At 65.3% G+C, this 55,068-nt stretch carries 53 protein-coding genes and 3 tRNA genes (2 of these 56 only partly in view); 30 read left to right on the forward strand and 26 right to left on the reverse strand.

Annotation, left to right across the window (positions count from 1 at the left end; translation table 11 throughout):
* From ureC to ureG, 4 genes are all read left to right on the forward strand, one after another.
* Positions 1-848, forward strand: the final stretch of a protein-coding gene (gene ureC / locus EB812_RS04355) for an urease subunit alpha (protein WP_207287313.1). It extends 874 nt beyond the left edge of the window; the window shows 848 of its 1,722 coding nt (coding positions 875-1,722); the start codon falls outside the window, past its left edge; its stop codon occupies positions 846-848.
* 180 nt (positions 849-1,028) lie between these two features.
* The gene (gene ureE / locus EB812_RS04360) at positions 1,029-1,469 is read left to right on the forward strand and encodes an urease accessory protein UreE (RefSeq protein WP_118229409.1); all 441 of its coding nucleotides are present in this window, start codon (positions 1,029-1,031) and stop codon (positions 1,467-1,469) included.
* Positions 1,444-2,247, forward strand: coding sequence for an urease accessory protein UreF (locus EB812_RS04365; protein ID WP_207287314.1), 804 nt, complete (start codon positions 1,444-1,446; stop codon positions 2,245-2,247). The genes ureE and EB812_RS04365 overlap by 26 nt, the downstream gene beginning before the upstream one ends.
* Positions 2,248-2,251: 4 nt before the next feature.
* Positions 2,252-2,902: an urease accessory protein UreG gene (gene ureG / locus EB812_RS04370; RefSeq protein ID WP_118229410.1), complete on the forward strand. Its 651-nt coding sequence runs from the start codon at positions 2,252-2,254 to the stop codon at positions 2,900-2,902.
* A gap of 98 nt (positions 2,903-3,000) precedes the next feature.
* Here ureG and ahcY read toward each other — a convergent pair whose 3' ends face one another.
* Positions 3,001-4,422 carry an adenosylhomocysteinase gene (gene ahcY, locus EB812_RS04375; protein ID WP_118229411.1) on the reverse strand — a complete coding sequence of 474 codons (1,422 nt, stop codon included), beginning with the start codon at positions 4,420-4,422 and terminating at the stop codon, positions 3,001-3,003.
* Positions 4,423-4,476: 54 nt separating this feature from the next.
* Positions 4,477-5,415, reverse strand: coding sequence for an ArsR/SmtB family transcription factor (locus tag EB812_RS04380; protein WP_118229412.1), 939 nt, complete (start codon positions 5,413-5,415; stop codon positions 4,477-4,479).
* 131 nt (positions 5,416-5,546) lie between these two features.
* Here EB812_RS04380 and EB812_RS04385 point away from each other — a divergent pair, with 131 nt between their 5' ends.
* From EB812_RS04385 to tyrS, 3 genes are all read left to right on the forward strand, one after another.
* Positions 5,547-6,116, forward strand: a complete 570-nt coding sequence (locus tag EB812_RS04385) for a DciA family protein (protein WP_242621188.1) — start codon at positions 5,547-5,549, stop codon at positions 6,114-6,116.
* Positions 6,117-6,441: 325 nt separating this feature from the next.
* Positions 6,442-6,813: a hypothetical protein gene (locus EB812_RS04390; RefSeq protein WP_118229453.1), complete on the forward strand. Its 372-nt coding sequence runs from the start codon at positions 6,442-6,444 to the stop codon at positions 6,811-6,813.
* Positions 6,814-7,191: 378 nt separating this feature from the next.
* Complete coding sequence (tyrS, locus tag EB812_RS04395) at positions 7,192-8,388, forward strand: tyrosine--tRNA ligase (protein WP_118229414.1); 1,197 nt, start codon at positions 7,192-7,194, stop codon at positions 8,386-8,388.
* A 172-nt stretch (positions 8,389-8,560) separates the two neighbouring features.
* On the opposite strand, the gene EB812_RS04400 is transcribed toward tyrS, so the two are convergent.
* The 6 genes from EB812_RS04400 to EB812_RS04425 form a co-directional block, all read right to left on the reverse strand.
* On the reverse strand, positions 8,561-10,201 hold the full coding sequence (locus EB812_RS04400) for an L-lactate permease (protein WP_118229415.1): 1,641 nt from the start codon (positions 10,199-10,201) through the stop codon (positions 8,561-8,563).
* 769 nt (positions 10,202-10,970) lie between these two features.
* Positions 10,971-11,981 (reverse strand): glycosyltransferase family 2 protein, encoded by a 1,011-nt coding sequence (locus EB812_RS04405; protein ID WP_118229416.1) that lies wholly within the window; start codon positions 11,979-11,981, stop codon positions 10,971-10,973.
* Positions 11,982-11,986: 5 nt separating this feature from the next.
* Complete coding sequence (locus EB812_RS04410; RefSeq protein WP_118229454.1) at positions 11,987-13,123, reverse strand: DegT/DnrJ/EryC1/StrS family aminotransferase; 1,137 nt, start codon at positions 13,121-13,123, stop codon at positions 11,987-11,989.
* 27 nt (positions 13,124-13,150) lie between these two features.
* Positions 13,151-13,675: a chemotaxis protein CheW gene (locus tag EB812_RS04415; RefSeq protein WP_130957871.1), complete on the reverse strand. Its 525-nt coding sequence runs from the start codon at positions 13,673-13,675 to the stop codon at positions 13,151-13,153.
* Entirely contained in the window at positions 13,672-14,100 is a 429-nt protein-coding gene (locus EB812_RS04420) for a hypothetical protein (RefSeq protein ID WP_118229418.1), read from the reverse strand. The genes EB812_RS04415 and EB812_RS04420 overlap by 4 nt, the downstream gene beginning before the upstream one ends.
* A complete protein-coding gene (locus EB812_RS04425; RefSeq protein WP_165450889.1) occupies positions 14,097-16,937 on the reverse strand; it encodes a response regulator in 2,841 nt (946 codons plus the stop codon). Before EB812_RS04425 ends, EB812_RS04420 begins: the two co-directional genes overlap by 4 nt.
* A gap of 127 nt (positions 16,938-17,064) precedes the next feature.
* On the opposite strand from EB812_RS04425, the gene EB812_RS04430 reads away from it, so the two are divergent.
* A complete protein-coding gene (locus EB812_RS04430) occupies positions 17,065-17,982 on the forward strand; it encodes a DMT family transporter (RefSeq protein ID WP_118229420.1) in 918 nt (305 codons plus the stop codon).
* A 223-nt stretch (positions 17,983-18,205) separates the two neighbouring features.
* On the opposite strand, the gene EB812_RS04435 is transcribed toward EB812_RS04430, so the two are convergent.
* From EB812_RS04435 to EB812_RS04455, 5 genes are all read right to left on the reverse strand, one after another.
* Complete coding sequence (locus EB812_RS04435) at positions 18,206-18,568, reverse strand: DNA-binding transcriptional response regulator (RefSeq protein WP_118229421.1); 363 nt, start codon at positions 18,566-18,568, stop codon at positions 18,206-18,208.
* A gap of 63 nt (positions 18,569-18,631) precedes the next feature.
* Positions 18,632-19,009 (reverse strand): NifB/NifX family molybdenum-iron cluster-binding protein, encoded by a 378-nt coding sequence (locus EB812_RS04440; RefSeq protein ID WP_118229422.1) that lies wholly within the window; start codon positions 19,007-19,009, stop codon positions 18,632-18,634.
* 24 nt (positions 19,010-19,033) lie between these two features.
* Positions 19,034-19,948: an ATP-binding protein gene (locus EB812_RS04445; protein WP_118229423.1), complete on the reverse strand. Its 915-nt coding sequence runs from the start codon at positions 19,946-19,948 to the stop codon at positions 19,034-19,036.
* A complete protein-coding gene (locus tag EB812_RS04450; RefSeq protein ID WP_130957873.1) occupies positions 19,941-20,861 on the reverse strand; it encodes a nucleotide-binding protein in 921 nt (306 codons plus the stop codon). Before EB812_RS04450 ends, EB812_RS04445 begins: the two co-directional genes overlap by 8 nt.
* A gap of 1 nt (position 20,862) precedes the next feature.
* Positions 20,863-21,231, reverse strand: coding sequence for a NifB/NifX family molybdenum-iron cluster-binding protein (locus EB812_RS04455; RefSeq protein WP_118229425.1), 369 nt, complete (start codon positions 21,229-21,231; stop codon positions 20,863-20,865).
* A gap of 254 nt (positions 21,232-21,485) precedes the next feature.
* Here EB812_RS04455 and EB812_RS04460 point away from each other — a divergent pair, with 254 nt between their 5' ends.
* The 5 genes from EB812_RS04460 to EB812_RS04480 all read left to right on the forward strand — a co-directional run bounded on the left by EB812_RS04460 (position 21,486) and on the right by EB812_RS04480 (position 26,279).
* Complete coding sequence (locus EB812_RS04460) at positions 21,486-21,737, forward strand: hypothetical protein (RefSeq protein ID WP_118229426.1); 252 nt, start codon at positions 21,486-21,488, stop codon at positions 21,735-21,737.
* 738 nt (positions 21,738-22,475) lie between these two features.
* On the forward strand, positions 22,476-23,636 hold the full coding sequence (hflK, locus tag EB812_RS04465) for an FtsH protease activity modulator HflK (RefSeq protein ID WP_118229427.1): 1,161 nt from the start codon (positions 22,476-22,478) through the stop codon (positions 23,634-23,636).
* Complete coding sequence (gene hflC / locus EB812_RS04470) at positions 23,636-24,481, forward strand: protease modulator HflC (RefSeq protein ID WP_118229428.1); 846 nt, start codon at positions 23,636-23,638, stop codon at positions 24,479-24,481. The genes hflK and hflC overlap by 1 nt, the downstream gene beginning before the upstream one ends.
* 35 nt (positions 24,482-24,516) lie before the next feature.
* Entirely contained in the window at positions 24,517-25,209 is a 693-nt protein-coding gene (locus EB812_RS04475; protein ID WP_118229429.1) for a LexA family transcriptional regulator, read from the forward strand.
* Between the two features lie 2 nt (positions 25,210-25,211).
* Positions 25,212-26,279: a lytic murein transglycosylase gene (locus tag EB812_RS04480; RefSeq protein WP_118229430.1), complete on the forward strand. Its 1,068-nt coding sequence runs from the start codon at positions 25,212-25,214 to the stop codon at positions 26,277-26,279.
* Between the two features lie 114 nt (positions 26,280-26,393).
* On the opposite strand, the gene EB812_RS04485 is transcribed toward EB812_RS04480, so the two are convergent.
* Positions 26,394-26,470 (reverse strand) — tRNA-Arg (locus tag EB812_RS04485).
* Between the two features lie 317 nt (positions 26,471-26,787).
* On the opposite strand from EB812_RS04485, the gene EB812_RS04490 reads away from it, so the two are divergent.
* The 3 genes from EB812_RS04490 (at position 26,788) to EB812_RS04500 (ending at position 28,834) form a co-directional block, all read left to right on the forward strand.
* On the forward strand, positions 26,788-27,435 hold the full coding sequence (locus EB812_RS04490) for a UbiX family flavin prenyltransferase (protein WP_118229875.1): 648 nt from the start codon (positions 26,788-26,790) through the stop codon (positions 27,433-27,435).
* A 135-nt stretch (positions 27,436-27,570) separates the two neighbouring features.
* Positions 27,571-28,257: a metal-dependent hydrolase gene (locus tag EB812_RS04495; RefSeq protein ID WP_118229876.1), complete on the forward strand. Its 687-nt coding sequence runs from the start codon at positions 27,571-27,573 to the stop codon at positions 28,255-28,257.
* Between the two features lie 73 nt (positions 28,258-28,330).
* Complete coding sequence (locus EB812_RS04500; protein WP_242621190.1) at positions 28,331-28,834, forward strand: GNAT family N-acetyltransferase; 504 nt, start codon at positions 28,331-28,333, stop codon at positions 28,832-28,834.
* Here EB812_RS04500 and EB812_RS04505 read toward each other — a convergent pair.
* From EB812_RS04505 to murA, 3 genes are all read right to left on the reverse strand, one after another.
* Positions 28,794-30,185 carry an L-serine ammonia-lyase gene (locus EB812_RS04505; RefSeq protein ID WP_118229877.1) on the reverse strand — a complete coding sequence of 464 codons (1,392 nt, stop codon included), beginning with the start codon at positions 30,183-30,185 and terminating at the stop codon, positions 28,794-28,796. The genes EB812_RS04500 and EB812_RS04505 overlap by 41 nt on opposite strands.
* Positions 30,186-31,038: 853 nt before the next feature.
* Positions 31,039-31,695, reverse strand: coding sequence for a BON domain-containing protein (locus tag EB812_RS04510; RefSeq protein WP_118229878.1), 657 nt, complete (start codon positions 31,693-31,695; stop codon positions 31,039-31,041).
* 25 nt (positions 31,696-31,720) lie between these two features.
* Entirely contained in the window at positions 31,721-32,971 is a 1,251-nt protein-coding gene (gene murA / locus EB812_RS04515) for a UDP-N-acetylglucosamine 1-carboxyvinyltransferase (protein WP_130957874.1), read from the reverse strand.
* Between the two features lie 148 nt (positions 32,972-33,119).
* On the opposite strand from murA, the gene EB812_RS04520 reads away from it, so the two are divergent.
* From EB812_RS04520 to EB812_RS04585, 14 genes are all read left to right on the forward strand, one after another.
* Positions 33,120-33,195: transfer RNA gene (locus tag EB812_RS04520), tRNA-His, on the forward strand.
* A 288-nt stretch (positions 33,196-33,483) separates the two neighbouring features.
* On the forward strand, positions 33,484-33,681 hold the full coding sequence (locus EB812_RS04525; protein ID WP_118229879.1) for a serine acetyltransferase: 198 nt from the start codon (positions 33,484-33,486) through the stop codon (positions 33,679-33,681).
* A gap of 227 nt (positions 33,682-33,908) precedes the next feature.
* Positions 33,909-33,985: transfer RNA gene (locus tag EB812_RS04530), tRNA-Val, on the forward strand.
* Positions 33,986-34,180: 195 nt separating this feature from the next.
* Positions 34,181-36,118, forward strand: a complete 1,938-nt coding sequence (gene thrS, locus EB812_RS04535; protein ID WP_118229880.1) for a threonine--tRNA ligase — start codon at positions 34,181-34,183, stop codon at positions 36,116-36,118.
* Between the two features lies 1 nt (position 36,119).
* Entirely contained in the window at positions 36,120-36,650 is a 531-nt protein-coding gene (gene infC, locus EB812_RS04540; protein WP_118229881.1) for a translation initiation factor IF-3, read from the forward strand.
* 141 nt (positions 36,651-36,791) lie between these two features.
* A complete protein-coding gene (gene rpmI, locus EB812_RS04545) occupies positions 36,792-36,989 on the forward strand; it encodes a 50S ribosomal protein L35 (RefSeq protein ID WP_118229882.1) in 198 nt (65 codons plus the stop codon).
* 378 nt (positions 36,990-37,367) lie between these two features.
* On the forward strand, positions 37,368-37,724 hold the full coding sequence (gene rplT / locus EB812_RS04550; RefSeq protein ID WP_118229883.1) for a 50S ribosomal protein L20: 357 nt from the start codon (positions 37,368-37,370) through the stop codon (positions 37,722-37,724).
* A 463-nt stretch (positions 37,725-38,187) separates the two neighbouring features.
* On the forward strand, positions 38,188-39,225 hold the full coding sequence (gene pheS, locus EB812_RS04555; protein WP_118229884.1) for a phenylalanine--tRNA ligase subunit alpha: 1,038 nt from the start codon (positions 38,188-38,190) through the stop codon (positions 39,223-39,225).
* 5 nt (positions 39,226-39,230) lie between these two features.
* The gene (locus EB812_RS04560; RefSeq protein WP_118229885.1) at positions 39,231-39,695 is read left to right on the forward strand and encodes a translation initiation factor IF-2; all 465 of its coding nucleotides are present in this window, start codon (positions 39,231-39,233) and stop codon (positions 39,693-39,695) included.
* A gap of 54 nt (positions 39,696-39,749) precedes the next feature.
* A complete protein-coding gene (gene pheT, locus EB812_RS04565) occupies positions 39,750-42,155 on the forward strand; it encodes a phenylalanine--tRNA ligase subunit beta (RefSeq protein ID WP_118229886.1) in 2,406 nt (801 codons plus the stop codon).
* Between the two features lie 86 nt (positions 42,156-42,241).
* The gene (locus tag EB812_RS04570; protein ID WP_118229887.1) at positions 42,242-42,595 is read left to right on the forward strand and encodes a MerR family transcriptional regulator; all 354 of its coding nucleotides are present in this window, start codon (positions 42,242-42,244) and stop codon (positions 42,593-42,595) included.
* A gap of 45 nt (positions 42,596-42,640) precedes the next feature.
* Positions 42,641-43,345: a ribulose-phosphate 3-epimerase gene (rpe, locus tag EB812_RS04575; RefSeq protein ID WP_118229888.1), complete on the forward strand. Its 705-nt coding sequence runs from the start codon at positions 42,641-42,643 to the stop codon at positions 43,343-43,345.
* A gap of 167 nt (positions 43,346-43,512) precedes the next feature.
* Positions 43,513-45,504: a transketolase gene (gene tkt / locus EB812_RS04580; RefSeq protein WP_130957875.1), complete on the forward strand. Its 1,992-nt coding sequence runs from the start codon at positions 43,513-43,515 to the stop codon at positions 45,502-45,504.
* 72 nt (positions 45,505-45,576) lie between these two features.
* Positions 45,577-46,746, forward strand: a complete 1,170-nt coding sequence (locus EB812_RS04585) for a phosphoglycerate kinase (protein ID WP_118229890.1) — start codon at positions 45,577-45,579, stop codon at positions 46,744-46,746.
* A gap of 116 nt (positions 46,747-46,862) precedes the next feature.
* Here EB812_RS04585 and EB812_RS04590 read toward each other — a convergent pair whose 3' ends face one another.
* The 9 genes from EB812_RS04590 to EB812_RS04630 all read right to left on the reverse strand — a co-directional run.
* Positions 46,863-47,366 (reverse strand): translation initiation factor 2, encoded by a 504-nt coding sequence (locus tag EB812_RS04590; protein WP_118229891.1) that lies wholly within the window; start codon positions 47,364-47,366, stop codon positions 46,863-46,865.
* 42 nt (positions 47,367-47,408) lie between these two features.
* The gene (locus tag EB812_RS04595; RefSeq protein ID WP_118229892.1) at positions 47,409-47,990 is read right to left on the reverse strand and encodes a histidine phosphatase family protein; all 582 of its coding nucleotides are present in this window, start codon (positions 47,988-47,990) and stop codon (positions 47,409-47,411) included.
* Entirely contained in the window at positions 47,987-49,408 is a 1,422-nt protein-coding gene (locus EB812_RS04600; RefSeq protein ID WP_242621191.1) for a DVU_1551 family NTP transferase, read from the reverse strand. Before EB812_RS04600 ends, EB812_RS04595 begins: the two co-directional genes overlap by 4 nt.
* 280 nt (positions 49,409-49,688) lie before the next feature.
* The gene (locus EB812_RS04605; RefSeq protein WP_242621192.1) at positions 49,689-50,792 is read right to left on the reverse strand and encodes a DVU_1553 family AMP-dependent CoA ligase; all 1,104 of its coding nucleotides are present in this window, start codon (positions 50,790-50,792) and stop codon (positions 49,689-49,691) included.
* On the reverse strand, positions 50,789-52,264 hold the full coding sequence (gene trsS / locus EB812_RS04610) for a radical SAM (seleno)protein TrsS (protein ID WP_118229893.1): 1,476 nt from the start codon (positions 52,262-52,264) through the stop codon (positions 50,789-50,791). The genes EB812_RS04605 and trsS overlap by 4 nt, the downstream gene beginning before the upstream one ends.
* A complete protein-coding gene (locus EB812_RS04615) occupies positions 52,261-52,725 on the reverse strand; it encodes a DVU_1555 family C-GCAxxG-C-C protein (RefSeq protein WP_118229894.1) in 465 nt (154 codons plus the stop codon). Before EB812_RS04615 ends, trsS begins: the two co-directional genes overlap by 4 nt.
* Positions 52,726-52,819: 94 nt before the next feature.
* The gene (trsM, locus tag EB812_RS04620) at positions 52,820-53,680 is read right to left on the reverse strand and encodes a DVU_1556 family methyltransferase (RefSeq protein WP_130957876.1); all 861 of its coding nucleotides are present in this window, start codon (positions 53,678-53,680) and stop codon (positions 52,820-52,822) included.
* Positions 53,677-53,895 (reverse strand): DVU_1557 family redox protein, encoded by a 219-nt coding sequence (locus EB812_RS04625; RefSeq protein WP_118229896.1) that lies wholly within the window; start codon positions 53,893-53,895, stop codon positions 53,677-53,679. Before EB812_RS04625 ends, trsM begins: the two co-directional genes overlap by 4 nt.
* Positions 53,892-55,068 carry the end of a pyridine nucleotide-disulfide oxidoreductase/dicluster-binding protein gene (locus tag EB812_RS04630; RefSeq protein ID WP_242621193.1) on the reverse strand. It continues 1,235 nt past the right edge of the window, so only the last 1,177 of its 2,412 coding nucleotides appear in the window; its start codon lies off the right edge, out of view; the stop codon is at positions 53,892-53,894. The genes EB812_RS04625 and EB812_RS04630 overlap by 4 nt, the downstream gene beginning before the upstream one ends.

Below are 55,068 nucleotides of genomic sequence, written 5' to 3' on the forward strand. Positions count from 1 at the left end.
TGCCCAACGTGCTGCCTTCGTCCACCAATCCCACCAGACCCTATACGGTCAACACCGTGGACGAGCATCTGGATATGCTCATGGTCTGCCACCACCTCAACCCTTCGCTGCCGGAGGACGCGGCCTTTGCCGATTCGCGCATCCGGCGCGAAACTATTGCCGCGGAAGATATTCTGCAGGACATGGGCGTCATTTCCATGATTTCTTCCGATTCCCAGGCCATGGGGCGGGTGGGCGAGGTGATCATCCGCACCTGGCAGACAGCCCACAAGATGAAAGTGCAGCGTGGCCCCCTGCCGGAAGATAAAGACCACGGCAACGACAATTTCCGTGTGCGGCGCTATCTGGCCAAATACACCTGCAACCCGGCCATTACCCACGGCCTGTCCCATGCCGTGGGCGCTGTGGCGCCGGGCCTGCTGGCTGACCTGGTGCTCTGGAAACCGGCGTTTTTCGGGGTCAAGCCTTTGCTGGTGCTCAAGGGCGGGCAGATAGCCTGCGCCCCCATGGGCGACGCCAACGCCTCCATTCCCACGCCCCAGCCCATGCACAGCCGCCCCATGTTCGGAGCCCTGGGCCAGGCGGCGGCAGCGGCCAGCCTGAGCTTTGTTTCCCGCGCGTTTATGGAAAACGGCGGGGAAGGCCGCCTGCGCGAACTGGGCCTGCTGCGCGGGCTTTCGGCCTGCCGGGGCACGCGCGCCCTGCGCAAGAGCGACATGCTGCTGAACAGCGCCACGCCCGCCCTTTCCGTCAACCCGCAAACCTATGAGGTGCGCGCCGACGGCGAAATCCTCAGCTGCCCGCCGGCGGAGGTGCTGCCCATGGCGCAGCGCTATTTTCTGTTTTAGGTGGCGAAGAGCAAAGTCCGCTCCTTCGCGGCCTTGCACTGGATTGGCGGCCCCAGGCGACGTGACAAGGTCGTTTCCCCTCCGGCCAGGGTTCGCCCGGCGCACGCCCTGAGAAGAGAAGCGCTTTTTGAAGGATGGCGCGCGGGGGAAAGCAGTTCCAACTTCACAGGAGGAGGTTCCATGCTGGAATTTACGGAAAATCTGGGCAACCGCGACGATCTGCAGCCCACGGAACGGCTGACGTTGGCCTATGAGCAGCGCGGCAAGTGCCGTCAACGGCTGCGGTTGGACAGCGGGCAGGAAGCGGGCCTGTTTTTGCAACGGGGGCAGGTGCTGCGGGAAGGGGACGTGCTCCGCGCGGGGGAAACCCTGGCCGTGGTGCACAATGCTCAGGAGCCGGTAGTGACGGCCGTGGCCCCCAACTGGGAGACGCTGGCGCGGGCCTGCTATCATTTGGGCAACCGCCATGCGCCTCTGCAGCTGGGGCACAAGTGGCTGCGCTTTACGCCGGACCATGTGCTGGAAGAACTGGCGGAAAGCCTGGGCCTGCGCCTGCGGCGGGAAAACGCGGCCTTCGTGCCCGAAGGGGGCGCGTATGACGGCCCGCACAGCCATGCCTGAAGCCTCCGCGCCCGGATCTGCACTGGGGGGCGCGGTCACGGGGGTCTGGTCCGGGCCGGACCCGGCCCTGCTGCCCCTGCTCTATCTGGCCGGGCAGACTTTGCCCGTGGGCGGTTTTGCCTGGTCCCAGGGGCTGGAGGCTGCCGTGGAACAGGGCCTGGCGGGCGACGCTGCGGGCTTGCGGCGTTGGCTTGCGGGCGTGCTGCACTACGGCCTGGCCCGCAACGATCTGCCCTTGCTGCTGCGCCTGCACCGGGCGGCAATGACGCAAGACGCGACGGGCCTGCGCTTTTGGAACGATCGTGTGCTGGCAAGCCGCGAGAGTGCGGAACTGTGGCAGGAGGAAGTGCAGATGGGCCGGGCTTTGCGGCGGTTGCTCACGGATACGGGGCTGCTGGCTGCCGCGGGGCCCCTGCCGGGTATGGATTTGCCGGATGACGCGGGCTATACGGCCTGTTTCGCGGCGGCGGCGGCTTTGCTGCAGACGCGCGCCGCAAAGGCGGCCCCTACGCCGGGGCAGGCGGCGTCCTTTGGGCTGAACGCGGCCTGCGCCTATGCCTGGAGCTGGCTGCAGAACCAGACCGCCGTGGCCTGCAAGACCGTGCCCCTGGGCCAGACCGCCGCCCAGAAGCTGTTGCTGGAATTTTTATCCCTGCTGCCGCAGGAAGCGGCACAGGCCGCCGCGCTGGACGATACGGCGGTGGGGGCGTCCCTGCCGGGGCTGGCCCTGTGCAGCGCCGCGCACGAACGGCAGTATTCACGTTTGTTCAGGAGTTGAAACCATGACTGCAAGACCCTGCCTGCGTGTGGGCGTGGGCGGCCCGGTGGGTTCGGGCAAGACCGCCCTCCTCCGCCATCTCTGCCTGCGCATGCGCAAAGACTACAATATGGCCGTGGTCACCAATGATATTTATACCCGCGAGGACGCGGAATTTCTGCTGCGGCACAACGCCCTGGAGGCCGACCGCATCCTGGGCGTGGAAACGGGCGGCTGCCCGCACACGGCCATACGGGAAGACGCCTCCATGAACATCCAGGCCATTGAGGCGCTGCAGCGCCGCCATCCCGGCCTGGAACTGGTGCTGGTGGAAAGCGGCGGGGACAATCTTTCCGCCACGTTCAGCCCGGAACTGGCGGACCTGACCCTCTATGTCATCGACGTGAGCGGCGGCGATAAAATTCCCCGCAAGGGCGGGCCGGGCATTACCAAATCCGACCTGCTCATCATCAACAAGGTGGATCTGGCCCCCATGGTCCACGCTTCGCTGGACGTTATGGAGCGGGATACGCGCAGAATGCGCGGGCAGCGGCCCTATGTGCTCACGGAGCTGCTTTCCGGCGCGGGTGTGGAGGCGGTGGTGGCGTTTATTGTGCGCGAAGGGATGCTGCGGCCATTGATGCGGGAGCAGCAGGCGGGCTGTTGCCGTAGCTGAAGGCCCGGACCGGCCGGGGCAGCGGCGGTAGCGCGCTTTCCCGTTGCCGGACCGGGCCGTTGAGGCGGCGGGCAACAGCCGCGCCGCCCCGGAGAGCCTCAGTAGCGGTACATTTCAGCTTTGTACGGCCCTTCCACGGGCACGCCGATGTAGTCGGCCTGCTCCTGGGTAAGGGTGGAGAGCTTGACGCCCAGGCGGGCCAGATGCAGGCGGGCCACCTCTTCGTCCAGCTTTTTGGGCAGGATGTAGACCTTTTTTTCCAGATTTTCTGCGGCCAGCTTGAGCTGGGCCAGGGTCTGGTTAGTGAAGCTGTTGGACATGACGAAGCTGGCGTGCCCTGTGGCGCAGCCCAGGTTGACCAAACGTCCCTCGGCCAGCACCAGAATGCTGCGGCCGGACTTGAGCGTCCACTTGTCCACCTGCGGCTTGATGTTGGTCTTGGTGACGCCGGGGGTGTTCTCCAGGTAGGTCATTTCGATTTCATTATCAAAGTGACCGATATTGCAGACAATAGCCTCGTCCTTCATGCCTTCCATGTGCTTGCCGGTAATGACGTGATAGTTGCCCGTGCAGGTAACGTAGATGTCGCCGCAGGGCAAGGCGTCTTCGATGGTGATGACTTCAAAGCCTTCCATGGCGGCCTGCAGGGCGCAGATGGGGTCGATTTCCGTCACCAGCACGCGCGCGCCGAAGCCGCGCATGGACTGGGCGCAGCCTTTGCCCACGTCGCCGTAGCCGCAGATCACCACCACCTTGCCGGCCACCATGATATCCGTGGCGCGTTTGATGCCGTCGGCCAGGGATTCGCGGCAGCCGTAGAGGTTGTCAAACTTGGACTTGGTTACGGAATCGTTGACGTTGACAGCCGGGAAAAGCAGTTTGCCCGCGGCGGCCAGCTGGTAAAGGCGGTGTACGCCGGTGGTGGTTTCTTCAGACACGCCGCGGACCTTGGCGGCCACGTTGTGCCAGTGCCGCGGGTTGTCCTGTAGCCGCAGCTTCAGACGATCCAGCACGCACTGAAATTCCTTGCTGTCGGCTTTTTTGTCCAGCATAGCGGGATTTTCTTCGGCCTCCACGCCCGTGTGAATAAACAGGGTGGCGTCGCCGCCGTCGTCCACGATAAGGTCCGGGCCGCTGCCGTCAGGCCAGGTAAGGGCCATTTCAGTGCACCACCAGTAGTCTTCCAGGCTTTCGCCCTTCCAGGCAAAAACCTTGGCCAGGCCCTGTTCCACAATGGCGGCGGCGGCGTGGTCCTGGGTGGAAAAAATGTTGCAGGAGGCCCAGCGGATGTCCGCGCCCAGGGCATGCAGCGTCTTGATGAGCATGGCCGTCTGAATGGTCATGTGCAGGGAGCCCGTGACCTTGAAGCCCTTGAGAGGCTTGGAAGGACCGTACTTTTTGATGCATTCCATAAGGCCCGGCATTTCGCGTTCGGAAAGCTGCATTTCTTTGCTGCCGAAGTCGGCCAGGCTCATGTCCGCCACTTTGTGCGCCAGGGTCAAATCCAGTGCTTTGGTCATAATTTCTCCTTGAACCCTCTGTTTTTTATCTGTTTGCTGAATTTATTGATTTAATTAGTCAACCGCATCGGCCTGAAGCAACAGCAGGGTCAGGCCCCGTCCCACGGGCTTGCGCACGGCACTGTGTACGGCAAAGCCTGCCTTCTGCAGAACCGTGGCCAGGGCGTCTTCGGCAAAGCCTAGCCAGCGGTCGCCGTAGCGGTTGCGCATGGCCTCGTCGGTATGGCGCAGAAAATCCGCCACGAACAGCCGCCCGCCGGGCGGCAGGATCCGCCGGATTTCGCCCAGGGCCTCGGCCGGTTGCGAAAGGTGGTGGAGCACCAGGTTTATGCAGGCAAAATCCGCCTCGTGGTCGCGCAAAGGCAAATGGCTCAGATCGCCGATGCGCAAAGAAACCCGCTCCGCCGACAGATCCTCCGGGGCGAAGCGGCGGCGACAGATCTCCAGCATGCGGGCCGAACCGTCCACGCCGATGACCCTGTGCGCCAGGGGCAAGAGCCTGGCCAGTACGGCTCCGGTGCCGCAGCCCAGGTCCACGGCCGTGCCGCAACCTTGCGGGACGGCGGCGCAGACGGCCGCGGGCAGGTCAAAATCGCCCAGCACTTCATTATTCAGCTCGTCCCAGTTTTCCGCAATGGCGTTGAAAAACTGGCGGGTCTTGCGGGCGCGCTCCTCCAGCATCTGCGCGGCCATGGCCAGGTCGGCCCGCATGTGGGCATCGGGCTGCACAAAGGCCATGAGGGCGCGCAGCAGATCGTGGCGCTCGCCTGTTTTGGGCGCAGCGTAAAAAACCCACAGTCCGTCCCGACGTGAACCCAGCAGGCCCGCTTCCGTAAGAATTTTCAGGTGGCGCGACACGCGCGACTGGCCCATATCCAGAATGTGGACCAGTTCGTTGACCGAAAGCTCATAATGCAGCAGGATGTAGACCAGCCGTAAACGGGTTTCGTCGGAAAGCGCCTTGAAGCAGAGCAGGGCCGTGCCGTTGTCCATAATGCCGGTTGTCCTGAAAAAAGGTGGAAGCGCAGGGGCGCAAAAGCCGGTCGCCGGGCTGCGCCCGGACCTCGGTGACGGCCCCTGTGGAGTGAGGTGGGGCCGCAATATGAATGTAAATATCAAGATATATGCATATAGTCAATACGGCTTTGCGTCGCCGCTGTGGCCAGGGGGGCGGCCTCATGGCCCGGCGCAAGCGTAAGCGCACGGCGGCTTCAGGCCCTATGCCCGTGGGCGAGGCTCTGGCGGGGGTCTTTGCCGGGCTGGGTCTGGACCCGGAGGAAGCGGCCCGCCGCGCTCGCCTGCAAAGCCTGTGGGAGCACTGGGAAAGCGTTATGGGGCCGGATCTGGCCCCCCTGGCGCGGCCCCTGGGGCACCGGCGCGACCTGCTGCTTATTGGGGCAGAAGACGCCATGCTGGCTCAGGAGCTGCACTACCTAAGCCAGGAACTGCTGGACCGGGCCAATGCCTTTATGGAAGCGCCGGTGTTTCAGAGCGTGCGGGTATCCTTGCTCCTGGGCAAGAACGGGCTGGACGTTTCGGCTGCAAGCCCTCTGCCGGTCACGCGCACCCGTCCCGTGGGGCGCAGCAAGCCCCTGCCTCGCCCCAGCGGCGAACGCCTTGTAGGCATGGACCCCGCCTCGCCCGTGGCCCGTGCCTACGCGCTGTTTGCCGGTCGCAAGCCACGGGCGCAATAAGCGGCCTGCGCCTTCGGTGTGATGCGTGTAAGGGTTTTCCTGCGTCAGCAGCCAGTTATATGGTGCCTGCACAAAACCGCATTGCGTTTTTGTCGTTGCTTTTGCCGCAGGCGCGCTCCCCTCTCCACCGCAAGTTCGGCCCTGCCGCGAAATTTTTTTAGCGTGTTATTTTGCATAAATAAAAAAATATTGGCGCTCCTCAGCCTGCGCCCTTGTTGTGCGCTTGCTGCGGTTATTGACAACGCTTCCGCCGGAGTGCTAGCTTGCTGCAAGCACCGTCCGCCAGTGCCGGACCGGACGGAAGAGCGCGGAGGATGGAATGCAGATGCGGAAAGTCATGGAAGACATTTGTCTGAAACACGACAATGGCTGCGATTTCACCTTTCGCGGTCGCCTGTTCTCCGAATGCTCGTGGTATGACGAAGGCCTTGGCATGCTCACCCGTCAGAAGCTCTATGTGACCGATCACAACGAACAGGTCTACTACATCGTCCGCTCCAGCGGGCAGGAACGCAGCCGTCACGCCTATAAGCTGCGCATGCACGGCGACAATTGCATCATCGATAACGGCGTCAGTGAAATGGCCCTGCAGTTCGACCTGCTCATGCTGGCCGTGCGCGGTCTTTGCGGGCTGGACGCCGCCGCCACCCCCACCCTTTCCATGGTGGAAGAGATGCTCAAGGCCGCCAATGCCTGAGCCGCACCACGGCCATCAGCCACGCCGCCCTCCAACCAGGCGGCGGCAGCCTCCACAGTAAAGGCCCCGCAAGGGGCCTTTTTCACAACCGTCATCATTGCGGACGGGCCTTGGTGAGGACGAGGCGTCCGGTAAGAGCGGCGTGGTGCAGACTTTCCCCGTCACCGCGATAAAAAAGCCTTTTTGTGCCGCTGCAGCCTGCGGCGGTTTTTATCGGTCACGGGCGGAAAGCGTTCCGTTTTGTCCGGCCTTGAGGATGAACATCCCCAAAGCCGGGCGGTTCCGGTTTGACACTGCCCAGAGCCGGGGCTATCAAAGAAAGCCGTGCGCCGTTGCCGCGGCGTCGCCGCCAACCGTTTTTCCACAAGGATATGCACCATGACGGATATCGACCGCCAGATGGCCGCCATTAGACGTGGCGTGGCCGAGCTTATCGACGAGGGCGAACTGCGCAAAAAACTGGCGCGGGGCGTCCCCCTGCGCGTGAAAGTAGGTTTTGACCCCACCGCCCCGGACCTGCACCTGGGCCATACCGTGGTCATGCACAAGATGCGCCATTTTCAGGAGCTGGGCCACAAGATCATCTTTCTTATCGGCGACTTCACCGGCCGCATCGGCGACCCTTCCGGCCGTTCAGAAACCCGCCCTCCCCTTACCGAAGAACAGGTCATGGCCAATGCCGAGACCTACAAAAAACAGGTCTTTAAAATTTTGGACCCGGAAAAGACCGAGGTGGCCTTCAACTCCGCTTGGCTGGGTTCCATGAACGCCGCGGACTTCATCCGTCTGGCCTCCTGCTGCACCGTGGCCCGCATGATGGAACGCGACGACTTTGAAAAACGCTTCCGCGAGCAACGCCCCATCTCTATCCACGAGTTCCTCTACCCCCTCTGCCAGGGCTATGACTCCGTGGCTCTCAAGGCTGACGTGGAAATGGGCGGTACGGACCAGAAGTTCAATCTGCTCATGGGCCGCACCCTGCAGGCCCATTATGGGCAGGAAAGCCAGTGCATCCTTACCATGCCTCTGCTGGAAGGCACGGACGGCGTGCGCAAGATGTCAAAATCCTACGGCAATTACATCGGCATAGACGAAGCGCCTTCCCAGATTTTTGGCAAAGTCATGGCCATTTCTGATGCGCTCATGTGGCGCTACTACGAACTGCTCTCCAGCAAATCTCTGGAGGACATCGCCGCCCTCAAGGCCGCCGTGGCCAACGGCAGCGTCCACCCCAAGGCCGCCAAAGAGGCCCTGGCTCACGAAATGGTCGCCCGCTATCACAGCCCCAAAGACGCCGATGAAGCCCAGCAAGGCTTCAACGCCGTGTTTGCCGGCGGCGGCGTGCCCGATGAAATGCCCCAATACGCCTGCTCTTCCGGCGAAGCCAGCACGCCCCCGGCCTTCCTTGAAGCCGCCGGACTGGTAAAAAGCCGCGGCGAAGCCAAACGGCTTATTAAAGAAGGCGCCCTCTCCATCGACGGCCAACGCTGTGACGACCCCCTCTCTTCCCTTGCCAGGGGCTCCTATGTCGTCAAACTGGGCAAGAAACGTTTCCTCAAACTGCTGGTGCAGTAGGGATCTTCTGAGTGCTGCTGTCGTTGCCCGTAACGAGTGTTGCCTCTTTGTCAGCTTCCTTCGCCGCAACGGGCTAAGCTCCTTCGTCGCAACAATTGAAGCTGCTATGGCGCAGAACACAAAAAGGCCGCCCCCAAGGGGGCGGCCTTTTTAGTGTAAAGCAGGAAGTGGGCTACGGCAGCATCCAGTGCAGCACGCCGGACTGCAGGTAGGTCAGCACGCAGATGAAGGCCGTCATGGCCAGGCTGTGGCCCAGGGTGAAGCGGAAGAGGTTGCCCTCGTTGCCCACCAGGCCGGTAGCCGCGGTGGCCACGCTGATGGATTGGGGCGAGATCATCTTGCCGGTAACGCCGCCCGAGGAGTTGGCGGCCACGGCCAGGTAGGGGTCCATGCCCACCACTTCGGCCGTGGAGCGCTGCATGCCGCAGAACAGGGCGTTGGAAGAAGTGTCCGAACCGGTGAGGAACACGCCCAGCCAGCCGAGCAGCGGCGAGAAGAGCGGGAAGAGCGGCCCGGTCAGGGTAAAGGCGATGCCCAGGGTAGAGCTCATGCCAGAGTAGTTCATGAGGTAGGCCAAGCCCAGGATGGTGGCGATGGTCAGGATGGGGAAGCGCAGCTGGTAGATGGTGCGGAAGAAGCAGGCCACCGCCTTGCCGAAGCTGTAGCCCTTCATGAAGGGCACGGAAAGGAAGCCGGCAATCAGGATGGCCGTGCCGCCCGCAGAGAGCCAGTTAAGGGTAAAGATGGCAGGATAGTTGGGATCTTTGCCGGCGGCCAGAATGGGCGCGGCTTTGTTGATCATGCCGTCCAGAGCGGGCCAGGAGAACTTGAGCACCGCGCCGGGCACGGCGTTGAGCATACCCTTGAACTGGGGCAGGCCCCACAAAAAGACCATCAGGGCCAGGATGATGTAGGGCAGCCATGCGCGCAGCACCACGCCGAAGCTGGGGGCTTCGCCCGCCAGGGGGGTTTCCTTTTCGCCTTCAAAACGCCAGATGCGGGCGGGCTTCCACACGCGCAGCAACAGCACCATGGAAATGATGGTGATGATGGCGGACATGATGTCGGGGAGGGTCGGGCCGTGGAAGTTGGAGAAGGCAAACTGCGAGGCGGCGAAGCTCACGCCGGCCACCATGATGGCGGGCAGCACTTCCAGAGAGCGTTTGAAGCCGCACATGACCACGCACAGCCACAGGGGCACGATGACGGAAAGGAAGGGCAGCTGACGGCCCACAATGGCGCTCACGTGCAGGTCGCTCAGGCCGGAAACCTGGGCGCCCACGATGACCGGAATGCCGATGGCGCCGAAGGCCACGGGGGCGGTGTTGGCAATCAGACAGATGCCCGCAGCGTACAGGGGTCTGAAGCCCAGGCCGGCCAGCATGGCCGCGGTGATGGCCACGGGCGTGCCGAAGCCGGCGGTGCCTTCAAGGAAGGAACCGAAAGCAAAGGCGATAAAGATGGCCTGGAGGCGGCGGTCGTCGGTAAGCCGGGCCAGCGATTCTTTGATGTACTCAAATTCGCCGGATTCCACGGTCATGTTGTAGACCCACACCGCCGTGACGACGATCCAGATAATCGGGAAGAGCCCGAAGGCCACGCCGTAGCTCAGTGCGCCCACGGCCGTGCCGAAGGGCATGCCCCACACGGCCACGGCCAGGATGAAGGAAAGGGCCACCGCCACCAGCGAGGCGTAGTGCCCTTTAGCCCGGCGTACGGCCAGCATGTAGAACAGGCTGAACAGCGGGATTGCTGCCAGCAGGGCGGAGACCACTGCTCCGCCTACGGGATCGTAAACTTGCGTCCATGCCATAATGAGACCCTCATACAAAAAAGATGTTGTTGATGGGCATGCCGGAAGGGCGGGCACAGAACGCCCGTGCGCCCCGGCGTCCGGTCACGCCCCCGCGACCAGAGCAGGCGCCGTCAAAACGTGCGCGCATCCGCTAGGATTTACCCGAAAATCCTTTTGCTATCGGCCGAAATACAGATGTCGTCTGTTTTCGTCATCAGGCAGGGCGGAAACTACTCTGGGCTATGTTTATCCTGTTTTGTCCTGAAAAACAACGGGGTGAAGCCCGGCGAGAGGAAAAAAACAGAAAATCCCAGGTGTAGTAAAAAATTCAAGACAACAGGGTTGTTACAGCTGGGCGATAAGAAAAAGCACAGTGCAGAGGGCCCCGCATGACCCTGCGGCAGCATCGCCCTGCCCTGCAGAACCAGGATGCGGCAAAGGGGCGCGCTTCGTGCACTGTCTGATGGAAAAAGGTTTTGCAGGATGGAGGCTGCGGAGGCAGGAATTTTTGTGAACAAAAGCGCCCTGCCCGCCCTTGCTTCTGGGCATTACAACGTTGCAATGCCCTGGCAGTTGCGTAAGCGCTATGTCTTTGCGCGCGGAAGCGCCGGAACGGGCGCGCCGTAAACGTTGCGAATACCTGTTCTCAACAGTGCGTTGTGCTAGAGCAGTTTACGAATGAAATGAGTTAATTGCTCTGCAAGGATTTTCTTGAAAATCCTTGCCACGAAATGCGAGAAGGCAGGCTTTTGCCTGCCGTAAGCGAGCATTTCAAGTGTTAAATACTCTAGCGGCGCAGGGCGGCAGGCAGGGCAAAGTAGAGGCGGGCGGCCAGATCAAAGCAGGCGCCCGGCAGGTAGCTGGCCCACCAGAAAAGCTGGTATTTGCGCCCGGCGGCGCGCCAGGGGCGCAGGACGCGGCGAGCTTCGGCGTTGTGCCCTTGCCGCCAGAGGTCCACGGCTTTCTGGAAGGCGGCGCGGCGGTTGAGCAGGCTGACCAGGTCGGCGTAGTCCGCGTCGTAGCCGGGGTAAAGGCGGCGGTGTTTCTTCAGAATGCGCAGGGTTTCGTCTGCAAACTGGCCGAATTTGCGGAAAGTAGTATTGGCCCCGTGCACTCGCCAGAGCGTCAGGGGGGCGTCCACATGGTCCAGTTCCCAGTCGTGGGCGATGCGGTAGAAGACGTCGGCTTCTTCACAGACGTTGAGGCTTTCGTCAAACCAGCCGCCGTTTTGACCCGTGCCGGGGGCCACGCCCGCAGAGGAAAGCCCGGTGAGGGCAGTGGCCCGGATCATGGCCGAGGACATGGAAATCCACTGCCGTTCCATGAGGGCGGCAAAGGCTTTGCCGCGCACGGGCGCGGCTTCGGCGAAAAGGCGGCGGCGCATGCCCCGGCCGTCAAAGATTTCCGTGTCGGTGCAGGCAAGGCCCACGCGGGGGTTGACCTCAAAAAGGGCCGTCTGCGCCGCCAGTTTTTCGGGCCGCCAGAGGTCGTCGCAGTCCAGAAAGGCCAGGTAGCGGCCCCTGGCCTGGGCCAGGGCCAGATTGCGGCCCGCGCCCAGGGGTACGATAGTCTCGCCCCGGAAGTAGCGCACCTTGGGACCGTAGCTCTGCGCTATGGCCGGGCTAGCATCGGTGGAGGCATTGTCCCAGAAGATGACCTCAAAATCGGTAAAGGTCTGGGCCATGAGGCTGTCCAGGGCTTCACGCAGGTGGCGGGAGCTGTTCAGACAGTTCATGATCACGGAAACGGCCGGGGCCTCCGTGACGGCGGGACGCGGGGCGTCTGCAGGCGTCTGCATGGCGGTCAGTCCAGGGCGGCGGCCAGGGCGTCGCAGACGTGCTCCACGTCTGCGCGGCTCAGGCCGGGGTGCAGGGGTACGGTCAGGATTTGACTGTAGAGGGCTTCGGTCACGGGCAGACTGGGTTTGCCGCCGCCAAAGAAGCTCAGCAGGTGGTTGGGCTTGTAGTGCACGCCCGTGGGGATGCCCCGGTCGGCCAGGACGCGGACCACCTGATCTTTGCGGCCTTCCCGCACGCAGACGGGCAAAATATGGGGCACAATATAATCCTGCGGGTCTGTGGCAAACAGGTGCAGGCCCTTGAGGGGGCTAAGGCGCTGGGCATAGAGGGCGGCCAGGTCGCGCCGGGCCGGGGCAAATTCCTTATCCAGGCGGCCCAACTGCACGCGGCCCACAGCGGCCATGATGTTGCTCATATGGTAGCGCCATCCCTGGCGCTTTACGTCCGGATCCCAGGAGCGCGTGCCGGAAAAGCGCTTTTGGGCATCGTTTTCCACGGAGAGCAGGCGGGCGTCCGAGGCCAGGCGGACCACTTCGGGGTCAAAGGAAACCAGGCAGCCGCCTTCGCCGCAGGTGATGTTCTTGATGCCGTCGAAGCTGAAGCAGACCACATCGCCGAAGCTGCCGATTTTGCGGCCGTGGCGCAGACAGCCGAAGGCGTGGGCCGCGTCCTCTATCACGCGCAGGCCGTGGCGGCGGGCAAAGGCGTAAACCTCTTCCAACTGCCAGGGGTTGCTGGCGTAGTGCACGGGCATGACGGCGATGGTGCGGGGGGTCAGGCGGCGGGCGGCGTCTTCCAGGTCCAGGGTGCCCGTTTCGGGCAGCGCGTCGCAGGCCACGGGACGGCAGCCCGCAGCGCTGATGGCCTGAAAGGAGGCCACAAAGGTCAGGCTGGGCACCAGCACTTCCGGGCGGCCGTCTTTGACGGCGCAGCCGGCGGCCACGGCGTCCACAGCCAGGTGCAGGGCGGCCGTGCCGGAGTTGGTGGTGACCACCTGTGCGGGCTTCACGCCCAGGTAAGCGGCCAGTTCTTCTTCAAAGCGGCGCACTTCCGCGCCCATGCCCAGATAGCCGTCTTCCAGCAGCACGCGCGCCACGGCGCGCGCCTCCGCCTCGCCCACAATGGACCGGGACAAACGCATGGCCGACATACAGCCTCCTTGTGGGGTCTAACCCACTTCGGCCTTCGTGTCGCTCAATAACGTGTCCAGGTCAAGCAGAATCAGCAGCCGGTCGTCCAGCTTGCCCACGCCCCTGATGTATTCCGAGCCCACGCCGCAGACCACGGGGGGCGCGGCCTCCACCGTGGAGGCGGGAATGCGCAGCACTTCGGAAACGCCGTCCACCAGAAAGCCCACGATTTTCTGGTCAAATTCCATGACCACAATGCGGGTGCGGCTGTCGCGTTCTACCGGCGGCAGGTTGAAGCGGGTGCGCATGTTGATGACCGGGATGACCTTGCCGCGCAGATTAATGACGCCTTCAATGTAGGCGGCCGCGTGGGGCACCATGGTGATCTGTATGGGGCGGATGATTTCCTGTACCGCAAGGATGTCCACGCCGAATTCTTCGTCGGCAATATGGAACGTGACCAGCTGCAGCAGGTCGCCTTTATGGGCGGCAGCCTGGTCGGCGGCGGTCTGGCTGGTGGCCGTCGGCGATGCGCCGGCGGCGGGGGTGGTGGTTTGCGTCATGATGGTGTCTCCGTGCTTTCCGGAACATGCCCCAACGTCTGCGCGCGGGGGCGGCCGTGGAACGTCGCGTCTTTCTTATCGGCAGCGCCCGGCAGGACTTCAGGGCCGCTTCCCAGCTTTGGGCCGGGGCGCGTTCGTCCGGGCGCAGGGAGTCCGGCCAGACGCGGCGTACGTAGTCGAAGTGGTTGACGCGCAGGTTCGCACAGCGTTGTCTGTGAGGGGGAGAGTCCGCCGGGCGTGATGCGCGGGCGGTGGCGCGCTACGGGGATGTTTTCCGTCGCCAGGGTGGCCTGCAGGGCCGGGTCCGCGCCGGCGTAGACGCAGAGACAGTCCGCGCCGGGGGGCACGGCCCGCAGGGAACGCACGGCGGCTTTGAGCAGCAGCAGGTAGGAAGGTTTGTGGTCCAGGCAGAAAATCACTTTCATGACTGGGGGGCCTCTTCGGGGCTGGGCGCGGGGTTCTCCAGCCTTTCCAGCAGCAGATTGGCGCGGCGGGCCATGCCCTCCGTGTCGAAATCGCGTAGTCGGTGCAGAATGTCCGTCACGTCGCCGGCATAGGGCGTGCCTTGGGTCAGGGGGGCGAAGCGCGCCAGAGCCGCTTCGGCCCCGCCCCAGTCTGTAACCATACGTTCTGGCAGGGTTTCCAGCACCTCGTGCAGAGCCTCCAGCCGGGCTGCCGACAGCCGCCGTTGGCCGCCTGTGGTCGCGTCGCCGTGCCGTTGCAGGGTGCTGATCTGGGCCAGGGCTTCGGCCATGCTGTGGGCAAAGTCGGTCATGAGCTCCTGGGGGGGCGCGCTGTGGGGCAAATTGGCCTCCATCTCCGTGGTGAGCTTGCGGATGCGCTCTACCCCCAGGTTGGCGGCCACCCCCTTGACCGTGTGGGCCAGGCGCGCGGCGGCGCGGTAGTCGCCGGCGGCCAGCAGGGCTTCCAGTTCGCGCGGGCTGTCGCCGTAGTGCTCCATGAAGCGCAGCAGCAGGTCGCTGTACAAGCCATTGTTGCCGCCCACAGTGGCGAGTCCGGCTTCAAAATTGATGGGTGGGTCGCTCGGCGTGGCGTCCGGGCGGGCGGCGTCGGGGGCAATCTTTTCGTCGTCGCCGGCGGAGGCGGTGGCCGTGGTTTTATCCGGAGACGACGCGTCCGGCGTGGGCCCGACAGGCGCCGTGCCCGTGTCGGGGCAGCAGGGCAGCCCGCCGGGCAGCCAGCGGCACAGGGCGTCGTAGAGGGCGGTGGGGTCCACGGGTTTGGTCAGATAGTCGTTCATGCCCACGGCCTTGCCGTCGTGGCGCGAGGCTGCGTCCGTGTGGGCGGTCATGGCGATGACGGGCAGACTGTGCGGCGTATGCCCCAGGGCGCGGATGCGGCGGGTGGCCTCCAGGCCGTCCATAACCGGCATCTGCACGTCCATAAGCACCACGTCCACGCCGCCCTGGCGTACCGTCTCCAGCGCTTCCTGGCCGTTATTCGCCAGACGCACTTCCAGACCCGCCCGGAGAAGCAGCTCCCTGGAAATTTGCGCGTTGATTTCATTGTCGTCCACCACAAGGACCACGGGGCGCAGCTGGGTCGGGTTCGGGGCCGGGTCCGGCTCTGCCGCAAGGGTCTGGGGCCGCGCGAAGTCCAGGGCAAAGGAAAAGGTCGTGCCTTTGCCGGGGACGCTTTCCACCTGCAGATCCCCGCCCATGAGGTGCACCAGCTGCCGGGCCAGGGCCAGGCCCAGGCCCAGACCGCTGTCCGCGCGGGTGAGGGATTCATCGCCGGGGGTAAAGGGATCGAACACGGTGCAGAGCTGCTGGGCGTCCATGCCCGGCCCGGTATCGGCCACCACAAAGCGCAGTCGCAGCCTGTCGGGCGCGGAGGCGGCAAGGGGATCTTCAGACGGGGGGGCGGGCTGCGCCCGGCACTCCACTACGCCGCGACTGGTGTAGCGTACGGCATTGTCCAGGAGGATGCGCAGAACTTCTTCCAGATGGCACTCGTCGCCCGTGATTGTGGCGGGCAGGGCGGGGTCGAGCACAAAGCGCAGGTCCAGTTTTTTTTCCAGAGCCGCGCCGGCCACGCTCTGGCGCAGCAGCTCCACGAATCTGGCCAGCACAAAGGGCTGCGGCTCCAGTTGCACATGGCCTTCGCTGGCGCTGGAAAAGTCGAGAATGCGGTTGACCATGTCCAGCAGCACGCTGCCGGATTTGTTGATTTGCGCCAGGTAGTCGCGCTGCACGCCGCTGAGCTCTGTCTGCAGGCTCAGGTAGCTCATGCCGATGATGGCGTTGAGGGGCGTGCGGATTTCGTGGCTGATGCGGCGCAGGAAATCATCTTGCACGCGGGAGGCCCGCTGGGCCAGCTCCAGGGAGGTGAGCGCCTGAGTTCTGGCCTGCACGGCCTGCTTGCGGTTGTTGCGGGCCGTGAGCTCTGCGGCTTTGAGCGCGTTGATGCGGGCCTGCAGGGTGGCCTGCATGTGCTGTAGGGTGGCGAACATGCCGGCCAGTTCGTCCTGGTGGCGCAGGCGCAGGGGGGGCGGATCTTCCCCCGCGGCCACGGCGGCCGCGTAGCGGTTGACGGCCCGCAGGGGCCGCACCACCCTGGTGTGGCAGACGTAGATATTGATCACAGCGCTCACGGCCAGCAGGCTCAAGCCCGCCAGCACGGCGGCCAGCAGAGGCAAAAGGCTGGCCTGGCGCGCCTTCATTTCGTTCAGAAAGTCCCCGCGCCAGCGTTCGCGCAGTGCGCGCATGCGGCTTTCGAGCTCCAGGGGCAGGCGGTCCAGTCCCGTGCTGCGCAGCATGCGCCGCGCGCCTTCCGGATCCGGCGGGCGGCCTTCGGCCCTGGCCTCGCCCATGGCGCGGCCCACGGTGGCTTCCGTAAGGTAGGCGAGTTGGGCTGTTTCGTTGAGCAGTGCGCGAACCTGATCCAGAACTCCCGGCGGCAGGATAAGGCCTTCGGCTAGGGCGTTGAGAGAAACTGTTTGCCCTGGCGCAAGGCGCGAGCTTTGCGGTCGCGGGGCTTCCCCCTGGGCCACCTGCAGGTTGTGCTGCCAGGCCTCCAGGCTGGCTTTGTCGCCTGTGACCACAAAGGCCAGGGCATCGGCGTAGGTCTGCTGCACCGAATCGCCCAGTTCGCCCAGCAGACTTTCAAGGTGAGAAAATTCGTGTACCATGCCGTTAAGCGTGTGCTGGCCCCGCGCCAGCCAGATCAGCCCCGTGGCCAGCACGGCCAGCAGGATCAGCTGGGTGATGTTGGCTATGCGGATCAGACCACGGATGCTCATGTCGTGCTCCCGGTACGGCCCATCCCCGCGGTGGGCGGGGACGGGTTTTTCTTGCTGTTCCCCCCGGTATGCCATAGGCTGCCGCAAAAATCACCTCCAACCGGCGCAGCCGTCCCCCCCGGTCGTCATGTTGTCCATCCGGTCCTCCCTTCTGCCCCACCTGGCCCTGCTGACCGCCATGTCCTTCTGGGGTTCCACTTTTGTGGCGTTGCGCGTGGCCCTTGCCGCGCTTACTCCCCTGCAGACCATGAGCGGGCGTATGCTGGTGGCCTGCCTGGCCCTGCTGCCTGTCTGGCCGCGTTTGTTTCGGGAGCTGCGGCGCAACGGGCACTGGGCTTTGCTCTTGCTTATGGGGCTCTGTGAGCCCTGCCTGTTTTTTTTGTTTGAGACCCACGCCCTGCGCCTGACCACGGCCTCGCAGGCGGGCATGGTCACGGCCCTGCTGCCTCTGCTGGTGGCGGCGGCCGCCTACGTGGCTCTGGGGGAACGTTCCGGCCCGCGCGCGTGGCTGGGCTTTGCCCTGGCCGTGGGCGGCGTGGTCTGGCTGAGCGGCACGGCCAGGGCAGGGGCAGCCGCCCCCAACCCGGCCCTGGGCAATCTGTTGGAGGCCGCAGCCATGTGCTGCGCCACGGGCTATACTCTGCTGGCCCGTCGCTTGTCGCCGTTTTACAGCCCCCTGTGCATTACTGCCGTGCAGGCCGGCGTGGGGCTGGCTTTTTTCAGCCTGCTGCTCTGCTTTGTGCCCGAAAGCGCGGCGCGGGTGGACCTGGGACGGAACTTTCCCGCCTGGGCCGCCTGGGCCTGCGTGGCCTACCTGGGGGGCTGCGTGACCTTTGCCGGCTACGGTCTGTATAATCTGGGGGTTAACCGGCTTTCCGCCGGCCGCGCCGCCGCCTACACCAATCTGATTCCGGTTTTTGCCATGTTTTTCGGCATGCTGTTGTTGGACGAACGCCTCAGTCCCGGCCAGTATGGCGGCGCAGTCTGCATTGTGGCGGGGGTGCTCTGCAGCCAGTGGCGCGGCGGCGCGAAAGAAGCAACGTAGTTTTTGACGGGGCGTCAGGGATGTGTTCCGCCCTTGCCCGCAGAGGGCCGGACGCCGGTACAAAAGCCCCCGGCCTCGTCGTGGCGACGATGCCGGGGGCGGGTACGGCGCAAGGCAGACCGGGGGGCAATCGGCCCGCGTCGGCGGATGGAGGAGGGCGTCGCCGCGCGGGGCCTTGCGCCGCATCCGCGGCAACGACGCGAGGCGTCGTTCCGGGAACGGGTCAGGCCAGTTTGTCCAGCAACTGCAACAGCCGGGCGGCGTCTGCGGCGTCGGGCTGCAGGGGCAAGGCCGTCAGGATGCCCAGGCCTTCGGTGGCCTCGTGAAAGTCCTCCTCCGGCATGGGGCTCAGCACGGCGGTGGGCACGGCGGCGTTGACCAGCAACAGGTCCATGACGGCCCGGCGTGCGTCCGCCTCTGGTCCAAGGTCCAGAATCATCAGGTCCGGCGGCTGCGTGCGCAGCAGCGCCTTGCAGTCTTCCAGGCCGGACACCAGCGCCACGCTGTGCCCCGGCGTTTCCAGCCCGGCCACAAAAGCGGCCAGATCCGCGGGGCGGCGGGTTTGCACCACAAGATTTCTGCTCATGCCTGTCCTCCCCTGGGCCGCTGCGCGGCCCGCATGGTCACAAGGTTTTCCCTTTGGAGAGGCTTAATGGCCGCCGCCGCAAGTGTTTTCCACGGTGAAGGGGGCGAGGCGTCCCGCGCAGAAGGCTTCCACGGCTTTGCCCACATTGGGCTGGTCGCCGGCAAAAAAGACCTGGATGCCCATTTGGTTGAAGCCCATGAGGGGACGCATGCCCATGCCGCCAGCCAGCAAGGCCGTGACGCCGTGCTGCGCCAGATACTGCACGGGGGCCATGCAGCCGCCCTGCTGGTGGGGGATGGGCGGCAGGGTGGACTGACCCAGCACTTTGCCGTCTTCCACTTCCACGATGGTATAAATATCGCAATGACCGAAATGCATGCCCATGCCGGCTTCCATGCCGCCGGGCAGCGCCGAAGGAACGGCTACCACTGACTTGCTCATACGTTGCATCCTTGTCTGTTTTGGTTAGAGGTGGGTAAGCGCGGCGGCAGGCTTGCGGGGCGTTGCAGCCAGCTGCCGTATCCCGCGCCACATGGCCGCCAGAGGGGCGGTCAGGGGCGAGGGGTCTTCGGTCAGAGCGCGGCGGCGCAGCATGGCCTGGGGCACCAGGGGGCTGAAGGGCAGCTCGCCGACCACCGTATGGCCGTTCTGCGCCGCCAGGGTGCGGATGGCCGTCGCTTCTTCCGGGTTGAGGTCCGCTTTGTTGATACACACGGCCACGGGGATGCGGAAGTGGGCGCAGAGCTCCGCCACCCGCGTGAAGTCGTGCTTTCCGGCCGGGGTGGGTTCCACCACGGCCACAGCCAGATCCGCGCCGGAAAGGGAGCTGATCACCGGGCAGCCCACGCCGGGCGAGCCGTCGCAGAGCAGCCAGTCCAGCCCGCGTTGAGCGGCCAGTTCCCGCGTACGGGTTTTGAGCAGCGCCACCAGGCGGCCGGAATTTTCCGCTCCGGGGGCCAGTTGGGCGTGCACAAAGGGGCCCAGCCGGGTTTCGCTCACATACCACTGGCCGCAGTGCCGTTCGGGAAAGGCTATGGCTTTGTCCGGGCACAGGCTGTAGCAGACGCCGCAGCCCTCGCAGGCCAGGGGGTCGACCTTGGCCACGCCTGTTTCAAGGTTTATGGCCTCAAAGCGGCAGAGGGCGACGCACTGGCCGCAGCCCGTGCAGCGTGCCGGGTCCACCACGGCCGTGTTGCCGGAGATGAAAGGCTCTTCACTGATGCGGCGCGGGTCCAGCAGAATGTGCAGATCGGGCACATCCACATCCAGGTCCGTGAGCGCCAGGCCCAGCCTTTCTGCATGGGCCAGGGCCGCGAAGGCGGCGCAGAGACTGGTCTTGCCCGTGCCCCCTTTGCCGCTGACGACGACGATCTCAGGCATGAGCGGCCTCCTTGACAAAGGCTTGCAGCCGCGCTGCCAACTGCGTGCAGCGTTGCCGCCAGTCATCCCCAACGGGGGCGGGGGCCAGGGTAGGCGGCAGGCCGCGCGCGCCTGCCGCAGCGGCCTCGCGGTCAAAGGGCAGCTCTGCCAGTACAGGCAGACTCCGCCCGGCGCACCAGCGGCGCAGCTCCGCCGCGTCGGCGTCGCTTTCCGCCATGCCCACACGGTTCAGCACTACGGCCGTGGGCCGGCCCAGAGGCTCAAGAGCCGCGTGGGCCAGCCGAAAGTCGTGCACGCCAAAGGGCGTGGGCTCGGCCACCAGGAGAACTGCATCGGCCTTGCGGGCAACGGTCATGGTGGGGCAGCTCACGCCGGGGGGGCCGTCCAGAATAACGTCGGGCGCGGTTTCGCCGTCTTCCGCAACCGGCAGAAGATCTTCCAGCCGTGCAGAGAGCGCCCGCAGCAGGGGCGGGGTCATGGCTTCGCCCACCCTGCTGCGGCCCATGAGAAAGGCCCTGCTCGTCGGCGCCAGTTTTGTGACGCCCTGCAGCAGCACGCCCAGCTCCCGCCGGCCGGGGGTCAGGGCCTGGGCCGGGCAGACCGCAAAGCAGCCGCCGCAGCCGTGGCACATTTCAGCAAAAAAGGCCGCCTTGCCGCCCAGCATGGCTATGGCCCCGAAGCGGCAGATCTCCCGACAGGCCCCGCAGGCCGTGCAGCGGGCGGGATCCACCTGCGGCACCTCCATGTAGACCGGTTCGGGCGCGGCGAGCTCCGGCTTGAGGTAGAGGTGCAGATTGGGGGCCTCCACATCGGCGTCCACCGCCAGGCACGGCCTGCCCCACTGTGTGAGCAGGCTGGCGGCCACGGTAGTTTTGCCCGCGCCGCCCTTGCCGCTGGCCACCAGCAGGCGCATGTCAGGCCCTTCCGCCCGCGGCGCGGTTGGGACCCTGCGCCTGGGCCGCCTTGCCGCTTTCATAAAGGTTAACGGCCTGGCCCACGCTGCCCTTGTCCATATCCTGAAACACGGCAACCCCCGCCGCTTGCAGGGCCGTAAAAGCCTTGGGGCCCACAAAGCCGCTGAGCACCACGGTAACGCCCGCCTGGGCCAAGCGCTCCGCCGTCTGAATGCCGGCCCCCTGGGCCGCCATCTGCGAAGCGCCGTTGTCCAGATACGTGGTCTGACGGGTTTCCGTGTCCAAAAGCACAAAGCCGGCGGCCCGACCGAAACGCGGATCCACCATGGACTCCAGCCCAGGGCCTTCACTGGAAACGGCAATCTTCATCTGAGGCCTCCTGCAGCGGCACTTTCGTCGGGGAAAATGCCCATAAGGTTATCCTGCCCGATCAGGTTTTTGTGTTTTGCTCAAATGAGCATAACATCAGACTTGCGCCTGTCAAGAGAAAAAGTTGCGTCAAAGTGCCTTCAGAAAAAAAATATGCGGGATTGGGTGCGCCAGGCAGCGCTGGAAGGAACAATTTTCCGGTACGGTTTTTGCTTGCCTGCTGCGTTACCAGAAAATGTTTTTCGGGAGGCTGTATGCTGCGATTTTTTACTCCGTACCGTTGGCCCTATACCTTGTTTGTGACGCTTTTGGCGAGCAGCGCTCTTTTTTTGCTGGTCATGCTCGGCAGCGCTGCGGAGCCGGCCCCCTCCGGCGCGGACTATGCGCCGGGCTTTGCCGTGCGGGCCGACCATGTGCAGGTGGTGCAGGTGGTGCCCCTGGCCGGAGCGAGCCTGCGCAACCCTGCCGCGTCCACGGCGCGCGCCGCTGTGGTTTTGCCTTATTAGATAATTTCAAATGGCGTTGCGGCTGTGCGGGCAGACGTCCGCTACGGAGACGTGGCGCGTTTTTTGCGTCGACAGACGCCGGGGCGTACCGCAAGCGTTGCGGAAACAGTTGCAACGCAAGGCGGCGCCTTCTGCTGCGTGTAAAAAAATACCGCTTTTTCTGCAGGAAACAACTGCCCTGCTGCCGTTATTTTTTTGTTTGTCGGCAGGGAGTTGCCGGGGCCGGAGCGCGTGGACCCGGGCTGCGTCAACGGCAGGCGCGCCGCCCGGCCATGACCGTAGCGGTCGCCGCAGAGTATTCAGAAACGCTTTATTTTTATCGTGCTCACAGTGTGGGGGCAGGCCGGAGCACGTTGCGCGGCCTTAGAGCAGTTAGCGAATGAAATGAGCTAACTGCTCTGCAAGGATTTTCTTGAAAATCCTTGCCACGAAATGCGAGAAGGCAGGTTTTTGCCTGCCGTAAGCGAGCATTTCAAGTGTTAAATGCTCTAGACGGCCGCCGCAGAAACACGCCCGCCTGCCGCAACAGAGTCATGTCGAAAAGGGTTATCCTTTTCTTTTAGCGTCGGCCTTGACCCTCGCGTACGCATCCCGTATAAAAGTCTTGTGGTTTCATGCCATGGACCGTTTCTTGACCGGATTCTATGTATATCGTATTCTCCCGCTTTCATGCCTTTCACAACTGCCGGCATCCTTCCTCCGGGGCGCCGCACTTTCAACACAAGGTATAACAACATAATGAACTGGGATTGGGACAAACTGCAGGAAAAACGGCAGAAACAACAAGGCGCGCAGCCGCCTCGTCCGCCGCATGAGCCGGAACCCGAAACCGAACCGCGCGAAGACGAACCTCGCCGCGCCCGGCGATCCGATTTCGGCGGCGGCCGTCCTTCTTTTGGCGACAATCCTTTTAAAAAACTGTCGCAGCTCAAGCCGCCCCGCGGCAAAGCCGTGTGGCTGGTAGGGCTGGCCGTGCTGGGTTTGTGGCTGCTTTCCGGCATCTACATCATTAACCCCGACGAGCAGGGCGTGGTGCTGCGCTTCGGCCAGTACAACCGTACTGAGGGCCCCGGCCCCCATTACGCCTGGCCCGTGCCCATCGAAAGCGTCTACAAGCCGCAGGTCACCCAGGTGCTGCGCAGCGAGGTGGGCTTCCGTTCCGTGGGGCAGGCCGCCACTTTTCAGCAGGGCCAGCTGCGCACTATCCCCGAAGAAGCCTCCATGCTTACGGGCGACGAAAACATCGTCAACGTGCAGTTCAGCGTGCAGTACAAAATCAATGACCCCGTGCAGTATCTGTTTAACGTGAGCGCGCCCACGGCCCTGGTGCGCAACGCGGCCGAGGCCGCCATGCGCGAGGTTATCGGCAACAGCCAGATCGATTCGGCCATCACCGACGGCAAACTGCAGATCCAGAGCGAGGCCACCCAGCTTTTGCAGACCATCCTCGACCGCTACGGCGCGGGTATCCGCGTGCTGGCCGTGCAGCTGCAGGACGTGCACCCCCCGCGGGAAGTTATTGACGCCTTTAAAGACGTGGCCAGCGCCCGCGAGGACAAAAGCCGCATCATCAATGAGGCCGAGGCCTACCGCAACGAACTGCTGCCCAAGGCCCGCGGCCAGGCTGCGGCCCTGCGCAACGAGGCTCAGGCCTATACCGCCACCAGGGTGCGCGCCGCCGAGGGTGAGGCCGCCCGGTTTGACGCCTTGCGCGTGGAGTATGAAAAAGCCCCCAAAGTCACTGAACAGCGCCTGTACTATGAAGCGGTGGAGGAAATCCTCGCCGCCTCCAAGGACAAAGTGGTGCTGGACGGCGCTGCTGCCGGACGGGCCCTGCCCTATCTGAACCTGCCCGGTTTTGGCGCGCCCGTGGCCCCCAAGGCGCTGGAGAAGAAGTAATGCGCAGAAATCCTCTTGCTCTTGCCCTGGTGCTGTTGGTGCTGGTTGTGGTGGTAAGCCAGACGTTTTTCACCGTCCACCAGACCCAAAAGGCTCTGGTGCTGCAGCTGGGCGACCCCTTGCAACGGGTTTACGGCCCCGGCCTGCATGTGAAAATCCCTTTTATCCAGAACGTGGTCTACTTCGACGCCCGCGTGCTGGACTACGAGGCCCGCTCGCGCGAAGCCTTCACCGTGGACAAAAAAGCCATCGTGCTGGACAACTACGCGCGCTGGCGGATTATCGACCCCCTGCAATTTTACCGTACCATGCGCAGCATTCCAGGCGCGCAGGCGCGGCTTGACGACGTTGTCTACTCCCAACTGCGCGCTCTGGTGGGCGCGTACACCCTTACGGAAGTGGTGTCCTCCCACCGGGCCGTCATCATGAAGGAAGTAACCAACAAGGTTTCGGCCTTGATGCACAATTATGGCGTGGACGTACTGGACGTGCGCATCAAACGCACGGATCTGCCTTCCGAAAACCAGCGGGCCATTTTTGGCCGTATGCGCGCGGAACGGGAACGGCAGGCCAAACAGTACCGTTCGGAAGGCGAGGAGGAATCCACAAGAATCCGCTCCGACGCCGACCGGCAGCGCGCCGTCATCCTGGCTGAAGCCGCACGTGCGGCGGAGGTGGAACGCGGCAAGGGCGACGCCCAGGCCGCCGCCATCTACGCTGAGGCCTACAACAGGGCGCCCCAGTTCTACGCATATCAGCGCTGGCTTGCCACGCTGCGTTCTTCCCTTAAGGAAAACAGCAGAATAGTTCTTGGCACCACGGCGCCCCTGCTCAATCAACAATAGCCCACGTGGCTTGCCTCGTGTTTAACGGAGCCTTTATGCCTGCATTCGCAGAAATTTATGAACGCATCAAACTAGCCACCAACAGCCGTACGCAGGTGGAATTGGCCGAGGTGCTGGACATTCGTCAGTCCAGCATTTCCGATGCCAAGCGCCGTAATTCCGTACCTGGCGACTGGTATATGAAGCTGTTTGAAAAATTCGGCCTCAATCCCGACTGGCTCAAACAGGGCGTGGGGCCCATGTACCTGCGCACCGAACAAGGCTATGTGCCGCAGGACGCCCCGGCCGCTCTGGCTGAAAGCGCCGCCCACTACGGCGACGTTCTGGCCCGCAGCAGCGTAGCCTCTCTCTACGACCCCCTTTGCGCCTATGCCGACGACCAGCCCCGTCCGGAACTGGAGCTGGTGGGCAAAATTGCCCTGCCCCTTTCCTTTGTGCGTGACGGGCTTACCGTGCTGCGCCTGCGTGCCGACAACATGGCTCCCATCATGGCCGGCGGCGCGTATGTGGGCGTGGACACGCTGGACAACGAAGTGGTTTCCGGCCACGTCTACGCCGTGTTTGCCCCTTTGGAAGGCGTGGTGCTGCGCCGCGTGTTTCTCAACAGCACGCAGGACGGCTATGTGTTGCGTTCCGAAGCTCCGGACTTCCCCGAAACCTCCCTCACCTCCGAGCTCTTGCGTAAACGGCTCCTGGGTCGCGTGGCCTGGGTGCTGCAAGAAATCTGACCATGACCCCTCCCCTCCTCCCCATGTGCCGCTCTCTGGTCTGCCGCCTCTGCATCCTGCTGGTCTGTCTGTTCTGCTCCGCCTGTGGTGCACGTGAGGCCCCTGAGGCCGCCGGTCTGGAGGAAGCCCCTTTGTCCGCCCCCGACGCTGCCCGTAACGACGCGTCGGGGGCGGCCCAACCCTGGTCCGCACCCAGTGCGGCCGCCGGTGCCGCCAACGCTTCCACAGCATCTCCGGCCGCCCTGCCCGCAGTCTGGCAACCTTTGGCGCAGCGTCTGGCAGCCGATGGCCTTTCCGGCCCGCGGGTGACGGCCTTGCTCCAAAGCCTGGGACCCACGGCCAGCCAGGCCCCCATGGGCCGTAAAATGCGCGAGCTCTACCAACGCCGCTTTTTCCCTCGGCCCCCTTCCACCAAACCTGCGCAGCAGTATTATAAAGGCGTGGTCAGCGCAGCCAACGCCCGTCAGTGTCGCGCTTTTATAACCGCGCACCAGGCGGATTTCAGCGCGGCGGCAACCCGCTACGGCGTGCCCCCTTCCGTGGCCGTGGCCCTGCTTTTTGTGGAAACGCGCCTGGGTAAGGTGCTGGCCGACGTGCCCGAAAACGCCTTCCACACGCTGGCCAGCATGGCCGTGAGCCGCAGCCCTCAAGACATTACGGATTGGTTGCCCCGCATGCCAGGCTATGAGGCCCACCTGGACTGGTTTGCCGCCACCATGCCCAAACGGGCCGACTGGGCCTACAAGGAAACCCGCGCCCTGGTGGAACACATGCTGCGCGATAACGTGCCCCCCTCACACCTGCCCGGCTCCATCTATGGCGCTGTGGGCCTCTGCCAGTTCATGCCCTCCAATATCGCCGTGTACGGCGCAGACGGCAACGGCGACGGCCGCGTGGACCTCTTCGATACCTCCGACGCCATCGCCAGTCTGGCCAACTATCTGGCCCGTCACGGCTGGAAACCCGGGCTGCCCCGCGCCCGGCAGCACAAAATCCTCATGGCCTACAACCACTCTGACGTCTACGCCAACACCATTCTGGCTCTGGCAGATCTGGTGGAACAGCCGTAGGCGCGTAAAATTTCTGTTTAGTAAAATCTTATCATGTGGCGCGCAGGCGGCACAACCTGACAAAAAACCACAAAAAAGCGGTCAGCCTTTTACGGCTGACCGCTTGCTTTCTTATGGTGCGCCCGGCGAGATTCGAACTCACGACCTTTGGCTCCGGAGGCCAACGCTCTATCCAACTGAGCTACGAGCGCACAAGGTCTTCTCTGTTATGCTTTGCGCGGTCCGCTGTCAAGGGCGTAATGGACCCGGCCCCGGCGCGGTCTCGCCTCCTCGCCGTATGGGGTGGCGCCGCCGCGGCGGCAAAGCGTCTGCCCGGCCGCGTGGATCTCCAACGCCCCTCCCCGGCGCACGGGGCTGCGACCTGCCGAAAATGTTGCCGTAAAAGACGCTGCTCCTCTGCCTTTGGGGCGGTGCCGCCCGCCGCGTTTACAGTCCGCCCGGTTGTGGACTATACTGAACAAATACGCGCCCCCTCCGGGAAGGCGCGGCACAACCTTTGGGATAGACTATGCAAGAGTGCGGCGAGGGCGGCCTTGCGCACCTTGGCGGGCAGGCCGCCGGGGCGCAGGCGCGCGATATTCTGGTGGGCGTAAGCGGGGCCAGCGGTATGGCTTTGGCCGCAAGCCTGCTGCGGTTGCTGGCAGGCATGCCGTGGGTACGGGTGCACTGCGTGGTGTCGCAGGGCGCGCGGGCCGTGCTGCAGGCCGAATGCGGGGCCGGGCCGGAGCTGCTTACGGCCCATGCCGGGCAGGTCTACGCCCCGGACGATTTGGGGGCCGGGCCGGCCAGCGGTTCCTGGTGGCGGCGCGGGGCCGTGCCGGCGGCTATGCTGGTGGCGCCCTGCTCTATGGGCACCCTGGGCGCGCTGGCCAGCGGGGCCACGCGCAATCTGCTGCAACGCGCGGCGGATGTGGCCCTTAAGGAGCGGCTCACCCTGGTGCTGGTCACGCGGGAAAGTCCGCTTTCCGCCGTGCACCTGCGCAACATGCTTACGCTGCAGGAGGCCGGTGCGGTGATCATGCCGTTTTCCCCCGGTTTTTATCTGCGGCCGCAAACGCTGGACGAGCTCTTGCGGCAGTCCTGCGGGCGCATTTTTGACCAGTTGGGCCTGCCGCACCGGCTGGGCCGCTGGGGGGAAGCCCTGGCGCAGGCGTGATGCGCCTCGCCTTCTGTGGCAAATCTTTTTTTACATATTCCGCAAGCTGAAAGTACAAAGCGTCGGGGCCGACAAACCTTGTCGCCGACCCCGCGGCGTAAGGCAGCGTCCGTTTGCGGACGCGGGAGGCGCGTCATGAGTTCCATTACCTGGTTTGGTCACTCGGCTTTCAAGATCGGTTGTCCTGATGTACAGGTGGTCATTGATCCTTTTTTTGCGCCGCCCACGGACGTGAACGCGGCCACGCTGGGGCCCGTTGATCTGGTGCTGGTAACCCACGACCACAGCGACCATGTGGGCGAGGCGGTGGAGGTGTGTCGGCGCAGCGGGGCCATGCTGGGGGCCATTGTGGGCACGGCGGGCAAACTGGTCGCCGCGGGCGTGCCCCAGGCGCAGATCCTCAACGGCATCGGCTTCAATATGGGAGGCACGGTAAGCCACAAGGGCGTGAACGTCACCATGACGCAGGCCTACCACTCCAGCGATTCCGGCGCTCCGGCGGGCTATATTGTGCGCATGCCCGACGGCCTCACCGTGTACCATGCGGGCGATACCTGCGTGTTCAGCGGTATGGAGCTGTGGGGGCGGCTGTACAGCATTGACGTGGCCCTGCTGCCCGTGGGCGGCGTGTTCACCATGGACGCCCGGCAGGCCGCCCTGGCCTGCAAGCTGCTGGGCTGCAAGGCCGTCATCCCCATGCACTGGGGCACTTTTCCCGTGCTGGCCCAGAATACGGCGGCCTTTAAGGAGGCCCTGCAGAAGCAGCACCTTTCCTGCACCTGTGTGGATATGGGCGTGGGAGAAACGGTCAGCTTTGGCTAAGGCCGCGCTGTTTTGTCTGCGCCGCGCCGTCAGGGCAGATCACGCTGTTTTGGCGGATCTCTGGCGGCGTAGTGTGGTGGCCACGCACGCCTTTCTTTCCTGTGCGGCTGTGGCGGAGATCCATATTGCCGTGCGGCAGGTTTATCTGCCGGGCGTGGAGGATTTGTGGCTTGCGCACTGCGGCCCAGGGGCAAGAAAGGGGCAGGATGGCTCCGCAGGCGGATTGCGCCCGGTGGGCTTTATGGGGCGCAACGGCGGACATGTGGACATGCTTTTTGTGGATCCGGCTTTTTTCGGCTGCGGGGCAGGCCGGACGCTGCTGCGCCTGGCCTGGGAGCGGGCTTTTGCGGCCGGCCTGCCTTTGACGCTTGACGTCAACGAGCAGAACCCGGCAGCAGTGGCCTTTTACCGCCGGATGGGTTTTGTGGTCACCGGCCGTTCGCCCGTGGACAGCGCGGGGCGTCCCTATCCTCTGCTGCATATGGCTGCGGACAGAGGCTGCGCCCGCCTGTTGGCAGGGCGATGTTGTCGTTCTTTCAGTCCTGCGGATCCTGTCGTCGTTCCAGTGCGGCGTTGACGGCCTCGGCCAGGCCGCCCAGGGAGGTTTCCTTGTAGCGGGCCTGCAGGTCCAGTCCGGTGCGGTACATGACGCCGATGATCTGGTCCAGCGAAACCACGCGTTCGCGTCCGTCTTCCAGGCGGGAGAGCTGGGCGCAGTTGACGGCACGTTCGGCGGCCACGCCGTTGCGCTCAATGCAGGGTATCTGCACCAGGCCGCCCACGGGGTCGCAGGTCAGGCCCAGGTTGTGTTCCATGCCTATTTCGGCCGCCACTTCCACCTGCTTGACGCTGCCGCCGGTGACGGCGCAATAGGCCCCGGCAGCCATGGAACAGGCCACCCCCACCTCGCCCTGGCAGCCCACCTGCGCGCCGGAGATGGAGGCGTTGCACTTGTAGAACAGGCCAATGGCCCCGGCCGTGAGCAGAAAGTCGCGCGCGCCTTCTTCTGTCGCGTGCGGATAAAAATTTTTGTAGTACAGCAGCACCGCCGGCGCCACCCCGGCCGCGCCGTTGGTGGGCGCGGTGACTACCCGCCCGCCTGAGGCGTTTTCCTCGGCCACGGCAAAGGCGTAGAGCATGGGCCAGAGGCTCAGGTCGCGCCGACCCGCCGCCTGCAGGGCGCTGACCTTGCGCAGCAGGTTGGGCGCGCGGCGGCGCACCCGGTAGCCGCCGGGCAGCACGCCGTCCGTGCAGCAGCCCCGTTCCACCGCCTCCTGCATCACCGTCATGATGGCGTCCAGCCGGGCATTGACCTCCTCCCCCGACCGCCAGAATTCCTCATTGGCCCGCACCACCTGGGCCACGCTCAGCTTGTGCGCCGTGCAGTGGGCAAAGAGCTGCGCGGCGGTGTCATAGGCATAGGGCGGCGCAGGATAGTCCTCGTCCGGGCTGTCAAAATCCGCGTCCGTGCGGATGGCCCCGCCGCCGATGGAATAGTACGTGCGGGCGTGCAGGACGGTCCCGTCCGCGGTCAGAGCCGTGAGAGTCAGGGCATTGGCGTGACGGGGCAAAAACAGGCCCTTGTGCTCCAGTAAGTCCCGTCCGTACACAAAGGGCACGGCCTGCACGCCCGCCAGCATCAGGTCCGCGCCCTGGCGCAGCGCCGCCGCGCGCGCGGGCAGCCGGGCAGGGTCCACATGTTCGGGGTCTTCCAGCTCCAGCCCGGCCAGGACCGCCGCGTCCGTGCCGTGTCCCCGACCCGTGAGCGCCAGAGAACCGAACAAATCCACCTGCAGCCGCGCCACTGCCCCCAGCAGACCCAGAGCTGCCAGCTCTCCGGCAAAACTGCGCCCCGCCAGCATGGGCCCCATGGTGTGCGAACTGGACGGCCCAATGCCGATTTTGAACAAATCAAACACGCTCAACATTGTCGGCCTCCACGCCCCTTCCAGTCATCTTGCGGGAATGCTCTGTACGGGCCCCGCCGGAAAGCCTCCGGCAGAGCAGCGTTGACATGCATTTTCGCAAGGGGGGCGTCAGCTTCGGCGTTTCCCCGCGCAGTCATGCCGTGTTTGCGTCCTCGCGGCGGGCAGTCGCGCAAGGCACAGCATGCCGGAGGGGGGTTCCCCCGTCATCAGCCTTGGTTGTGACACAGAGCGAGGCGGGGTGCAATGCGTCGGGATATGTTCTTTGAATGTTCGTATTTATATTAAATAAAATCATATAGTTATTTATGATATGAACATTTAGGGCAAAGGCTCTGCGCACAGAAGCATCAAAAAGAACAAAGGGAACAGAGTGCACAAAAACACAGCGTGCCAGCCGTGCGGGGCAGGGCATTACGACTTTGAAATGTCCGGGGTTTCGTAAGCGCAATTTATTTGCGCGCTTAAGCGCTGGAACGAGCGTGCCGTAAACTTTGAGAATACCGATTCTCAAAGGTAGTCTGCTCCAGAGCATTTAACACTTGAAATGCTCGCTTACGGCAGACAAAAGCCTGCCTTCTCGCATTTCGTGGCAAGGATTTTCAAGAAAATCCTTGCAGAGCAGTTAGCTCATTTCATTCGCTAACGCTCTAAGGACGCAGAACTTTTGACGGGTTATGTGCGTTCGGGGCTTTGCCTGTGTGGGGCCGCCCTGGCGGGAGAGGGTGACACGGGCGTTCGGCCAGGGCCGGCCCGGTTCGGTGGGGAAGAAACGTTTTTTGAAGGGATGGGGGGCGTGGGGGGAAGGGGAACTTGTGTTCACAAAAGTTCCCCTTTCCCCCACAAAAAACTTTTTCTATGGCAAATCGCGGCTTTCCGGGCTGGATTCGGCAGAAGCCGGGGCCGGGGCCGGGCTGGCGTTGGCGGCGGGCTGGTCCGCGCCTTCGGCGTGCTGGGGCTGGATGTCGCCCAGTTGTCCTGCCTTCTGGGGCAGCATGAGGTAGCTGGTGACGGAGGTGACGCCCGACACGCCCCTGGCGGCGCGGATGGCGAGCTGGCGTTCGGCATTGTCCTTGACCACGCCCAGCAGCACCACGCGTCCGGCGTTGACTTCGGTTTCGACGCGGGTGGAGGAGAGGCCCTTGGTGCCGATGAGTTCCGTGCGCAGTTTGGTGGCCAGGGTCATATCGCTTTCGTCGTGAGTTTTGGCGGTGAACCAGTGGGGGGTGACGGAGTGGGGCTTGTAGCGGCGGGCGATGGTCAGAGCTTTGGCCTGCATGTCTGCGGGCACTTCGCCCACCAGGAAGACGTGGTTGTAGAAGCTGTAGACGGCCACGGACCAGCCGCCGGTGAAGCTCTCGTCCATGAGGGCGGTTTTGATTTTTGCGGCCAGCTCCGTGTCTGCAGACATGGTGCCCGCCAGGCGCGGGTCGTCGTAGACGCCGTAGGCGGCGCAGCCGTTGAGGCAGGTAAGGGCCAGCAGCAGGAGCAGGGGCAGGGCCAGGCGTGGCATATGAAACCTCCGTTGGGGGGCGCGGTTATTCCTGTTCGCGGCGGATGCGCGCGCCCACGGCCGTGAGTTTGTGTTCGATGTGTTCGTAGCCGCGGTCCAGGTGGTAGATGCGGCGTACCTCGGTACGGCCTTTGGCGGCCAGACCGGCCAGGACGAGGGAGGCGCTGGCCCGCAGGTCGGAAGCCATGACGGGCGCGCCGGTGAGCCCCTGCACGCCGCGCACCATGGCCGTGTGGCCGGAAACCTTGATCTGCGCGCCCAGGCGCACCAGTTCCAGAACGTGCATATAGCGGTTTTCAAAAATGCTTTCTTCCACCACGCTGGCGCCGTCGGCCAGGCACATGAGGGCCATGATCTGCGCCTGCATATCAGTGGGAAAGCCGGGGTAAGGCTGGGTTTTCACGTCCGTGCCGTGCAAGGGGCCGGCGCAGCGGGCCAGCACGCCCTGCGGGGTGGCGGTGATTTCCATGCCCATGTCGCAGAGCTTGCGGATGACGGCTTCCAGCGCGTCGAAGGGGCAGTGGCGCAGCAGCAGTTCGCCGCCGGTAATGCCTGCAGCCACCAGAAAGGAGCCGGCCTCAATGCGGTCGGGCATGACGGCGTAGGATGCGCCGTGCAGGGCCTGCACGCCCCGGATGCGGATGACGTCGGTGCCGTGGCCTTCAATCTCTGCGCCGCAGGCTCGCAGAAAGTTGGCCAGGTCCACCACTTCTGGTTCGCRTGCGGCGTTTTCCAGCAGGGTTTCGCCGTCGGCCAGCGCGGCGGCCATGAGCAGATTTTCCGTGCCGCCTACGGTGGGCATGTCAAAGGTAATGCGCGCGCCCGTGAGACGGCGGCAGCGGCCAAGAATGTAGCCTTCTTCCAGCTGAAAGCTGGCGCCCATGCTTTCCAGCCCCTTGAGGTGCTGGTCCACGGGGCGCGCGCCGATGGCGCAGCCGCCGGGCAGAGCCACACGGGCCTGGCCAATGCGGGCCAGCAGGGGGCCCAGGCACAGCACCGAGGCGCGCATGGTGCGTACCAGGTCGTAAGGGGCTTCGGGCAAAAGCTGGCCGGGCTGCGTGCGCACTTCGTGGTCGTCGTAGCCGCAGGCGCAGCCCAGCACGTTCAGGAGCTTGAGGGTAGTATGGATGTCGCGCAGGTCCGGCACGTTGGCGATCACGGCTGGTTCGGAAAGAAGGATGGACGCGAACAGAATGGGCAGGGCCGCATTTTTGGAGCCGCTGATGTCAATGCCGCCCGTAAGGGGCACGCCGCCTTCAATAACCAGTTTGTCCATGCTGTCTCCGCGGGTGGGCGCGGGCCTCTGGCCGCGCGCGTGAAGAATAACAAACAGCATACGCCTTGTTCTAGACAAAATCCAGAGTCCGCAGCGCGGAAAAAAACTTGCCAAAGGAAAAGAAGCTGCGTATAAGAACTTTCCCGTGGCGGAAGTAGCTCAGTTGGTAGAGCACCTGGTTGTGGCCCAGGTGGCCGTGGGTTCGAGTCCCATCTTTCGCCCCAGAAAATTTTTCTTCCCGTTCCGCAACCGCCCGCAATGCCCTGTGCAGCGCGGGCGGTTGCTTTTGCGCGGGCTGCCCACGTCTGCGCGGATCCGCCAACTCTGGTTGGCCCGCCCATTTTTTGTGGCCCGCTATGCTCCTTTCTTTGCGGTAGACCCAGGCAGTCCATTTTTTTCCGCAGCGCTGTGCCCCTTCTTGGTGTAGACCCGGCTTGTGTCACAACGCAGTACGTTATTATACGTGCGGGCGCGGTTTTGACTATTTTGCCTGCGTCCGTTAGAAGAATGTAATGAACAAAGACAATCTCCCGGCCATTCGTCCCTGTATGAAATGCGGCGCCATCCCCGACAAAATCGAAACCTCCCGTCCCGACGGCCGCACCCGCGACCTCTACCGCGTGGTCTGCCCTTGCGGTAATGGGCCTTTGCGCTGGTCGGTCAGCGTGTCCGCCGCCATCCGGCTGTGGAACACGCACGACGCTTCGTAAACGGTTCCTTTTGGGAATATTCCTTTTCAATCAAAGGATGCGATACGTTCGCTGGAGCTTGCCCGCGCAGATAATTGGCGTTTGCCGTCTGGCGGCCCGGCAGCGTCTCCGCGTGGTGCGGCCGCTGTCGGGATAGAGGGCCACGTCCGCCGCAGCTTTCCTTCCCGCGCAGTAAAAAAATGTTGACGCGTCGCCGCTCGGCGGCTATAACACCCCTTGCCTCAAGTAGGAGCGTAGCTCAGGTGGCTAGAGCACTTCCTTGACACGGAAGGGGTCAGCAGTTCAAGTCTGCTCGTTCCTACCAAATGAAGTTCCGGGGATGGTTTCCCCTTTATGGCGGAAGACCTTGACTCCGCCCATAACAGGGGCCGCCGCAAGGGCGGCCCGGTGACCGTTATCGGCGCAGTGGGGAGGTTTACCTCCCCATTTTGTTTTTGTCGGCGGCGCGTCCGGCGCGGCAGGGGTCGTAGCGGCACGTTGACGAAAAAGGAGCAGTTTGATGGAAGTGCAGGTAGAAGGGCAGGCGGTGTCCGCTGCGCCCGGCGATGCCGTGGCTGTGGTGCTGCAAAAGGCCCTCAGCGGCAAAAAATTCAAGTCCGTGGTGGCTGCGCGCACGCCCGACGGCGCGCTGCTGGACCTTTCCGCGTCTGTGCCCCAGGGCTGTGCCGCGCTTGCGCCCGTAACGGCCGAAGAGCCCGACGGCCTGCGCCTGCTGCGCCACTCCACGGCTCACGTCATGGCTGCGGCGGTCAAACGCCTGTTCCCCACGGCCAAGGTCACCATCGGCCCGGCCATCGACAATGGCTTTTACTACGATTTTGATGTGGAACGGCCCTTCTCCAGCGAGGATTTCCCCGCCATTGAGGCTGAAATGCGCAGCATTGCCGAAGCGCGCCTGCCCTTTACCAGGGTGGACGTGTCCAAGGCCGAGGCCGCCGCGCGCTTCACGGCCGAGGGCGAACCCTATAAGGTGGAGCTGCTGGAGAGTATTGAGGGCGACACGGTTTCCCTCTACACCTGCGGCGAATTTACCGATCTTTGCCGGGGCCCGCACGTGCCGCACACGGGTTTTGCCAAGGCCGCCAAGCTGCTTTCCGTGGCCGGAGCCTACTGGCGCGGCGATGAAAAGAACCGCATGCTCTCGCGCATCTACGGCACGGCCTTTGCGGACGAAAAGGCTCTCAACGCCTACCTTAAGCAAGTGGAGGAAGCCAAGCGCCGCGACCACCGCAAGCTGGGGCGGGAGCTGAACCTGTTTACCTTTAAGGAAGACGTGGCTCCGGGCATGGTTTTCTGGCTGCCCAAGGGCATGCTGGTGCGCACCATCCTGGAAGACTTCTGGCGGCGCGAGCACCTCAAGCGCAACTACGACATCGTCCAGGGGCCGCAGCTTTTGCGGGTGGAAACGTGGCAGAAATCCGGCCACTACGACCACTACCGCGAAAACATGTATTTTACGCAGATTGAGGACGACGCCTACGGCATCAAGCCCATGAACTGCATTGCCCATATGCTTATCTACGGCAATGAGCTGCGCAGCTACCGCGACCTGCCCCAGCGTTACTTTGAGCTGGGCGTGGTGCACCGGCACGAAAAAAGCGGCGTGCTGCACGGCCTGCTGCGGGTGCGCCAGTTCACCCAGGACGACGCGCACATCCTTTGCGCGCCGGAGCAGCTGGAAGGCGAAATTCTGGAAGTCATCCATCTCATCCGCGATCTCATGGGCCTGTTCGGCTTTCAGTACAAGGTGGCCATCTCTACCAGGCCCAAGGACAGCATCGGCACGGACGAAGCCTGGGAGCTGGCCACCAACGCGCTGATCCAAGCTGTGGAAAAGGCCGGCATCAGTTACGAGATCAACGCGGGCGACGGGGCCTTTTACGGCCCCAAGATTGATGTGCGCCTGCTGGACTGCATCGGCCGCGAATGGCAGTGTTCCACCATCCAGGTGGACTTTACCCTGCCGGAGCGCTTTGACCTCACCTATGTGGGGCAGGACGGCGAGCGCCACCGTCCGGTCATGGTCCACCGGGCCATCATGGGTTCGCTGGAGCGGTTTATCGGCATTCTCATAGAAAACTACGCCGGCGCGCTGCCCACCTGGCTTGCGCCGGAGCAGGCCAGGGTGCTGACCGTGACGGAGGTCGGCGACGCGGCGGCCTTGGCGGTGCGCGACCAGCTGCGCGCCCAGGGCGTGCGCGTGACCGCCGATACGCGCAATGAAAAGCTGGGATTCAAGGTGCGTGAGGCCCAGTTGGCCAAGGTGCCGTATATTCTGGTGGTAGGGGAAAAAGAGGCGCAGGAGGGCGGCGCCAACGTGCGCCTGCGCAGTGGAGAAAACCTGGGGCTCAAATCCGTGGCGGACATAGCCGCGCTGGTGCGTACGGACGCTGAAGAGCCCTTCAAACAAGGAGGGATGCGCTATAGCTTCGCCTAATATGAGATTCCGGCGCGACATGCCGCAAGACGGCGTGCGCCGCAACGAGTTGATCCGCGCCCGCGAGGTGCGTGTGATCGCTGCCGATGGCGAACAGCTTGGGATTCTGCAACGCAACGACGCCATTGCCCTGGCCAAGGAGGCCGGCATGGACCTGGTGGAGGTGGCATCCACTTCCGAGCCGCCCGTCTGCCGGATCATGGACTACGGCAAGTTCAAGTACGAGCAGCAGAAGAAAAAGCAGGAGGCCAAAAAGCGCCAGAGCGTGGTGCAGATCAAGGAAATCAAGGTCCGGCCCAAGACCGACGACCACGATTATGAAACCAAGATCCGCCACATCCGCCGCTTTTTGGAGGATGGAGACCGCTGCAAGATCACGGTCTTTTTCCGGGGCCGCGAAATTGTGCACAAAGATCGCGGCATGACCATTCTGGAGCGGGTGGTGCAGGACCTGGCCGACGTGGCCAAGGTGGATCAAGAGCCCCGCGCCGAAGGCCGCACGCTGCAAATGCTGCTGGTGCCCAAGAAGTAGCGCGGCTTTGCCGCGCGCAGACCCGCCCGTGGGGGCGGAAAACAGGGAGCGGCCCTTGCGTCGCGTCCCGCTTTGGGGCATTATGCCCCTTCCGGTTTCCGCCCGGCCCTGCCGGGCCCTATTCAGTGCAAGGAGTATGTCATGCCCAAGATCAAAACCCGCCGTGCCGCGGCCAAGCGTTTTTCGCAGACCGGCAGCGGCAAGTTCAAGCGGCGCCGCCAGAACCTGCGGCACATCCTGACCAAGAAGGCTCCGGGGCGCAAAATGCGTCTGGGCCAGGCCACCCTGGTGGACGGGACCAACATGAAGGCCGTGCGCCGGATGCTGCCTAACGGCTGATTTGCCCGTTTGCCTGCCGGCTGCTGCGGCAGTCGTTGCGCGCCTTGGCTGCACAGGCCTTAGGCGTTGTTTTGGCGCGTTGCCGCGCCGGATGCAGAAGCAGACCTGTGCCGGCCCTGTGCCGCCGTGCTGCGGTTTTTACGCCGAGCAGACCGGCGGCCTGCAGCGGCCCTTGTATCGGGCGGCGGGCGGCTGGGCGTGCGGGGCAACCCGCGGGCGCACGGAAAACGATTGAAAGACTCTGACGGTGCACTGCGCCGGCGGCGTATGCGGAGCCGCGACCGACGTCCAATCCGCGTCCCCTATTGAGGGTTACGACAAATTTTACGCATCTCCACGGGCATTCCTCCGCCTGGTGGGGAGAAGGAGGATACGCTCATGCGTGTGAAGAGAGGTCTTGCCGGGCATCGCCGTCATAAAAAGTATCTTGACGCGGCCAAGGGCTTTCGCGGAGGGCGCAGCCGCCTGTACCGCACCGCCCGTGAGGCTGTGGAACGTTCGCTGCAAAACGCCTTCACGGGCCGCAAACTGCGCAAGCGCGATTTCCGCAGCCTGTGGATTCTGCGCATCAACGCGGGCGCGCGCCTGAGCGGGCTTTCCTACAGCCGCTTCATGCACGGCCTGAAGGTGGCGGGCATTGCCCTCAACCGTAAGGTGCTGGCGGACCTGGCGGTGTACAAGAAAGAAGACTTCGCCCAGGTGGTGGAGCTGGCCAAGGCCGCCCTGAGCAAGTAGATCGGTTCGGCCCCTGCTGCGCTGACGGCGGGGGCCGTCCCTTTTTGGTCTGGATGGGTGCGCCGCGCCGCGGCGCGGCGTCCGCGTGCTGCCTTTTGCAACCGGCCAGCGTTGCGTCCTGTCGGAAGATGCTGACCCGCACTGCCGCGGCGTTCCTTAAAGAGCGTTTCCCGCCGTGCCGGGGCATGCCCAGATGCGCCGTCCGCCCCTGCCCCGCAGATTTCGGAATTTTCCTTCAGGGCGCGGCTGCGCGCGTCTGCGCGGGAAAAAGGCTTTGCAGGAAGGGCCGCCGCCGTCCCTGCCGACTGTGGGCGGCTTGCGGGGGCGCGGGCGGGATGGTATGTCTTAAGGGCGCGGGCGGTGCGCAAGCGCCCCTCGCGCTCTGTTTTTTTGTCCGGGAGGCGTCCCGGCGTCTTGGTTTTGTGTAACAACAGCGCCGCAGCAACGGCATGGGGAATCCGTTATGGATTTGATTTCTGCACTGGAGGGCCTGGTTCCCGAACTGGAGGCCGGTTTGGCCCAGGCCGCCGACCTGGACGCGCTGGAAGCCCTGCGCGTGGACGTTCTGGGGCGGAAAGGCCGCATTGCCCAGATCATGAGCCAACTGCCGGGCCTTGCGCCAGAGTCGCGCCCCGCCGTGGGGCAGAAGGCCAACAGCGTCAAAGAACGCTGCAACGCCCTGTTTGAGCAGCGTAAGGCCGCTCTGGAAGCCGGGCGCGAGGCCGCCGCGCTCAAGCGTTTTGATCCTTCCATTCCGGGCCGCGCGCCCTGGCGCGGCAGCCTGCACCCCACCACCCTGGTGATGGAGGAAATCTGCGGCGTGTTCAAGGGGCTGGGCTTTGATGTGGCCTCCGGGCCGGAAGTGGAGATAGACTATTACAATTTTGAGGCCCTGAATATGCCGCCGGAACATCCCGCCCGCGACATGCAGGACACCCTGTACATTACGGACAAGGTGCTCATGCGCACCCACACGTCGCCCGTGCAGGTGCGCACCATGCTGACGCGCAAGCCGCCCGTGGCCGTAGTGGTGCCCGGCAAGGTTTACCGGCGCGACAGCGACCTCACCCACACCCCCATGTTCCACCAGATCGAAGGTCTGCTGGTGGGGCAGGGCGTGAGCCTCGCCCACCTGCGCGGCACGCTCACAGCCTTTGTGCGCGCCGTGTTCGGCGCGGCCACCGAGGTGCGCTTCCGGCCCAGTTTTTTCCCTTTTACCGAGCCTTCGGCGGAAGTGGATATTTCCTGCTGCATGTGCGGCGGCAAGGGGCACGTCAACGGCGAGCCCTGCCGGGTGTGCAAGACTACGGGCTGGGTGGAGATTCTGGGCTGCGGCATGGTGGACCCGGCGGTTTTTGAGGCGGTGGGCTACCCGGCGGACAGCACGGGCTTTGCCTTTGGCATGGGCGTGGAGCGCGTGACCATGCTCAAATACGGCATCGGCGATCTGCGCATGTTTTTTGAAAACGACACGCGCTTTTTGAGCCAGTTTACCTGGTGAAGCCCATGGCCCATCCGTCCGTCCCCCGCGCTTTGCCTGTGCGCCTTGCCGCGACGACCGCCAAGGCTTTGCACTGTCTGGCGCGGTGTGGGCGCCCGGCCCGGCCCGACAGCGGGCTGCGGCGGCTGGCGGCGGCGCTGCTGGCGTTGTGTCTGGGGCTGGGCTTTGCTTTGCCCGGCGCGGCCCTGGCGGCTTCGGCCTTCAGTGCGCGTCAGTCCGGGCTGGAACCGCCCGGCGGCCCCCGGTCTGTGGAAACGTTGCCCAACCAGAGTGCGGGCCGCACCGCCGAAGGGGGCATGGGCTATACGGACGCTTACGGCAATACAGTCACCCCGCGCGAAGCCGAAACGCCGCAGCCCCGCAAGCGCCTCAACCCCGGCGCGTACGGCGCGGCGCAACGCAGGCAGGCCGAGCGCCCGCTGCCCGACCCCGCAGCGCAGGACCAGAAGCCGGTCTGGAATTTTCGCTAACCGCAGTGTTCGCGCGGCAGGCCAAAGGCCCGCGCGACAAAGGATCGATACGCTATGCTGCTCTCTCTTTCTTGGCTGCGTGAGTTCACCCCTTACGAAGGCACAGCCGAAGCCCTGGGCGACCGGCTGACCATGCTGGGTCTGGAGCTGGAAGACATCCGGCGGCCCTATGCACCCATCGCCGCCATCGTGGTGGGGCGGGTGGTCACGTGTGAAAATCATCCGCAGTCCGACCATCTGCACTGCTGCACGGTGGACGCGGGCCAGGGGCAGCTTCTGGAAATTGTCTGCGGTGCGCCCAACGTGGCGGCGGGGCAACTGGTGCCCGTGGCTCTGGTGGGCACGCGCATGCCCGACGGCATGGTCATCAAAAAAGCCAAGCTGCGCGGCGCGCCCTCGCAAGGCATGATCTGTTCCGAGCGGGAGCTGGGACTCACCGAAGACCACACGGGCATCATGATTTTGCCGGAAAATTTTGTGGTGGGCAAACCTTTGGTGGACCAGCTGGACCTGGACCGCGAAGTGCTGGATATTTCCATCACGCCCAACCGGTCGGACTGCCTTTCCGTCCTGGGTCTGGCGCGGGAAACGGCCCTGGCCTGCAACCTGCCCCTGACCATCCCCGACGTGCCTCTGCCAGAGAATCTTGCGTCGGACCTGGACGTGCCCATTGCCATTGACGACCCGGAGCTGTGCTGGCTCTATGCGGGCCGTGCGCTTACCGGGGTGCAGGTGGGGCCCTCGCCCATGCGTTTGCGCCACCGCCTGCACGCCCACGACGTACGCCCTATCTCCAATATTGTGGACGTGACCAACTACATTCTGCTGGAATGTGGCCAGCCCCTGCACGCCTTTGACCTGGACAACCTGCACGGGGGCCGCATTGTGGTGCGCCGCGCTGCGGCAGGGGAGCGCTTCACGACCCTGGACGGGCAGGAGCGCGTGCTCAACGCCCAGGACCTCTGCATCTGCGACGGCGAGCGCCCTGTGGCCCTGGCGGGCGTTATGGGCGGGCTTAATTCCGAAATAGGCGCGGGCAGCAGCCGCGTGTTTCTGGAAAGCGCCGTGTTCCGTCCGGCCACCATCCGCAAGACTTCGCGCCGTCTGGGGCTTTCGTCCGAGGCTTCCTACCGTTTTGAGCGCGGCATAGATCAGCAGCGTGCGGTCTGGTCCCTGAACCGGGCCTGCGCCATGATGGCGGCCCTGAGCGGCGGCACGGTCTGCGCCAGCCTCTGCATCAACGAGCCCCGGCCCTTTGCGCCGGCGCGCATTCCCTTCCGTCCGGCCAGGGCCGACGCCCTGCTGGGGGTCCACCTGGGTGCGGATTTCGACGCCGCCACCCTTGCGGGACTGGGCTGCGCCGTGGACCGCAGCAACCCGGAGCAGTGGGCAGTGACCCAGCCTTCCTGGCGGCCGGACCTCACCCGCGAGGCCGATCTCATTGAAGAAGTGGGCCGCCTGCACGGTCTGGACACCATCGCCCCGGCTTTGCCCAGGGTGGAGCGCAACTTGGCCCACGCGGGCGAACCGGAATCACGCTTTGATTTCTGGTCCCGCATCAAGCACTGGGGCGCGGGCCTGGGCCTCAACGAGGCGGTCAACTACAGTTTTGTGGGCCACAAAGATCTGGACCGCCTGAACCTGCCGCGCGAGGGGCGCATTTCCATCATGAATCCCCTTTCGGCAGAACAGGATGCCTTGCGCACGGCTCTGGCGCCGGGCCTGCTCAACACCCTGCGCAACAACCTGGCCCAGGGGGCCGCTGGCCTGCGGTTGTTTGAACTGGCCACAGTCTTTGCGGCGGATGCGGCAGCGGAAACCACGGCCCGTGAAACGGGCGTGCTGGGCCTGCTGCTCTACGGCGCGCGTTACGACGCGGCCTGGCCCCAGCCTGAAGGCGACCTGGATTATACGGACCTCAAGGGTGTGGTGGAGCATTTGCTGCACCACCTGCACGCGCCCGCGCCGGTCTGCGCCTTGCGGGAGGACCATCCCTTTTTGCTGCCTTGCGTGACCCTCACGGTGGAAGGCGCGGCCCTGGGCGTCATGGGCCGGGTCCGGCCCGGCATGGCGGCGGAATACCACGCCCGCAAGGAAGTCTGGCTGGCCGAAATCGACCTGGAGGTTCTGCGCCGCCTGCACGACGCGGTGCAACTGCGCTTCCGCAGCCTGCCCGTGTTTCCACCCGTGCGGCGCGACATCACGGTGGCCGCCGGCCCAGGCCTCACGGTAGGGGCCGTGCTGGAGCACATCAGGGGGCTCAACCGGCCGCTGCTGGCGGACGCGACCCTGGGGGACTGCTTTGAGCCGCCCGTGGCGCAGGACGCAACGCCTGTGCGGCACCTCACCTTCCGCCTGACTTTTCGTCATGCGCAGCGTACGTTAAAGGATACAGAGGTAGACAAAGAGCGGGAACTCGTGGCAGAATCACTACGACGCGCATTTGATGTGCGCGTCTGATCCAGCAGTCCGCATCCCGCCGTTCGCGCGTTCCTGACTCCGCGCGGGCGGCAGGGGTGCGGCGTTGTCGGCGTCCGGGGGACAAGATGGAGGAAAAGACGTCCGGGAAGACTTACCGCATCGGCGAAGCGGCGGAATTGCTCCACCTCAAAACCCATGTGCTGCGCTTCTGGGAAACGGAATTTTCTCAGCTGGCTCCCATCCGTACGGACAAGGGCCAGCGCCTGTATACTGAAGAACACCTGGCCCTGCTGCGGCGCATCCAGCAATTGCTGCACGAGCAGGGCATGACTATTGAAGGCGCGCGGCGCGTGCTGCAGGGCAGCGCCGTGTTGGACGAAACCCTGCCCCAGCGCGTGGCCGCCGTGCCGGACCCGGAATTTATGCGTGGGCTCAAACGCCAGCTGTTGTCCCTGCGGCGTCTGCTCAGCGGGCAGTAAGAAGCGGGCGCGGCCCGCAGCCCGCACAAGGCGGAGAGCCAAGGCATGATCCTTTCACCTTCTCTGTTGTCGGCGGATTTCGCCCGTCTGGCCGAGGAATTGGCCGCGCTGGAAGCCGCCGGTCTTACCTGGCTGCACCTGGACGTCATGGACGGGGCCTTTGTGCCCAACATTACCTTTGGTCCCCCGCTCATCAAGGCCCTGCGCCCCCTGAGCGGGCTTTTTTTTGACGTGCACCTCATGGTGGAAGACCCCTCGCGCCATCTGGCGGCCTTTGCGGAAGCCGGAGCAGATATGCTGGTGGTCCACGCCGAGGCCGACCACCACTTGCAGCGCACCCTTGACGCCATCCGCGCCCTGGGCTGCAAGGCGGGCGTGGCCCTCAATCCCGGCACGGATGTGAATGCCGTGCGCTGGCTTGTCGCTGACCTTGATATGCTGCTGATCATGAGCGTGAACCCCGGCTTTTCCGGCCAGGCCTTCATCCCGGCCAGCTTTGCCAAGCTCCGCGCGGCCCGCAGGCTGCTGGACGAAAACGGCGGGGGCAACGTCCTCATTCAGGTGGACGGCGGGGTCTGCCCCGAAAACGCCGGCGCTCTGGTGGCGGCCGGGGCCGATGTGCTGGTTTCCGGTTCGGCATTTTTCGGTCACAAGCCCTATGGCGCGCGCCTGGCGGCCTTTGCCGCGGCCTGCGCGGCAAGCGGCGTCCGCCCCGGCCTTTGGGCCGCCACGGCCTGGAAACCGCAGTAGGGCACGCCTCGGCGTTGTTTGTGGGCCCCGCCGCGCGCCGCAGTGGGCGCGCCGTAAATTTGATAATGCCTATTCTCAAAGGTATCTGTTCCAAGGACCGCCGCAGGGCTGCGGCAGCTTGGCCGCCTTTCCCCATCCTCAAAAAACAACAGTGAAGGAACCGTTTCATGCCCACCCGCAGACAGTGCGCCAATGCTCTCCGTATCCTGGCCGTGGACGCCATTGAAAAAGCCCGTTCCGGGCACCCCGGCGCGCCGCTGGGCATGGCCGACATGGCCGAGGCTCTCTGGCGGCACGTGCTTCGGCATAATCCCGCCAATCCCCGCTGGCCCGACCGGGACCGTTTTGTGCTTTCCAACGGGCACGCCTCCATGCTGCTCTACGGCCTGTTGCATTTGTCCGGCTATGACCTGCCGCTGGAAGAGATTGAAAATTTTCGTCAGTGGGGTTCCAAGGCTGCGGGGCACCCGGAATATGACCTGGATATGGGCGTGGAGATGACCACCGGCCCGCTGGGCCAGGGGTTGGCCTCGGCCGTGGGCATGGCCCTGGCCGAACGCCTGTTGGCCGCGCGCTACAACACGCCGGAACACGCCGTGGTGGACCACCGTACCTACGCCTTTGCCGGCGACGGCTGCCTGATGGAGGGCGTGTCTTACGAGGCCTGCTCCCTGGCCGGCACCTGGGGGCTGGGCAGGCTCATCGTGTTCTACGATGCCAACGGCATTTCCATTGACGGCAAGGTGGACGGCTGGTTTACAGAGAACGTGGCCGGGCGCTTCACGGCCTGCGGCTGGCAGGTACTGGGCCCGCTGGACGGACACGACGCCGCGGCGCTGGACGCGGCTCTGGCCGCAGCTCATGCGGATGAAGGCAGGCCCAGCCTGATCATCTGCCGTACGCACATCGGCTATGGTTCGCCCAAGGCGGATTCCGCCGCCTGCCACGGTTCGCCCCTGGGGGCCGAGGGCGTGGCCGCCGTGCGCCAGGCTCTGCAGTGGACGGAACCGCCCTTTGTCATTCCGCAGGACATCCGCGCCGCCTGGGACGCGCACGAGCGCGGACAGGCCCTGGAAGCCGCCTGGCAGAGCAAATTTGAAGCCTACCGCGCGGCCCACCCCGGCCTGGCCGCCGAATTTGAGCGCCGCGTGCGCGGCGAACTGCCCGCAGATTGGGCCGACACGGCCCGCCGCCTGGTGGAAGAGGCCCTGAACGCGCGGGAAGATCTGGCCACCCGCGTGGCCTCGCGCAAAACCCTGGAAACGCTGGTGCCGCGTCTGCCGGAGCTTCTGGGCGGCTCCGCCGACCTCACGGGTTCCGTGGGCACGCTTACGGCCGCGTCCACGCGGCTCAACCCGCCGGCCCTGACGGGCAACTATATTTCTTATGGCGTGCGGGAATTCGGCATGAGCGCCATTATGAACGGCCTGGCCCTGCACGGCGGCTTTATCCCCTATGCGGGCACCTTCCTTTCCTTTGCGGATCAGGCCAAGAACGCACTGCGTCTGGCGGCGCTCATGGGCGTGCGGGCCGTGTGGGTATTTACCCATGATTCCATTGGCGTGGGCGAGGACGGCCCGACCCACCAGCCCGTGGAGCAGCTCAATATGCTGCGCGCCACGCCCGGCCTGCACGTCTGGCGGCCCTGTGATACGGTGGAAACCGCCGTGGCCTGGCGCAGCGCGCTGGAAAGCCCCTGCCCCAGCGTGCTTTCGCTCTCGCGCCAGACCTTGCCCTTCTGCCCCAGAGATGCGGAGCAGGTGGCGGCCATTGCCCGGGGCGGCTATGTGCTGCGCCACTGCGCGGGCACGCCGGAACTTATTTTGCTGGCCACGGGCTCGGAAGTGGGCCTGGCGCTGGCGGCGGCAACGCAGCTGGAGGCCGAAGGCCGCCGGGTGCGCGTGGTTTCCCTGCCCTGTGCGGAACTTTTTGACGCCCAGGACGCGGATTATAAAGAAAGCGTGCTGCCCCGCGCCGTGCGCGCCCGCATCGCCATTGAGGCGGCGGCCGTGGATTGGTGGCGCAAGTATGTGGGCCTGGACGGCGCGGTGCTGGGCATGGAGCGCTTCGGCGCTTCCGCACCGGGCAAGGTGGTTTTTGAGCGTCTGGGCTTTACTGTGCCGCATGTGCTGCGCTTGGTGCAATCCTTGTTGCCCTAGGCGCTGATAACGACGTCCCGCGCGGCGGGACGCTTGTTTTTATAGAGAATTTCAACGGACCGGAGGGCGCAGATGCCGATCAGAAAGATGCAGGATGTGGACCTGGCGGGCAAAACCGTGGTTATTCGCGAGGATCTCAACGTGCCCATGAAGGACGGGGGCGTCAGCAACGACAAGCGCATCCGCGCGGCCCTGCCCACCATCCGCCTGGCGCTGGAAAAAGGCGCGGGTGTGGTGCTGCTGTCGCACCTGGGGCGGCCCACGGAAGGGCAGTTTGAAGAGCAGTTCTCCCTCAAGCCCGTGGCGGCCAGACTTGCCGAACTGCTGGAACGCCCCGTGCGCCTGGCCCCCACGTTTGCGGAAGCCACGGCCGCACCGGGGGAAGTGACCTTGCTGGAAAACGTACGTTTTCTCAAGGGCGAGAAAAAGAATGATGCCGCACTGGCCGCCCGCCTGGCTGGCCTGGGCCAGGTCTACGTCATGGACGCTTTTGGCGCGGCCCACCGGGCCCACGCCTCCACCGAAGGGGCGGTGCGCGCGGCGCAGACGGCCTGCGCCGGGCCTCTGCTGCAGGCGGAGCTGGAGGCCTTCGGCAAGGTGCTGGACAATCCGGCCCGGCCCCTGGTGGCCATTATCGGCGGCTCCAAGGTCAGCTCCAAGCTGGGCCTGCTGGAAAACCTGCTCAACACCGTGGACGTGCTTATGGTGGGCGGCGGCATTGCCAATACCTTTCTGGCCGCCGCCGGGTATATGGTGGGCAAGAGCCTTTGTGAGGAAGACCTGGTGCCCGAAGCCAAAAAGATTATGGAGCAGGCCAAGACCCTGAACAAAGAATTGCCCCTGCCCGTGGACGTGGTCACTGCCGAAGAGCTGGCCCCCGGCCGGCAGACTGGCGTTCACGCCGTGGGCGACGTGCCCCCGGATCAGATGATTCTGGATATCGGGCCGGAAACCGTGTCTGCCTATGAAAAACTGCTTGCCAAAGCCGCCACCGTGGTCTGGAACGGCCCTGTGGGCGCTTTTGAAACGGACCCCTTCGGGCAGGGCACCAAGGCTCTGGCCAATTTTTTGGCCGGAGGCAAGGCCTTTGTGGTAGTGGGCGGCGGCGACTCTGTGGCGGCCGTGGAAAAATACGGCCTGGCCGACAAAATGGGCTATATTTCCACCGGCGGCGGCGCTTCCCTGGAACTGCTGGAAGGCAAAACCCTGCCCGCCGTGGCCGCCCTGGAAGCCGTGTCGTAAATTTTGTCCTTTTGTGGGGGCTTCTCCTTGTGGGGGTTTCTCCACAGGACAGGGCCACCAGATAACGCTGCAAGGCGGCGGTGGGGAGACTTTGCCCCCACCGCCGCCCTGCAGCGTTATGTTTTTTGTGCGCGTGCGCACAGCCGCAGAGCCAGGCGGCGGACGGCGGGGTCGGGTTCGGCCGCGGCGTTCTGCCAGTGGGCGGCGGCATGGGCCTGCAGGCGGGCCAGCACGTCCAGGGCTTCCTCCGCGCCGTCCACCCAGGCGGTCACCGCGCCGTGCAGCATAAGGCCCGTCCCTTCCAGCGGCCCGCGGATGCCCAGCACGGGCACGCCTGTGCCGGCGGCCAGCCCCACCTCCACGCCCGCGTCCTGTCCGGACGCGCCGTAATAGATCACCAGGTCCGCCGTCAGGCAGGCGTCCCGGCAGAAGGCGTAGACCTGTCCGCCGTCCTGATCTGTATCCATCCAGATGCGCCGTTCCAGAGGCGTGAGCCCCGGCGGGGGCGCGGCTTTTTCCGTCCAGTCCAGCAGGCGGCAGCCCAGGGCCCGCAATTCGCGCCCCAGCAGCCGGACGCCGTGCTTGTGCTTGAAGGAAGCCGCCACATACACTGTTAACATGGGATTTTCTCTTGTCAGGGGGTTTTGACAAATCCGGCCGTGTTACCATTCCGGCAAAAAGGCGCGGCAGGCATAATATTGGGGAATGCGCAGCAGTTCGCCCAGGGGCAGGGCCAGGTAGTGGGCGAGGAGGCAGCGGATGACCCCGGCGTGGCTGATCAGCAGAAGCGTGCCTTCCGGGCAGCGCGTGCGCCAGCGGCCCACGGCCCGAAGGGCGCGGGCCTGGACCTGGGCAAAGCTCTCGCCCCCCGGCGGGGCGTAGTGGGCCAGCTGCGCCCCGCGGGCCTCCCACGCGCCGGGGAAGCGGGCGGCGATTTCAGCCCTGGTCAGCCCCTCCCAGCAGCCCAAAGAAATTTCGCGCAAATCCGGTTCCGTATGGAGGGGCGGGGGCGTGCCGGGCCAGGGGGCGGCAGCCAGAAGCAGAGCGGCGCTTTCCTGACAGCGCTGTAAATCTGAACAGACCACAGCCTGCACGGCGCGGGCCAAGGCCGGAGGCATTTCCCGCCCCAGGGCGCTGGCCTGGGCCCGGCCCCAGGGGCTGAGGGGAATGGCGCGCGCGCCCACCATACGGCGTTGCGGGTTGGCGGGCAGGGAGCCGTGACGGATAAGCCAGACGCCCTTCATGCCGGGGCCTTGGGCGAAGCCCCGCGTCCAGTGGCCGCGGCGGACGTTCCTTTTGCCGTTGTGCGGTCGGCGGGATTTGTTTGCGCCTTACCCGTGTGGGGCATGTCCGCCTGGGGCCCTTCCGTTGGCATTTTGTCTGCTTCGGGTTTGTCCGCCGGGGAAGTCTTTGCCGGAGTCGTGTCCTGTGGCCTGTCCTCCAGGGCCAGGGTCTGCTGTGCCACGGCGGCGGGGGCGCGGCCCAGTTCTCGGGCCAGACGCGCTTCCAGCGCCTTGGCCCGGCCCAGACGGCCGACAATGGCGGCGCAGGCTTCCGCGTCCTGGGCAAAGACCTCCAGCTTCTGGCCAAAGCGCTGCGCCACGGGCACGAATTGCCCGCCCCAGCAGTATTTGTCCGCCAGATAGACCAGTTCACGTTCACTGACGGGCTGGTCGTCGGGGAGGCTGAGGTCGCGGTGGTCGCGCACCAGGGCCGCCAGATGGGGCAGGTCCAGAGCTTCCAGCAGGGCGGCCCCGGCAGCTTCGTGGTGGGGCTGGCCTTTGGCGATATCGTGCACCAGACCACCGGCGCAGGCCAGTTCCGGGTCCAGGGCGGGGGTCTGGGCCGCACCCGGCGCACGGGGGACAGCGGTCTGGTCCGGGTTTGCAGCCATGCGCGCAGCCCGGCCCAAAGCCTCGGCCAGGGCGCGGGCCACGGCGCCCACCGCGCGGGCGTGACGCAGGCCTTTTTCCGGCACGGCGCGCAGACGCAGCAGCTCCAGGGCTTCGGCCGGGCTCAGGGCCGCGCGCCGCAAGGCCAGCCGTTGCAGGCGGGCATAGTCTTCGGGGCGGTCCATGTCTTCCAGCATGGCGGCATCGGGTACAGACAGGCGGCGGCAGGGCAGGGCAGCCAGTGCGCCGCGCAGGCCATCGGGACCGGCGTAGGCGGCCAGCGCGGGCAGGGCTGCGGCGGGGATGCAGGGGGGATGGCCTTCCTGTCCGGCAAAGACGGGCAAAAGTACCGTGTCCGGGGTCTGGGCGGCAGCCTCCAGCAAGGCGCGCAGGGTGAGGGAGCGCACCAGGGGCACGTCTACGGGATTGACCAGGACAGGGCCCTGACCGTGAGCGGCGAGCAGGGCCTGCAGGCCCGTCTGTACAGAGGAGAACATGCCCCGTTCCGGCGCTGGATTGCGCGCCACGGCAAGGCCCAGGGCCTTGGCGGCGGGCTCCACCACATGGGCGTGCCAACCCGTGACCACGGTGATGTCCGTAATGCCGGCCCGGCGAAAGGTGCCGACCAGCAGGGCCAGAGCGCTTTGCGCTTCAATTTTTTTGCCCTCTGCCGGGCAGGGCAGGGGCAGGAGGGCCTTGACCCGGCCCATGCGGCGGGCCTCGCCGGCGGCCAGAATCAAGGCGCGCGCGGGCCTTTCGGTTCCTTCCACGACAACCCTCCTTGCAGTCTTTGGAGCAGATGACCCTTGAGAGTATGGATTCTTAACGGTTACGGCGTGCCCGTTCCGGCGCTTACCCGCGTAACTAGAGCATTTAACACTTGAAATGCTCGCTTACGGCAGGCGGCTCTCACGCAGCCGTCAGGGCATTGCAAGGCTGCAATGCCCTGGGTTCACGGCAAGGCATCGGCCAGGGCCTTGGTCCTTTCGGAATATAATGCTTTTTTTGCAGAACGGGGGAGACGTTTCCTTTTTTTCTGCAAAACGTTTTTTACGCTTCCCTCCCGCCCTTGTGCGGACGGACCACGAGCACGCGGCCTTGGCTGTGCTGCAGGCGGCCGCGCACATAGCTCAGACGGGGCAGGGGGCTGCCGCAGGCGCAGGGGCCGGGCAGCAGGCGGGCCACGTCGCCCGTGCGGTAGCGGATGAGGGGCATGGCCTCGCGTTGGAGGGTAGTGAGCACGATTTCGCCTTCTTCACCAGGGGGGAGAACCTCTGTGCCGCAGGGGTCCACAATTTCCACCAGCAGGTCCAGGGCGCGGATGTGGCAGCCATTGTGGGCCGGGCATTCCACTGCGCCGCCGTAAGCGGTTTCCGTAAGGCCGTAGTGGTCCAGGATTTCGCACTGCCAGACGGTGCACAGCAGATGGCGCAGCACGGGGTCCAGAGGTTCGGCGCTGGAGAGCACGCCGCGCAGGCCTGGCGGGCCGCTTTGGGGGAAACTGTGCAGCAGGGCGGCCAGTTGGCCGGGCATGGCAATGAGGGCGTGAGGGCGCTGGGCTGTCAGCCAGCGGGCCAGGTCTGCGTGGGCGGCCCAGGGCCCGGCGGGGCCGGCCAGAAGGGAAGGGGGCGGCGTGCGCACGTCCACGGCTGGGGTCAGGGCCTGACGCAGGACGTCGGCCACGCCGTCGGGGCGGTCCGCGCCGGGCAGGAGCACGGCCAGGCGGTCTCCGGTGCGGACCAGCTGGCGCATGCCCACGGCAAAAAATTCGCGGGTGCGGGCCAGGTCGCCTTCAGTAAAGGCCATGCGTTTGGGCGTGCCTGTGGTGCCCGAAGTGTGCAGGGTGACCATGCGCTGCACCGCGCCCAGGGAAACGCAGAGCAAGTCCTGCCACTGGCGCAGGTCCGCAGGGGTGGTGAAAGGCAGGCGCGGCAGGTCCTCCAGAGTCAGACGTTCCAGGTCCAGGCCCGTCAGACGGGGGCCGTAAAAGACAGCGCGGCGGGCCTGGACCAGTTGCCGGCGCAGGGCGGCCTCCTGGGCGGCGTGCAGGGCGCGGGGCAGGTCTTCCAGACTGGCCGCGCCGCAGTTCTGCGCCAGCCAGGCGTCCAGAGGGCAGGCCGTGGCTGTGGGAGCGGGGGGCGGTGCGGCGTTCATGGGGCGGTCTTGTAGAGGCGCGCGCCGTCCGCCGCCGTAAGGTTGTGGAGGCAGAAGGGGATCATGCGGCCGTCGGGACGCAGAACATGGATGCAGCAGCCGCGCACGCGGGCCACGTCCAGACTGAGGGCGTCCTGAAAGGCCATGCTGGAGAGGGTGAAGCGCTGCTCCACGCCGGCCTGGGCCAGAAAGCGGCTGAAGGCGTCCTTGGCGGGCGCGGGCTTTTCCTGTGGGGCTTGCGGTGCGGCGTCCGGCTGCGGCGGCGTTGCGCCTTTCCAGTGCAGGGCCACAAACTGTTTGGCCTTGCGTGCGCCTTCCGCAGCGGAGGGCGGCGCTGCGGAAGGCGCGGAAGGGGCCGTAGAGGGGGCCGTGGGCGTGCAGCAGGAGCCGCCCTGCCCCAGCCACTGCAGGCCGGGGCGGCCATGGGGGTCGGCAATGCGGCGGTACACGGCGCTGCAGGAGCAGAGTTCGTTTTCGCAGCCCGGCGGGTGGAACTGGGTTGGGTTGACCAGTTCCGGGGCCTGGCCGGCCAGCGCGCCCATGACTTCGGGCAGAGTGCAGCGCGGGGCCGCGCCCAGAGACCAGGGATAGCGGCCGAAAAAGGCTGCGGGCTGCACGTGCAGGCCGCGCACCGTGGGGCCCAGCTCCAGGGCCAAGCGCAGCAGATCGCCCAACTCGTGGTCGTTGACGCCGCGCACCACCGTGGCCACCAGCACCACGCCCAGGCCCGCCGCGCCGCAGGCCCGCACGGCCCTGTGTTTGAACTCCAGGCAATCGCGGCCGCGCAGGGCGCGGAAGGCGGCTTCGCTTACGCCGTCCCACTGCAGGTAGACGGAGTCCAGCCCGGCCGCGCGCAGGCTTTGGGCGTAGCCCGGCTCGGCCAGACGCAGGCCGTTGGTGTTGAGCTGTACCAGGCCGAAGCCGCGCGAGCGGGCCAGGGCCACAATGGCGGGCAAATCCTCGCGCACGGTGGGTTCGCCGCCGGAAAGCTGCACGTTGCAGGGGCCGGAGGCCCTGGTCAGCACGTCCAGCTGTGCGGCCAGGCAGTCCAGGTCCGGATCCGGCGGGGCCGTGGCTCTGCCGCCGTCGGCGTAGCAGATGGGGCAGGCCATGTTGCAGCGCATGGTCACTTCCAGCAGGCCTGTGCAGGTGTGCTGGGCGTGCTCCGGGCAGAGGCCGCAGTCAAAGGGGCAGCCGTGGACCGTAGGCGTGCGCGGATCCTGCGGGTAAGAGGGGCTTTTGGGCCTGGTCCAGGTTTCAAAGGCCGGCAGGTCGACGCTGGTCGGTTGCGGCGGTCCGTCCGCCGTCGGGCCGGGGCCCCCGTCGCGCCAGACAGGCACACGAAAGACGCCGTGCTCCGGACAGGTTTTTTCCAGCAGCACCGCTTCCGGCGCGTCTTCGGGGCGTACGTAGACCGCGTCCAGCCGCCGCAGACACACGGGGCAGAGACTTTGGGTGCGGCGCAGAATCATGAGGCGGGCGTCAGGTCCAGGTCGTAGCTCTGAACCAGCTCCAGGATTTTTCCCCAGCACTCGGCCAGCAGGTCGCCGCAGGCCACGGGGTTGGGAGCCTCGCCCGGCGCGCCGGAGGTTGCGCCCAGGCCCGCGGCGATCTGGCCGCAGCGCTGGCCTCCGTAGGGATTGGTGCGCTCGTAGAACCAGGTGGCGTAGTCGTTGAGCAGGGGGGTAAGCATGGGGTGGGCGGTTTCCGTATCTGCGCCCTTGCCGGCCACCAGGGCCAGGGCACAGGCCCCGCCCGTGAGCAGGCCGCAAGGGCCGTCGGATTGGCCGATGCCGTGGCACAGGCCCTGAGCCGCGCGCACCACGTCGGGGTTCTGCTGTCCGCGCGCTTCCAGCATAAGCAGCAGGAGCAGCTGACTGCAACAGTAGCCCTGGCGCACCAGGGGCAGCAATTCCAGCATCATGGGATTCATGGGGTCTCCTTTTCCGGGCCGGAGCGCGGCTGCCGGTTTGGGGGGGGGACGCGGCCCCAGGGGCATGCGGACCGTGTGCCCGGCGCTTTTTTGCTCAGGCCGCAGGGGCTTTTTGGGCAATCCACAGGTTATAGCCCAAGGATCCGGCGGCGGGGCCGGACCCGTTGCAGGCGCAGGAATCCGCCGGGGCCGCGCCGTACCAGACCAGTCGGGCCGCCAGCTCGGCCAGGGTGCGGCTGTGGTCCTCGCAGATTTCCACGCGCAGCCCGGCGGCGACGAACATCTCCTGCCAGACGCTTGCGGGACGCGCTCCGGCGCTGCAAGAGCGGGCCGCGCCTGCGCTGCAACCGCCCTGGGCAGGGGCCGGGGGCATCGCCGCTGCTCCCGTCGCCCTCGCCGCCGGGGCAGTCGCCATCGGGGCAGTGGGCTCTGCGCCCGTGGCGGCCTCTGCGGCGGCCGCCACGGCGCTTTTTTCCAAAGATGCGGCTGCGTTTTCACATCCACAGCCGGGAAGCGAGGTTCTCTTGCGTGCGCCGGGGGCGGCAAGGGTCAGGTCACTCACCAGCAGCGCGCCGCCGGGCCGCAGCAGGCGCGCCCAGGCGCGCAACGCGGCAAAAGGATCGGGCAGCAGGGAGAGTAGGCATTCGCTCAGGAGGGCGTCCAGACTGCCAGGGGCCAGGGGCGGGCGGGCCGCGTCGGCCAGAAGCAGGCGGCCCGTGGCCGCGGCTCCGGGCTGAGCTATGCGGTCCAGGCCCCAGGCCCGGTAGCCCTCGCGCAGCAGCAGGCGCAGGGTCGCGCCGTCGCCGCAGCCCAGGTCCAGCACCAGCGCGCCGGGCGTCAGGCCGCTGTGCCGACGGCAGAGGGCCAGGCCCCGGCGGGTGAGCGCCGTGCCGCCGGGCCGCCAGGCCCCTTGGGCCACGCGGCGAAAGTCCTCACGCTCCCACAGGGCGCTCATTTGTCTTCCAGCAGAGCTTCCACTTCCAGCATTTTGCCTTGCGCCAGGGATTTGGGGATCATGGTCAGACCGCACTGGGGACAGCGCGGCAGCACCACGTCAAAAGCGCTGTTGAGGTAGAATACGGCGACCTTGCTTTGCTCCAGCGGCAAATTGCAGCGGCCGCAAACCCATTGCCCTTCGTCGGGTCCGTAGTTGAGATCCGCCATGCTCATGACTGTTCTCCCCGGCTGCCGTCCGTGCAGCACTGGTGCCGGTTGATGACCTCCGCCGCCTCCTGGCCGCCGGAGCCGGGCACCACCATGCGGTGGCACCAGGCGTCGTGCAGCACAAAGCCCGCGCCTTCAGGCGTGTATTCCACCCAGAAGGTCACTTGCCGGGGCCGCCAGGAGCCGAGCCAATGTCCGTTTTCCAGATTTTTGAAGCGGTGCCCGCTGGCCTCGGCTCCGGCCACGGCGGCCTCCACGTCCTCTAGCAGGATGTGACGGGCCTCCAGTCGGGCCAGCAGCTCCGGCGTCACCCGCACCTTGCCCTCCGGGGGCCGGGCAGCCTCTTCACCCAGACATTCGTGCAGCAGCCGCCGTCGCAGGGCCGCGCGATTGGCCCGCCGGGCTGAAAGCCCCGGGCCGCGTTCCTGCCCGGCAGCGCCCGCCAGGGCGGGGAAGAGCAGGTCCAGCAGATGCCAGCATTCCTTGCCGCTGGCAGCCAGCCTGTCCCGGCACATGATGCAGGAGGCCAGGCCCGGATGGGGCAGCTCTGCCGCACGGTGGGCGCTCATGGCTTCTGCCGTGTCGGGCTGAGCGCACCAGACCAGGCCGCCGTAGCCGCAACAGGCCGTGGTGGGGCCGGAAAGACGCGGCTCCTCCAGAGTTACGCCGGCCTTGCGGGCCAGACTGCGTACGGCCGCAAGCCAGGCCGGGTCGTGCCGGGCCGTACAGGGATCCTGCACGGAGAGCACGGCGGGCATGCCCGCCGGCCTGCCGCCGCCTGTTGCGCCCGGCGCTGTTGCAGCCCATGCGTTTTCGGACAGGCCGTCCAGCACTTCCCACACGGATACGGCCCGCGCTTCGGGCAGGGCCTCGCGCAGTACCGTAAGGCAGGACGAACAGGCCGCCATGATGCGCGGTTTGCCCAGCCCTTCCCAGGCAGCGCGCAGGGCCGCCGTGTGCTCTTGAAACCGTTTGGCGCGTCCGGCCCAGCGGGCCGGGATGCCGCAGCAGGCAAGCATGATGCCCACTCCTGGCGTGGGGTCGTGGGCAAAAGCCTCCCGCAGCCGGGCATAGAGGGCCGCCACCTGCTCCCCGCGTGAGGCCGTAAGCTGGCAGCCTGGGAAAAAGGCCCAGGCCGGGGCCACGCCCTGGGGCAAAGATGGGTCCGGCAGAGTCAGG

Source organism: Desulfovibrio legallii, from assembly GCF_004309735.1.
GTDB classification, from domain to species: domain Bacteria; phylum Desulfobacterota; class Desulfovibrionia; order Desulfovibrionales; family Desulfovibrionaceae; genus Desulfovibrio; species Desulfovibrio legallii.

Excerpts from the sequence above, each read along its gene's own strand:
- ureE (WP_118229409.1), top strand. The coding sequence starts at position 1,029 with ATGCTGGAATTTACGGAAAATCTGGGCAACCGCGACGATCTGCAGCCC.
- EB812_RS04365 (WP_207287314.1), top strand. The coding sequence starts at position 1,444 with ATGACGGCCCGCACAGCCATGCCTGAAGCCTCCGCGCCCGGATCTGCA.
- ureG (WP_118229410.1), top strand. The coding sequence starts at position 2,252 with ATGACTGCAAGACCCTGCCTGCGTGTGGGCGTGGGCGGCCCGGTGGGT.
- ahcY (WP_118229411.1), bottom strand. The coding sequence starts at position 4,422 with ATGACCAAAGCACTGGATTTGACCCTGGCGCACAAAGTGGCGGACATG.
- EB812_RS04380 (WP_118229412.1), bottom strand. The coding sequence starts at position 5,415 with ATGGACAACGGCACGGCCCTGCTCTGCTTCAAGGCGCTTTCCGACGAA.
- EB812_RS04385 (WP_242621188.1), top strand. The coding sequence starts at position 5,547 with ATGCATATAGTCAATACGGCTTTGCGTCGCCGCTGTGGCCAGGGGGGC.
- EB812_RS04390 (WP_118229453.1), top strand. The coding sequence starts at position 6,442 with ATGCGGAAAGTCATGGAAGACATTTGTCTGAAACACGACAATGGCTGC.
- tyrS (WP_118229414.1), top strand. The coding sequence starts at position 7,192 with ATGACGGATATCGACCGCCAGATGGCCGCCATTAGACGTGGCGTGGCC.
- EB812_RS04400 (WP_118229415.1), bottom strand. The coding sequence starts at position 10,201 with ATGGCATGGACGCAAGTTTACGATCCCGTAGGCGGAGCAGTGGTCTCC.
- EB812_RS04405 (WP_118229416.1), bottom strand. The coding sequence starts at position 11,981 with ATGCAGACGCCTGCAGACGCCCCGCGTCCCGCCGTCACGGAGGCCCCG.
- EB812_RS04410 (WP_118229454.1), bottom strand. The coding sequence starts at position 13,123 with ATGCGTTTGTCCCGGTCCATTGTGGGCGAGGCGGAGGCGCGCGCCGTG.
- EB812_RS04415 (WP_130957871.1), bottom strand. The coding sequence starts at position 13,675 with ATGACGCAAACCACCACCCCCGCCGCCGGCGCATCGCCGACGGCCACC.
- EB812_RS04420 (WP_118229418.1), bottom strand. The coding sequence starts at position 14,100 with ATGAAAGTGATTTTCTGCCTGGACCACAAACCTTCCTACCTGCTGCTG.
- EB812_RS04425 (WP_165450889.1), bottom strand. The coding sequence starts at position 16,937 with ATGAGCATCCGTGGTCTGATCCGCATAGCCAACATCACCCAGCTGATC.
- EB812_RS04430 (WP_118229420.1), top strand. The coding sequence starts at position 17,065 with ATGTTGTCCATCCGGTCCTCCCTTCTGCCCCACCTGGCCCTGCTGACC.
- EB812_RS04435 (WP_118229421.1), bottom strand. The coding sequence starts at position 18,568 with ATGAGCAGAAATCTTGTGGTGCAAACCCGCCGCCCCGCGGATCTGGCC.
- EB812_RS04440 (WP_118229422.1), bottom strand. The coding sequence starts at position 19,009 with ATGAGCAAGTCAGTGGTAGCCGTTCCTTCGGCGCTGCCCGGCGGCATG.
- EB812_RS04445 (WP_118229423.1), bottom strand. The coding sequence starts at position 19,948 with ATGCCTGAGATCGTCGTCGTCAGCGGCAAAGGGGGCACGGGCAAGACC.
- EB812_RS04450 (WP_130957873.1), bottom strand. The coding sequence starts at position 20,861 with ATGCGCCTGCTGGTGGCCAGCGGCAAGGGCGGCGCGGGCAAAACTACC.
- EB812_RS04455 (WP_118229425.1), bottom strand. The coding sequence starts at position 21,231 with ATGAAGATTGCCGTTTCCAGTGAAGGCCCTGGGCTGGAGTCCATGGTG.
- EB812_RS04460 (WP_118229426.1), top strand. The coding sequence starts at position 21,486 with ATGCTGCGATTTTTTACTCCGTACCGTTGGCCCTATACCTTGTTTGTG.
- hflK (WP_118229427.1), top strand. The coding sequence starts at position 22,476 with ATGAACTGGGATTGGGACAAACTGCAGGAAAAACGGCAGAAACAACAA.
- hflC (WP_118229428.1), top strand. The coding sequence starts at position 23,636 with ATGCGCAGAAATCCTCTTGCTCTTGCCCTGGTGCTGTTGGTGCTGGTT.
- EB812_RS04475 (WP_118229429.1), top strand. The coding sequence starts at position 24,517 with ATGCCTGCATTCGCAGAAATTTATGAACGCATCAAACTAGCCACCAAC.
- EB812_RS04480 (WP_118229430.1), top strand. The coding sequence starts at position 25,212 with ATGACCCCTCCCCTCCTCCCCATGTGCCGCTCTCTGGTCTGCCGCCTC.
- EB812_RS04490 (WP_118229875.1), top strand. The coding sequence starts at position 26,788 with ATGCAAGAGTGCGGCGAGGGCGGCCTTGCGCACCTTGGCGGGCAGGCC.
- EB812_RS04495 (WP_118229876.1), top strand. The coding sequence starts at position 27,571 with ATGAGTTCCATTACCTGGTTTGGTCACTCGGCTTTCAAGATCGGTTGT.
- EB812_RS04505 (WP_118229877.1), bottom strand. The coding sequence starts at position 30,185 with ATGTTGAGCGTGTTTGATTTGTTCAAAATCGGCATTGGGCCGTCCAGT.
- EB812_RS04510 (WP_118229878.1), bottom strand. The coding sequence starts at position 31,695 with ATGCCACGCCTGGCCCTGCCCCTGCTCCTGCTGCTGGCCCTTACCTGC.
- EB812_RS04525 (WP_118229879.1), top strand. The coding sequence starts at position 33,484 with ATGAACAAAGACAATCTCCCGGCCATTCGTCCCTGTATGAAATGCGGC.
- thrS (WP_118229880.1), top strand. The coding sequence starts at position 34,181 with ATGGAAGTGCAGGTAGAAGGGCAGGCGGTGTCCGCTGCGCCCGGCGAT.
- infC (WP_118229881.1), top strand. The coding sequence starts at position 36,120 with ATGAGATTCCGGCGCGACATGCCGCAAGACGGCGTGCGCCGCAACGAG.
- rpmI (WP_118229882.1), top strand. The coding sequence starts at position 36,792 with ATGCCCAAGATCAAAACCCGCCGTGCCGCGGCCAAGCGTTTTTCGCAG.
- rplT (WP_118229883.1), top strand. The coding sequence starts at position 37,368 with ATGCGTGTGAAGAGAGGTCTTGCCGGGCATCGCCGTCATAAAAAGTAT.
- pheS (WP_118229884.1), top strand. The coding sequence starts at position 38,188 with ATGGATTTGATTTCTGCACTGGAGGGCCTGGTTCCCGAACTGGAGGCC.
- EB812_RS04560 (WP_118229885.1), top strand. The coding sequence starts at position 39,231 with ATGGCCCATCCGTCCGTCCCCCGCGCTTTGCCTGTGCGCCTTGCCGCG.
- pheT (WP_118229886.1), top strand. The coding sequence starts at position 39,750 with ATGCTGCTCTCTCTTTCTTGGCTGCGTGAGTTCACCCCTTACGAAGGC.
- EB812_RS04570 (WP_118229887.1), top strand. The coding sequence starts at position 42,242 with ATGGAGGAAAAGACGTCCGGGAAGACTTACCGCATCGGCGAAGCGGCG.
- rpe (WP_118229888.1), top strand. The coding sequence starts at position 42,641 with ATGATCCTTTCACCTTCTCTGTTGTCGGCGGATTTCGCCCGTCTGGCC.
- tkt (WP_130957875.1), top strand. The coding sequence starts at position 43,513 with ATGCCCACCCGCAGACAGTGCGCCAATGCTCTCCGTATCCTGGCCGTG.
- EB812_RS04585 (WP_118229890.1), top strand. The coding sequence starts at position 45,577 with ATGCCGATCAGAAAGATGCAGGATGTGGACCTGGCGGGCAAAACCGTG.
- EB812_RS04590 (WP_118229891.1), bottom strand. The coding sequence starts at position 47,366 with ATGTTAACAGTGTATGTGGCGGCTTCCTTCAAGCACAAGCACGGCGTC.
- EB812_RS04595 (WP_118229892.1), bottom strand. The coding sequence starts at position 47,990 with ATGAAGGGCGTCTGGCTTATCCGTCACGGCTCCCTGCCCGCCAACCCG.
- EB812_RS04605 (WP_242621192.1), bottom strand. The coding sequence starts at position 50,792 with ATGAACGCCGCACCGCCCCCCGCTCCCACAGCCACGGCCTGCCCTCTG.
- trsS (WP_118229893.1), bottom strand. The coding sequence starts at position 52,264 with ATGATTCTGCGCCGCACCCAAAGTCTCTGCCCCGTGTGTCTGCGGCGG.
- EB812_RS04615 (WP_118229894.1), bottom strand. The coding sequence starts at position 52,725 with ATGAATCCCATGATGCTGGAATTGCTGCCCCTGGTGCGCCAGGGCTAC.
- trsM (WP_130957876.1), bottom strand. The coding sequence starts at position 53,680 with ATGAGCGCCCTGTGGGAGCGTGAGGACTTTCGCCGCGTGGCCCAAGGG.
- EB812_RS04625 (WP_118229896.1), bottom strand. The coding sequence starts at position 53,895 with ATGAGCATGGCGGATCTCAACTACGGACCCGACGAAGGGCAATGGGTT.